We start from the raw sequence: 41,417 nt of genomic DNA, 5'->3' as shown, positions 1-41,417 counted from the left end.
GCGGGTGTTCCAGATCCGTGGCTGGCAGGTCCGGAAGCGCCCGGTCGGCTTCCGGCCGAGGATTGAGGCGCGGCGCTCAAGGGCATCCCAGCCCAACGAACGCTGGGCGACAGATCTGTGCCGTGTCTGGGCGGGACGAGACGGCTGGACCACGCTGGCGCTGGTGATTGACTGCTTCAGCCGGGAGTTGCTGGGCTGGCATGTCTCTCGGAGCGGCAAGTCCCGCACCGCTGAAAGTGCGCTGGAGCAGGCCCTGATCGCGCGCTTCGGTACGCTGGGGCGTGTGAAGGAGCCCTTCCTGCTGCGCTCGGACAACGGCCTGGTGTTCACCAGCCGCAGTTACACGGCGCTGGTCAAAAGCTATGGCCTGAAGCAGGAGTTCATCACGCCCTACACCCCGCAGCAGAATGGGATGGTGGAGCGGGTGATCCGGACGTTGAAGGAGCAATGCATCCACCGCCACCGCTTTGAAACCCTGCAGCACGCCAGTCGTGTCATTGGCGACTGGATCCAGTTCTACAACCACCAGCGGCCCCATCAGGCGCTGGATATGAAAACGCCGGCTGAGGCATTCGCTTTAGCAGCGTGACCTGTGCAGGATTTGGTGGGTCAATACACGGATTCCGGCCGATCACCCGTTGCGCCGGGTGAAGAAACTGGCCGAATCCCACACCTTGGGCAGCCAGCGGCTGGGCAGCACGGTCTCCGGCCCCAGGGCCAGGGCGTGCAGAAAGCCGTCAAGCATATCCAGCGTCATACCCTCGTCGGTGTCCTGGTCCAGCAAGAAGCTATCGAGCGCGTCCAGCTCCTCGTCCGATAGCGGCGCCAGAATGTCAGGCGTGGCGCCGGGCGCACGCGGGCGCGCCGCCTGCGTCAGCCCGCGCTCGGCCTCGTCCGCCTCCCGCTGTGCGGTGGTCACGAAATGGTGGATGCCCTCTTCCTCAATGGCCAGAAAAGCCGCCGCCAGCGCGGCGGTGTCGGTCTCGAACTGCTCATCCCACACGGTGGATGTGCCCCGCTCATCCACGACTTCGAGAATCCAGAGGCTGCCCGCGCTACGGTAAATCTCGATTTGCAGCGTGTGGCCGTCGGCGCTGCAGGTCTGCGTCAGCGGTGAGTGGATGAGTTGGATGCCGTCGTCGATCATCGGGTGTCGCCTTCGTTGTTCAGGTGCGTGTGTTCGATCTCCGGCAGCACCAGCTCCCATCGGCGGCAATGCAAGCCGGCCTCCCCTTCCCGGGCGTGGCGCACCAGGATGGCGGCGACGCGCACGGCGAGAATATCCCCCGCGGGCGGCGCGAAGGACTTGGCGAGGCGGGTGACGACCAACCCGGCCGCGTCGGCCAGCTCCCACCCTTGCCTGCCGTCGGCGCGGGCTTGCAGGCGCAGGGGGCTGCCCACGTCCAGGGCCGCCAGTGCCCGATGCACGGGCGCCGAGGGCGCGAAACGCCCAGGCCAGGAAAGCACGATGTGCCCGGGGTCGGCCAGCCACACCCGGGTGTCGAGACGCATGGTGTCCGGCGGGGATTCGGGGCGGACACGCAAGCTCAGCCCATCCGCATCACGGCTGAAGGGATGCGCGCCGCCCACGGCCTCGCACAGGCACAGGCTGCGGCGGGCCCGGGTCATCGCCACATAGAAGAGGCGCCGCTCGTCGTCACTGCGCCCCTGCCAGCCACCGCCATCCAGCACCAGGACATGCTCGAATTCCAGCCCCTTGGCCCGGTGCGCCGTCATCAGCACCAGGGGCGCGTTCGGGCGCATGCCGGCCGGGGCACGCCCTCCGGCGCCAAACTCGTAAAGGGCGTCGATGAGATCACCCACCACACGCTCGCAGCCCGGCGCCGCGGATTGGGCATCGACGATGAACTGGGCCAGGGCCGCCTTGGAAGGGTGATCGATGGCGCCATCCAGCGCCAGGCCATGGCGACGCCGGAACCACCGCCCCAGGGTGCCCGCACGCAGCACCACCCGCCGTCGCGACGCCCGGCGCCGGGCACCGCGCAGCAAGTCCAGCAGGTCGTGCCCCTGCCGGGTGAGATGCAGGCTCGTGGCGCTCCCGTCCCGCAACAGCTGGACGGGGATCTGCTGCTGCCGGCACAGGGCGGCCATGGGTTCCAGGTCCTCCCAGCGGCGGGCGATGACGGCAAAGCCGCCCCACGAGGCCGCACCCCGGGCGCTGTCCAGGGCGTGCAGGCGCTGCAGCTCGGCCAGGGCAATGCGTACTTCCCGGTGCAGATCCCGCGGCACTTCGAGTATCTGCACCCGGCCGGCGGCCAGCGGGTCCACCGCCGCCTGGGCACCGCCGTCCGGCTGGACGCGGCGGCCGTAATCAACACGGATCTCCTGCCCGGCCTTCATGCGCTCCCGGGCCGGGGTGATGATCCGGTTGGCGCAGTGGATGATGTGGGCGGTGGAGCGATAGTTCTCCACCAGCGAGAAGCGCCTGGCCTGGTAGTCGTGTTCGAACTGGCGGATGAAGCGCACGTTGGCGCCATCGAAGGCGTAGATGTTCTGGTCGTCATCCCCCACCACCATCAGGGACAGGCGATCTTCCTCGGTCTGGATCGTGCGCCCGGCCAGGGCGCTGATCAGGGCGTAGTGGTCTGCATTGATGTCCTGATATTCATCCACCAGCAAAAAACGCAGTCCGGCCAGCAGCCGGTCGCGAACAATCGAGGGGCCCACGCCATCACCCTGCTCGGCCGCCCGCAGGCGTTCGGTGGCCTGGCGGATCACCAGGCCAAAATCCACTGTTTCCCCCCGCTCGACGGCCACGGCGTAGCTGGTGCCGGTGAGGCGCATGGCCAGGCCGTGCAGGGTCTGCACCGCCACCCCGGCCGCATCGGCCCCCACCAGCGCCCACAGACGGCGGCGGATCTCGACCGCCGCCGAGCGGTTGTAGGCCAGCACCATGATCTCCTCGGGCAGCACCATGCACTCGCGCAGCAGCCAGGCCACCCGGTGCACGATGACCCGCGTCTTGCCGGCACCGGGGCCGGCCAGCACCAGGTAGTTGCCCTCCTGGGGCGCCGCAACGATGCCCTGCTGGTCCGGGTTGGCCAGGTCGGTGAGTATCCTGCGGTGGGCTGCCTCAGTGGTGGCCATCTCGAGCACGTCCTTGCGGCCGGCAAAATGACGCCGGACAAAGGCAGCCCGGTCGAGGCTGAAGTAATCGACGATGAAGGCCATCGCCGCCTGCACCTTCAGGACGGCCAGCTTGGCGTACTCGGCCATCACATGCACCTGCACGACCTTGTCTTTGTAGTGCAGGGCCAGCTCGGCGTAGTCCGACTTGCGGAACTGACGCCGCCGCGCCTCGGGGTTGAGCTCGATATTCATGGCGGCCCGGAACACCGCCTTGCCCCGGGCCAGGTGGACCACCTCGTTGGTGTCCAGGTAGAGCAAGGCCGAGGACAGCGCCAGGCTCCAGTCCTTCACGCCCAGCCCGGCCAGGGTCAGGTCGGCCTGCAGGCCGGCCTCCAGCTCACCCTGTTTGCAGGTCACCAGCAGCGTGTTGCCCTGGCGGCGGGTCAGGAAGAGCTTGAGCAGTACCTGGGCCAGGGCCATGCGACGGAGGCGGATCGTGTCGATCTCCTGCCAGCTGCGCAGCAGCTTGATGTGGCGGCTGTCCAGGCCGGCCGGGCGCAGGGCAAAGAAGCCGCGCTGCCCCTCGCCGTCGCCAAAAGGCTCGGCAAAGGACTTGAGCAAGCGGGTCAGCCGCTCCGGGTTGAAGTCCACCCGGGTGTCGCGGCGCAGGGTGTCGCACAGGCGCCGCATGTCCAGGATCTGCCAGCCATCGTCGGCGGCATCGGGCGCCAGCTCCCGCAGGATCGCCAGCAGCGCGTCCTCGATGCGCGCCAGCTCGTCGATGCGCTGGGCGCTGTCCGGATCCCGGTACAGGGTGATGCCGATCTCGGTATCGTTGGAGAGCAACCTCCACGTGTCGAGCTCCCGCAGCATGGCCTGGAGGCGGCGGGAATCGCTGCCCGTGGCCAGCATCAGGTCGTCGGTGGACAAGCCCTCGTCATCGGCGGCCTGCATCAGGATGGACAGGATCTGCAGATAGGGGGCGATGTCGGCCCCGGCGCCCAGCTTCTGACGCAGGCGCGCCGTGGCCTCATCCATGCTGGCCACCATCAGGCTGCCCGGGAAGACCCGGGTGTGGTTCTCGTGGCGCTCCAGCAGGCGGGCCTCCTCAAGCCAGGCCACGGCGATGCGCACCTTGGTGTCGGCGTCATTGGCGTCCGGGTCGAGGCGGTGGGACTCCGGCACCTCCAGCAGGATCTCCCCGCTGGTCACCACCACCTCGCCCTCGCTGCGGTCCTTGCGCTCGATGGTGCGCAGGGCCTTGAGAATGGAAAGGATGTCGTGCTGGGTGAGACGCGAGTTCTTGAGCAGGCGGAACTGCACGTCCAGGTCGGCATCGTCGTAGAGCAGGATGCAGCGCGCCGGCGCCTGGTCGCGCCCCGCCCGCCCGGCCTCCTGCAGGTAGTTCTCCAGCGAGCCGGGGGTGTCCAGGTGAATCACCAGCCGCACATCGGGCTTGTCCACGCCCATGCCAAAGGCGTTGGTGGCGGCAATCACCCGCAGGCTGCCGGCCAGGAAGGCCTCCTGCACCCGGCGCTTTTCGGCCGGCAGCATGCCGCCGTGAAAGTAGCCGCACTCCAGGCCCCCCTCCTTCAGAAAACGGGCGAGCTCCTCGACGGTCTTCTGGCGGGCGCAGAAGACGATGGCGCCCCCTTCCTCCTGCTGGGCCTCCTGGAGCAACCGAAGCACGTCCGCAAACTTGGCCTGGACCGGCACCCGCCGCACCTCGTAGCTCAGGTTGTCGCGGCCGACGCCCCCTTCGAGGCGGGCCAGCCGCAGGCCCAGGCGCTTGTCGAAGTGATCGCAGATGTCGTCCACCACATCCGGCTTGGCGGTGGCCGTAAAGCAGAACACCGGCGAGGGCGCCTCACCCTGGCGCCGCCGGATGAAACGCGACACGTACAGATAATCGGGCCGGAAGTCATGCCCCCACTTGGACAGGCAGTGGGCCTCGTCGAACACCCATGCCCCCACCTCCCGGTGGGCCAGGGCAGTGGCAAAGGCGGTGCTGCGAAACTGCTCCGGCGCCACGAAGATCAGGCCCAGATCGCCCAGGCGCAGCTTGTCCAGCATGGCCCGCCGCTCAAGGGGGTTGAGCAGGCTGTTGAGATAGCCGGCACAGGTGACGCCACGCGCCTCCAGGTTGTCCACCTGGTCCTTCATCAACGACTGCAGGGGCGAGATGACCACCGTGAGGCTGCCCTTGCGGTAGTAGCGGGCCAGGGCCGGCAGCTGGAAGCACAGGGACTTTCCACCGCCCGTCGGCAGGATGGCCAGCGTCGGGATGCCGGCAAAGCCGTTGTCGACCATCGCCTGCTGCAACGAGCGCCCATCCGGCGTGGTGGGCGTGCTGCGAAAGCGCGTGATGCCGGGAAAGAAGCGCGGCAGCAAGGCCTCCACGTCATGCTGCTCACGGCACCAGACGCAGGCCGGATCCCTGCAGGGCTGATCACGCAGGGCCGCGATTGCCTCCCGGGTCCGCGGAAAACTGGCCCCCACCCAGGGCGGCAGCACCGAGTTGCCCCCCGCCACCCGCAGCCACGCCAGGGTGTAGGCCAGGGGCTTGTGCCAGGCCGGGTCGGGCAGCCACTCGGCCAGCAGCCTGGCCTGCGCCGTGAGGCACACCTTGCCCGCGGTCGCCCGCTGCCAGGCCTCGACCACCTCACCCAGGGCCGGCCGCAAGGCCCGGCGCAGACTGACAAAGAAGTTCGCCACGCCCTTGCCCGGCTCGGGAGAGAGCAGGAAGTGCAGGCACAAGGCCTCATCCGGATGCGCCGCCACCCGCTGCTGCAAGGCCGCGCTCTGGTCGAGGAACAGTGCATAGGCCAGCTCCGCATCCCGCACCGGATCATTGCGGGTGGTGGTGCACAGCTTGTAGTCCTTGACCAGGCGGTGATAGGGGTTTTGCGGAAAAGCCACCGGCGACAGCTCGAGGGTATCCACCAGGGGCAGGCGATGCAGGGCGAGGCTGGGGTAAAGCCGCGCCAGCGCCGGCTGATCAAAGGCCACCACGTTGTGGCCCAGGACAAAGGCGGCGTCTTCCGTCAGGGCATCGAGGCGCTGCACCAGGTCGGGGGCCTTGCCCGAAATGCGCAGCCGGGCGTCCAGGTCGGGGCGGAACACGCCAAGCTCGCGCAGGGCAGTCTGATCCTGGCGAGCGGTTTCGATATCAAGGCAGAGACACCGGGCGCGGGGTGCTTCAGCGCGCTCCGCCATGCACCACCGCATTGGGCTTGTTTGTCATGCGCGGAATTGTAATGGCATCGACGGGGCTTGCAGCATGTGAGCCAGAATGGGCACGCCGGCCCATGGCTGCGCCTCGACCGGACAACCGCACAAAGCCACGGCAAGTTGACGTGCACGTTAACCTTGGCTAACAATCGACCCACCGCCCACCGAGTCAAACCCATGTCCGATAAAAAACCTGGCACAGCCCCATTCACCGAGGTCTGGATCGCGCATCCCGAAGGCCGCCTGTTCGGCCGGGTGTGGACGCCCGACACGGCCGCCGGCAGCACCCTGCCGGAGGCGCCCATCGTGATGCTCCACGACTCCCTGGGGAGCGTGGAGCTATGGCGCGACTTTCCGGCCGCGCTGAGCGCCGCCACGGGGCGCAAGGTGGTGGCCTATGATCGGCTCGGCTTTGGCCAGTCGAGCCCGCGCCAGGGCACCCTGCCCCTCGACTTCATCGCCGCGGAAGCCCGCCACGACTTCGCCCTGGTCCGCGAGCAGCTGGGCATCGGGCGCTTCATCGCCTTTGGCCACAGCGTGGGGGGTGGCATGGCCGTCAATTGCGCAGCCGAGTTTGCCGCGGACTGCGAAGCACTGATCACCATCGCCGCCCAGGCCTTTACCGAAGACCGGACCCTGGAAGGCATCCGCGTCGCCAAGGAACAGTTCAAGGACGTCCGGCAGGTGGAGCGGCTCGAGAAATACCACGGCGACAAGGCACGCTGGGTGCTCGACGCCTGGACCGAAACCTGGCTCAGCCCGGCCTTCGCCAGCTGGTCCCTGGCGCCCGTGCTGCCCCGCGTGAGCTGCCCGCTCCTCGCCATCCACGGGCTTCACGACGAATACGGCTCGACCCGCCACCCCGAACTCATCGGCGAACTCAGCAGATCGAGCCGGGTTCAGGTGGAGATCATGGCGGATTGCCGGCACATGCCGCACCGCGAACAGCCCGAGGCGGTGATCGAGCTGGTGAAGGGGTTTCTGGAGCGGGGTTGAGGAGACGGAGGCCGGCCAAGGCCCAGCCCCTCAAGCGGGGCTCCCGCTCAATTGCCCCCATCACCTTCTGGGCGGCATCCCCGGTGCAAAGCGCAGGCACACCGCAGTGACCAGGCCTAGTGTGAGCCAGGCCAGCACATCCCCCCAGCCATCGTCCGCCAGCCCGACGAGCAGGCCCACGAGGCTGAGCACACCGAGCACGATGGGCCAGCGCCAAAGAGATAGGGATTGGGATGCCGGACGGCGGGCGGTGCGCCTCATCGGGCGGCCTCCGCCACGGCGGTGCCGCTTCCCGGGGCCTCCAGCCGGGCAGCGCGCAGCTTGCGCCGGGCCAGCCACAGGTAGAGGCCGCTGCCCAGCACGATGATGCTGGCGATATCCAGCAGCGCCCAGATGATCTGCAGCGGCAGCCCGCCGTAGTCCCCGAAGTGCAGGGGCTGGGAGAGCTTGAGGATGTAGAAGTACCAGGGCATCTCGCGGCTGTCGGTCACCTTGCCGGTCACCGCGTCCACCAGCACGGGCTTGAGGATGCGCTGGGTGAGAGGCGAATCACCGCGCATGAAGATGGCGTAGTGATGGGGGCTGGTAAATGAGGTGCCGGGAAAGGCGATGAACTTGATCGCCATGCCGGGCTCCTGGGCCAGGGCGGCGCGCACGGCGGTGTCGAGGGAGCCGAGCTTTTCGGGGCGCGGCAGGGCCTGGTAGGCGGACACCATTTCGGCCAGCTGGTTGTTCTTCCAGTGGTCCACCAGCAGGTCGGCCCAGGTGTTGATGACTCCGGTGGCGCCCACCACGGTGAGCCACACCAGGGTGACGATGCCCTGGACGTTGTGCATGTCGAGCCATTTGATGCGGGGGCCGCGCTCGCTGCGCACTTCGCCAAAGCGCAGCTTGCGCATGAAAGGCGCGTAGAGCACGGTGCCCGACACCAGGGACAGCACCAGCAGCATGCCCATGAAACCCAGAAAGAGCATGCCCGGCAGGCCGGCAAAGAGGTCGGTGTGGAGCTTGAACATCACGTGCATGAAGCCCTTGTCCAGAGGGGGCTCGTTGAGCACTTCGCCGCTGCGGGCGTCCACCGCCGCCTGCTTGAAATGGGTGCCCCGCCCGAGCCCGTCGGCCAACGACACGTACCACACCCGGTCGTCGTCCACCTCCTGGGAGGCGAACTTGACCACCTTGCCGGGGAAGCGCGCCTGAGCCTGCTCAAGCACATGGTCCATGCTCACCCGGGGCGCATTTGCCGCCATCTCGGGTGGCTCGACGATGTTGCCCAGCCAGTGGCCGATCTCGTGATGAAAGATCAGCGGCAGGCCGGTGATGCACAGGAGCAGCATGAAGGCCGTGCACACCAGGCTGCTCCAGGTGTGGATCCAGCTCCAGCGGCGCAGGGCACGGGTGGACGAGAACATGGACAGGCTCCGGCGGCGTCAGAAGTCCACCGAGGCGCTCAGCGCCAGGGTGCGCGGGCCGCTGGCCACCAGGTAGCCCGAACCGGGGTAGCCGCCCACCGAGGCCCAGTAGTTCTTGTCCATCAGGTTGTCGATGCGGGCACGCAGGGTGACCGGGGTGCTGGAGACTTCCATGAGGTAGCGGGCGCCCACGTCCAGGCGGGTCCAGGCGTCCACTTTGAGGCTGTTGGTGGCGTTGGCGTAGGTGGCGCCGGTGTGCACCACGCGGCCATCCAGGGCCAGCCCGCGCACGCCCGGCACATCCCACTCCAGGCCCAGGTTGGCCTGCTGGCGCGGCACGCCGATGACGCGCTTGCCGTCGGTGGTGGCCGAGCCGGTCTGCTGCTGCTCGGCGTCGAGCAGGGTCAGGCCGCCCAGCACGCGCAGGCCCCGGGTGGCCTCGCCGAACACGGTGAACTCCAGCCCCTGGTGCCGGTCCTTGCCCTCGGCCACATAGCGAGCATCGCTGGTCAGCACGGCGCGCGGCCGCTCGGTGGAGAACAGCGCCAGGCCCATGCCCAGGCGCCCGGCGTCGAACTTCACGCCCACCTCTTTCTGGCGCGAGACGTAGGGCGACAGCATGTCACCGGCGTTGCGCACGGCCGTCCCCCCCGAGGAGGTCGGCGCGGTATCGCCCTGCACCAGCCCCTCGATGTAGTTGGCGTACACCGACACCCGGCGGTCGAGCTTGTACACCGCCCCCAGGATCGGGCTGGCACGGCTGTCGTCGTAGGCCTTCCCGGCGACGCCGGTGTTGTAGGCGTAGCTGCGGGCGTAGATCTGCTGATGACGCAGGCCGGCGGTGACGAGCAGACGGTCGTCGAGCAGCGACAGGGTATCGCCGATGGCGTAGCTCACCAGGCGGGTCACGCCGTTGAGGGCCGGCGAGGCCAGCCGGTTGCCATACAGGGTGTTGGCGCTGAAGGCCGGCAGGGCGTAGCTGCTGGGCGTGTACAGATTGGTGGCCAGGGTGTTGCGCCAGTCCATGGCGTAGGCGTTCTTCTTCTCCAGCTCGAAGTAGCTGCCGGAGAGCACCCACTCATGCCCCACCGAGCCCGTGCGCAGCTTGCCCCGCAGGCCGATCTCGCCGGTGTTCACCTTGTCTTCCCGGGTGTTGTCGAAGCGGTAGGTGCTGCCCGCCCCGGTGCTGCCGTTGCTGACGGTGAGGTTGGCCAGGGCATTGGCCTCGTCGCTGCGGCGCAGGCCGTAGGCGGCATAGGCGGTGAGGTCGGCCGACAGGTCAATCTCGCCGCGCAGGGTGCCAAACAGGTCGCGCTCGTTCGAGAAGGACCAGGGCTGGGCGAAGTTGGCCGAGGCATCGGGCGCCCGGGGCACGCTGGTGACCGCCGATGACAGGGTCACGTTGGGGCGGGTCTGCTTGAGCTGGTTGTCCTGCCAGCCCAGGTCGGCGGACAGGCGCACGTCACGGCTGCGCCAGTCGACGCCCAGGGACACCAGGCTGAGCTTGGACTTCTCGTCGGCGATGGCCGTCTCGCCGTCCCGGTGGGCCACATTGACGCGCACACCGAGGCGGTCATCCGGCCCGAAGCGGCGGGCCACATCGGCCGCCAGGCTGGCCTGGCCCCGGCCGCTGATCCCGGTGGTGAAGCGGGTCAGCGGCTCGTTGGGCGCGCGCTTGGGCAGCAGGTTGATGGCACCGCCCAGGCCGCCGTTGCCCGGCGTCACGCCATTGAGAAAGGTGGACGCGCCGCGCAGCAGCTCCACCCGCTCGAACAGCTCGGTGGCGATGTACTGGCGCGGCAGCAGGCTGTACAGGCCGTTGTAGGCCACGTCGTCCGAGCCCAGGATGAAGCCGCGGATGAAGTAGGACTCCTGGAAATTGCCGAAACCCCGGGCCATGCGCACGCCGGGGTCGTTCTGCAGCACCTCGCCGACGCTGCGGGCCTGACGGTCCTGGATCAGATCGTTGGTGTAGCTGGTCACCGAGAACGGCGTCTCCATGTTGTCCCGCTGGCCCAGCACCCCGACCCGCCCGCCCCGGGCCACCTGCCCGCCCGGATAGGCCGGCTGCAGGCCCTGGGCCGACGCGTCGGCGCTGGCCTGCACCTTGACCGGCGCGAGGGTCAGGGCGTCGTCCTCGGGGCTGCCCTGGGCCAGGGCCGGGCCGGCGGCCAGCAGGAGGATGGCCAGGTGGATGGGGTGGGGCTGGAAGGATCGGGACATGGTGCGGAAGGCTCCGGGACGAGGTCAGGCGGACGAAAGGATGCGAATATAAATGATACCGATTCTCATTTCAAACCCTGATTGCACCCTGCAACTCCCCTGCCCCAGCCGCGACACTATGTCGCAATGACGTTCAGGATCACGCTGCCACACTCCGCCCCGCAGCTTCAAACATGGGAGGGCGGCCGTGCATGGCGCCTGCCGGACATCCACCACAACACAAAAAAAGCAGGACTCTTGCATGAAACACCATCGATTCAAGCCGGCTTCGATTGCCCTTGCAGTTCTGGGAGCCCTGGGCGCCCAGGCAGCGCATGCCGAGGAAGCCAAAGAGCTGTCGACGATCTCCGTCAGCGGCGAGCGGGACAGGAGCGCCATCCCGCTGGACCTGCCGGCCAGCACCGGATCACGTCTGGGTACGACCCTGCGGGAGATCCCCGCCAGCGTCGACGTCATCAGCCAGGAGACCATGCAGGAGCGGGGCGATCGCACCATGGTCGATGCGGTGGGCAAGATCACCGGCATGACCGGCGGACGGGTGGGCGGATCACACGTGGGTTTCTCCGCGCGGGGCTTCATCGAAAACGGCGTCACCTGGCTCTACAACGGCGTGCGGGTACCGGGCAGCTCCAACTTTTCGTCCCGGGTGCTCGACACCGCCAACTACGACCGCATCGAGGTGCTGCGCGGGCCGGCCTCGGTGCTCAACGGCGAGGGCGGCACCGGGGCGACCATCAACCTGATCTCCCGCGCGCCCAGCTTCAGCGCCCAGCCCTTCGAGCTGGACTACGCCTTTTCGAGCTACAACAGCCACCGGCTGCATGCCGGCACGGGCGGCGCGATCAAGGACGATGTCGTGGCCTATCGGGCCGACATCAGCACCAACCACTACGGCAGCAACGTCCATGGCGAACGGACCGGACTCGACCGCTTCACCGGGTCGCTGCTGTTCAAGCTGAGCAGCACCCTCAAGCTGACCCTGGAGCTCGACCGGCTGCACGACGACGTGGAGGATCTGTACTACGGCACCCCGCTGGTCAATGGCCGGATCAGCCGATCCCTGCGGCGCATCAACTACAACAACCTGAGCGACAACAAATACAAGTCCGACACCACCTGGCTCCGGGCCAATCTCGAATGGCAGGTGACGCCGGATGTGGAAGTGCGCAACCAGGCCTACTACTACGACTCCTTCCGCGACTGGCGCGACGTGGATGACTTCACCTACATCGCTGGCGCCACGCCGACCGTGAGGCGCAACACTTGGGCCGACCTGGATCACGATCACCAGCTGGTCGGCAACCGTCTCGATGCCCTGTTCAAGGGCAAGCTCGGCGGCATGGACAACCGCTTCGTGGTGGGCACCGACATCAACCGGACGGATTTCAAGACCCGGCGAAACGGCTTTCCGGCAGGAACCGAAGCCCCCGTCGACGCCTACAATCCGCCGAGCGTCAGCCTGAGCAGCGGCACCAACGTTTTCAAGTCCCTGGCCCGGGACGTGTCCATCGAACAGTGGTCGGTGTTTGCCGAAGACCAGCTGTCCCTCACGTCCAAGCTCAAGCTGGTGGGCGGCGCGCGGCACGACAACTTCAAGACCGACTGGATCTACTTTGACCAGGCCGGCGCCCCGAAGGAATCCAAGGCACACAGTTTCAACTCCTGGCGCGCGGGGGTCGTCTATGACCTCAGCCCGGACACCACCGTGTATGTCTCCTACGCCACCGCGGTGGAGCCCGGCGGCTCCCTGGTGGTCCTGAACCGCAACCAGAGCCAGCTCGACCTGACCACCGCCAAGCAGTTCGAGATCGGCTTGAAACAGGGCATCTGGGGCGGCAAGGGTGAATGGACGGCGGCGGCCTACGACATCCAGAAACGCAATGTCTTCGTGCCCGACCCGGCCCGCCCGACCAACCGGCTGGCGGTCGGTGAGCAGTCGTCCCGGGGCCTCGAGCTGAGCCTGGGCCTGCGCCCCACTCGCCAGTGGCAGGTGGACGGCAACATCACCTACGTCCATGCCCGCTACGACGACTACTCGGCGGGCAACCCGCCGGTGTCCTTCAATGGCAACCAGCCGCGCCTGGTACCGCGCTGGCTGGCCAACCTGGGTGTCCAGTACAGGCCGATCAACGCGTTGACCCTCGGCGCCTGGGCAAGACACGTGGACAAGGCCTACATCAACGACGCCAACACCCTGCAACTGCCGTCCTACACCACCCTGGACCTGTCGGCCGACTACCGATACAGCAAGACCACCGATGTGGGCTTGCGCATCCGCAACGCCACCGACGCGCTGTATGCCGAATCGGCCTACGGCAACACCCAGGCACTGATCGCCAACCCGCGCACTTACGAGCTGTCGCTGCGGATGAGGTTCTAGACTGTGCCAGATCGGCCGAAGATGCAAAACGGGCTCCAGTTACGGAGCCCGTTTTGCATCTTCGGCGCAGGATCGCCGCAGCGCCCCGCCCAGCCTCACACGCCAATCATGGCAGGATCAGCACCTGGCCTTCGCGCACGTCACGGCGCATCTCGCGGCCTTCGACGCTGTAGGTCACCCACAGGCGCTTGACCTGGTCACGGGCCGGGTCGTTGCCGGCCAGGTCGTTATTCACCCGCTCGGTCAGGCGGTTCAGGATGACCCGCTGGCTGAGGCGATGGGTGATGTCGATGCGCTTGTTGTTGGTGCCGTACTCGGCACGCAGGATCTTCAGCCCATCCGGGTCGCGATCACGGTTGTTGTCGTTGTAGGACGGGCGCGAGCCGCCCCAGCCGCCATTCCAGCCACCATTGCCCCAGCTGCCGCCGGACCAGCCGGCAAACTGGGCGCCATCCACCCAGCTACCCTCGGTGTATTCAAAGGTGCGCTGGCCCCGGGGGCCCTCGGCGTAGATGCGCAGCACCTTCACGCGGCCCTTGTCGGGGTCGACGCCAAAGGTCTTGTTGCTCAGTCGAAAACGCTCGTCCCGGCCGGCCAGCTCGCGCAGGCGGCGGGTCACATCCACATTGCGTTCGGCGGTGCCGTACTGGGCCTGGAGGATGCGGTACTCGCCCTCGTTCCGGTCCCGGTAGCCCGGCCGGTCGCCCCAGCCCGCGCCGTTATCGTCGTTACCGCCCCAGTTGCCGCTGCTCCAGCCCTGGAACTGGGCACCGTCCACCCAGCTGCCCTCGGTGTACTCGAAGGTACGGTTGCGCCCGGACGGGCTCACCGCCTCGATGCGCAGGGTCTTGACGCGGCCCTTGTCCGGATCGGTGCCGAACACGCCGTTACCCAGGCGGAAGCGCTCGTCCCGCTGGGCCAGCTCCTTGAGGCGTGAAGTCACATCGATATGCCGGTCGGGCGTGCCATACAGGGCCTTGATGATGCGGTACTCGCCTTCGCCCCACTCGGCGGAGGCCGGGCCGGCAAACCCAGCCATCAGGATGAAGAGCGAACAAAGGAAGAACCAATACCTGCTGAACCATAATTTGGGCATGACTACCTCTCTGGATGGCTAAAATTCCGCAGGCAGTATATCCACTCCGCGTGGCTTCAATACTCGCTTCGATTGAGATCGCATCCGCTGCGGGGAGCGAGCCCCCGGCCCGCCCTCCCGCCGTGTCATCACTCCTCCTGCGCCTCCAGCCATAGGGCGTTGACCAACGCCAGCAGAACAGCGAACCCCAAGCCCAGCACCCAGGTGAAATACCACATGATGATTTCCTTTGATTGTCAGTAGAGTTGCTTGTCATTGGCCGCGATGTAGTCGCGGGTGATCTTTCCGGCCATCACCCGGTAGGCCCAGCTGGTGTAGGCCACAACGATGGGGGTGAAGATCAGGGCGACCCACAGCATCACCGTCAGGGTGAGCTGGCTGGAGGTGGCGTCCCAGGCCGTGAGGCTGACGTCCGGATGGGTGGACGAAGGCAGCACGAAGGGGAACAGGGCCACGCCCGCGGTCAGGATCACGCTTACGCAGGCCACCGAGGACGCCACGAAGGACAGCAGCGTCCATCCGCTGCCGATGCTGGCCAGCACCACCCCCACACCGGCGTAGGCCAGCACAGGGATGATCCACAGCTGCGGGAAGTTGTTGAAGTTGGCAAACCAGCCCCCCGGCGCCCGGCCCACCTCCTTCATCAGCGGGGTCAGCACGCCGCGCACATCGGGGATGGACTCCAGCACATAGCCCTCCATCCGCGCCACCCACATGCCCGCCAGCGAAAAACTCACCAACAGCACGACACCGCATACCCGGGCAGCCAGGATGGTGCGCCGCTGCAGCGGCCCCTCGACCCGATGGGAGAGAAAGGTGGCCCCCTGCAGGGTGAGCAGGGAGAGGCTCACCACACCGCAGAGCAGGGCAAAGGGATTGAGCAGCGCCCAGAAGGAGCCTGAATAGGTGGAGCGCATGCTGTCGTCCAGATCGAAGGGCACGCCCTGGAAGAGGTTGCCGAAGGCCACCCCGAACACCAGGGCCGGCACGGCACTGCCGGCGAACAGGCCCCAGTCCCAGCCCTTCCGCCAGGCCGGGTTGGGCAGTTTCGAGCGGTACTCGAAGCCCACTGGCCGGAAGAACAGCGCAAACAGCACCAACAGCAAGGCCCAGTAAAGGCCGGAGAAGGCGGTGGCATACACCAGGGGCCAGGCCGCGAAGACGGCACCGCCAGCGGTGATGAACCACACCTGGTTGCCATCCCAGTGGGGCGCGACGCTGTTGATCATCACCCGGCGGTCGGTATCGTCCTTGCCCAGAAAGGGCAGCAGCGTGCCCACGCCCATGTCGTGGCCATCCATGATGGCAAAACCGATGAGCAGCACGCCCACCAGCAGCCACCAGATCAGTTTCAGGGTTGCATAATCAAACATGATGGATCCTCAGGCAGTCTTGGCGTGCAGGACGGAGGGGCCGAGACGGGCGTACTTGAACATCAGGTACATCTCCGCCACGAGCAGCAGCGAATAGAAACCGACGAAGCCGGCGATGGAGCCCCACAGGCTCTCCACCGACAGGCTGGAAGCCGAGAGGTGAGTAGGCAGCACACCGAACACCGTCCACGGCTGACGACCGTATTCCGCAACGAACCAGCCGGCCTCGATGGCGACCCACGGCATGGGGATGGAATAAAGCGCCCATTTGAGCAGCCAGGGCTTGTTCTGGAACGTGCCCTTCACGCTGTGCCAGAAGGCCACCACCATCAGGGCCAGCATGGCCATGCCCAGACCGACCATCACCCGGAAGCTCCAGAACAGGGGAGCGATGCGCGGCACCGAATCCATGGCGGCCTTGTGGATGATCTCCGGCGTGGCCTGACGGGGGTCCTGCACGTACTTCTTCACCAGCAGGCCGTAGCCCAGATCCTTCTCGTGGGCCTTGAAGGCAGCCCGCGCCGCCTCGTCCTGCGGGTTCTTGCGCATACCCTCAAGGGCGATCACCGCCTGGATGCCCGACTCGATGCGCTGACGGTTGTTCTCGCGGATCTCCTTGATGCCAGGGACGACTTCAGTTGTCGAACGGGTGGCGATCAGCCCCAGCACATAGGGAATGCGCAGCTCGAAGTCATTGGCCTGGCGGGCCTCGTTGGGAATGGCGATCAGATTGAAGCCCGCGGGTGCCGGCTCGGTCTCCCACATGGCTTCGATGGCTGCCAGCTTGGAGCGCTGGGCCTCGCCCACCGAGTAACCCGATTCGTCACCGAGCACAATCACCGACGCCGTGCCGGCCAGGCCGAAGGCCGCGGCGATGCGGAAGGAGCGACGGGCGAACTCCACGTGCTGCCCCTTGAGCAGATACCAGGACGAGATGCCGAGCACGAACAGGGAGCCGGTCACATAGCCGGCCGACACCGTATGCACGAATTTGGACTGGGCCACCGGGTTGAAGACCAGCGCGGCGAAGTCGGTCAGCTCCATGCGCATGGTCACCGGGTTGAAGGCCGACCCCACCGGATCCTGCATCCAGCCGTTGGCGATCAGGATCAGCACCGCCGACAGGTTGGTGCCCAGGGCCATCAGGGTGGTGACGGTGAGGTGGCCGGCCTTGGACAGACGATTCCAGCCAAAGAAGAACAGACCGACCATGGTCGATTCAAGGAAGAAGGCCATCAGCCCTTCGATGGCCAGGGGCGCCCCGAAGATGTCACCCACGTAATGGGAGTAATAGGCCCAGTTGGTGCCGAACTGGAACTCCATGGTGATGCCGGTGGTGACGCCCAGTGCAAAGTTGATGCCGTAGAGTTTGCCCCAGAAGCGGGTCATGTCCTTGTAGATCTCCTTGCCGCTCATCACGTAGGCGGCCTCCATGATCACCAGCAGCCAGGACAGGCCAAGGGTCAGAGGAACGAACAGGAAGTGGTAGAGCGCAGTGGCGGCGAACTGCAGCCGCGACAGATCGACGACGGTTTCGTTGATCATGGTTTCTCCGGATGTGGATGGGATGACGGCGGTGTCACATCGCCCGCTGGCACGGAAGGCCCCGACAGGCGATCGGCAATCCGCTGCGCGGCCTCGGCCTTGTCCATGGGCTCACTGAAGAAGGCGAACTTCAGGCAGGCCACCAGAAGCAGCTTGACCGCGATGGTGAGGGTGACGTCCCGGGCCAGCCGGCTGGACGGAAACGGCAAGGACTTCATCTCGGGAAACTCCCGCAGGGATAGCGTAAAGGGTGCCGGGAGGCCCTGGCGGAGCGCTCCCGGCGGGAGGACTGTCCGGGCCCTGGAGCGTCGGACGGGGCGGATTCTGGACAAGGGGATGGGCGCACAGAAGTGACCCATGGTCGCGCGACGGATCGCCGCGCAGGCTCCGCACCAGGTGCGACGATCGGTCACTTTCCCGCCACCGGGAGGCCGCCTAGGATTCGTCGCAGCTCTCCGGAAACAGATGAGCCACCTCATTTTCGAGCCCTTACCCCAGGGCTCTTTTTTTGTCTCCCCGCCTGGAGGACCGATCGCCGATGCGCGAGGCGCCCCTTCCCCTTCCTGATCCCTTGCCCACCATTTCCCTGCGGCGCCTGATCGGCCTGCGCTGGTTCTCGGTGATCTCCATGATCCTGGCGGCCATCGCCGGGCAATGGCTGGCCGGCGAAGCCCTGTTCATCGCCCCCCTTCTCGCCGTGGCCGCCGTCATGGCCAGCGTGAACGTCTGCCTGCACCTGGCCCTGCTGCTCGACCCCAAGGGTCTGGTGCGCCTGTCCCTGTTCGCGCCCCTGGTCCAGCTGGGCTTCGACCTCATCGGCTGGGGCGCCTTCGTGTATTACTCCGGCGGCGCCGGCAACCCGCTGATCTCCGTCTTCCTGCCCCTGGCCGCCGTCGGCGCCATGATCCTGCCGGCCTGGCACGCCTGGTTCTTCGGCTTCGCCTCGGTGGCCACCTATTCCTTCCTGTGGTTCCGCTACGTCCCCCTGGACGTACCCGACCCCCAGGTGGCCGAGCAACTGAACCGCCTCGGCATGTGGACCGTATTCGTGGTCTCGGCCATCGTGGTGGTGTGGTTCGTGTCGCGCATGATGCAGGCCGTGCGCCACCGGGACATGGCCCTCTCGACTGCACGGGAAGCCGCCATGCGCAACCGCTGGCTGGTGTTCCTGGGCACCCTCGCCGCCGGCACCGCCCACCAGATGAGCACGCCGCTGGGCACCCTGCAGATCCTCATCGACGGGCTGCTGCACGAGCACCGCGGTAACGAGAACCTGCGTGCCGACCTCGAATTGATGCAGGCTCAGGTGGCCACCTGCAAGGGCAGCCTCACCGAACTCACCGCCAGGGCTGGACAAGGGCGCAGCGAGACCCGCCAGACCATGCCCTTCGACCAGTGGGCACGAGGACTGGTGGCCGCCTGGCAGAGCACCCACCCGACCATCGATGTGAGCCTGGATCTGGATGCCCACCTGGCGCAGACCCGCCTCCGCCCCGACTCCGGGCTGGAAACCGCCATCCAGAGCCTCCTGGAAGGCCTGCATGAAACGGCCGGGGCCGGGCTCGTCATCCGCGCCCACACCGAGACCGAACAGGTCATCGTGGAACTGGAGGAAGCCGGCAGTGACCACCCCCGCCAAGCCGCCGACCGTACCGGGGCCAAAGCCGACCCCGAGATCCGCGATGAGGTGGCCCGCACCGCCATCGAGCTGCTTGGCGGGGATCTACTCATCCGCGGCAATCCCGACCGACCCATGACGGTCGCCATCCACCTGCCCAGGGCTGCCCTGCTATGGAGCTAAGCACCGCCGTTCCGGCCCATGGGTCGCTGCTGCTGGTGGAGGACGACGAGGCTTTTGCGCGGGTACTGTCGCGCGCGCTCCAGCAACATGGCTTCAGCGTTAACGTCGCCAGCGCCGCTGACGACGCCCTGGCGCTGGCGCTGAGGGTCGGGCCCGCCTACGTCCTGCTGGACCTCAACCTGGGAGGGCAGTCCGGCCTCAAGCTGATCGGGCCCATCCTTGAGGCGGCCCCCGATGCCCGGCTCGTCGTCCTGACCGGCTACGCCAGCATCGCCACTGCGGTGAACGCCGTGAAACTCGGCGCCGTCGAGTACCTCACCAAACCCGCCCGCATCGGCATGATCGTCGCGTCCCTGCTCGGCACCACGGCAAGCACCGGCCAGGACGAGGCACCGGAAGAGTGGATGACCGTGCAGGGCCTCGAATGGGAGTACATCCAGCGCGCCCTCGCCGAGAACGGCGGCAACATCACCGCCACGGCACGAGCCCTGAAGATGCACCGGCGCACCCTGCAGCGCAAGCTCGGCAAGAGACGCCCCCAGGCCCAGGAACCCTGAAAGGAAGCCCATGGATCGTCGCGACTTCACCAGACTCGCCGCCCTCTCCATCCTGGCCCGGGTGCTGGCCGGGGCGGCACCTTCCCACGCCGCGGCGCCCGTAACGGCCGAAACCGCCGAACGCCATCACCAGGAAGCCATGCTGCGTTACGCCGAGCTCACCGGCGGCCCCAAGCTGAGCATCGGCATGCTCGTCTATCCGGGCATGTTCCTGCAGGACCTGGTGGGGCCCTTGAGCATGTTCGAAGCGCTGATGAACCGGGACATCCACCTGCTGTGGAAGAACCTGGACCCGGTGGGCAACGATGGCTCAGGCGGCCCCGCCCTGATTCCGGTCAAACCCACCACCACTTTCAGCCAATGCCCCACACAGCTCGACGTGCTGTTTGTGCCAGGGGGCGTTCCAGGCAGCTTCACGATGATGGAAGACAGCACCGTGCTGGATTTCCTGGCCCGGGCCGCACCGAACGCACGCTTCGTCACCAGTGTATGCACCGGCTCGCTGATTCTCGGCGCAGCCGGCCTCCTCGACGGCTACCGGGCCACCTCCCACTGGGCCACCCGCGATGTCCTCGCCGAACTCGGGGCGATTCCCACGCCCGGCCGCATCGTCACCGACCGCAACCGCATCACCGGCGGCGGGGTCACGGCGGGGCTGGACTTCGGCCTCGCCCTCGTCGCCCAGCTGCGCAACCGCAGCTATGCGGAGGCCATCCAGCTCTACCTGGAATACGACCCCGACCCGGGCTTCAACGCCGGCTCCCCCGAGAAAGCGCCCCCCATCGTCACCGCATTCCTGAATGACATGTTTGCTGGCATGCGCGAAGCCGCCTTCGCCACGGCCAGACGGGCGCGAAAGCGAGCATCCCGCGATTTCTGAGACCCATGGCGACGCCTCCGAACCACTCATGCGACACCATGCCACATTGATGGAGGCGCGGTCCGCCCCGAAAATCCGCCGTCATTCTTCTGACCAGCCCAAGGATCCTCCATGCCCAAGCACGCCTCCCTGTTTGCCCTGACTGTCCTCGCATCCGCCCTCCTCGCAGCCTGTGGCGGCGGCGGTGGCGGTGGCTCCAGCAAGTCATCCCTGTCCGGCACAGTTGCCGATGGCTACCTGAAAGGTGCGACGGTGTGCCTGGACATCAACACCAATGGCGCCTGCGACAGCAACGAACCGAGCACCACCACCACCGACGGTGGCAAGTACACCCTGAGTGATCTCACCGCCGGCGACGAAAACAAGTACCCGGTCCTGGTCCTGGTTCCGGCCACCGCCGTGGACAGCGACAACCCGACCGGCACCGTCGGCAAGCCTTACTTCCTGTCCGCTCCCGCCGGCAAGGGCGGCTTCGTGAGCCCCCTCACCACCCTGGTCCAGCAGAAGGTCGCTGCCGGTGCGACGGTGGACAGCGCAGAGAGCGCGGTCAAGAACCTCCTCGGCATCACCGACACCACGGTCAGCCTGTTCAGCGACTACATCGCCGGCAAGGGCAGCGCCACCCAGGCCGATGCCACCGCCGCCGGTCGCCATGCCCGCGCCCATGAAGCCGCCAAGGTGGTGGCCAGGTCCCTGCAGTCCGGCTATGACGGCCTGAAGTCCGACAGCAACGCCAAGGCCGTGCAGAAGGTCCTGCTGGCCCAGGCGGAAGACGCCCTCACGGTGCAGAAGGCCACCTCGGCCGACACCGCCAACCCCACCTTCACCACCGCCGGCGTTGTCGCCGCCGACAGCCCCAACACGCTCAAGAAGATTGTTGCCTTCGAAAAGGGCAGCACCGCCGCCGCCACCCAGGCGGTCAGCATCGAGTTCGGCGTCACCGCCGGTGGCCAGGCGGTCTCCTGCGGCGTTCCCCTGACCGGTCTGGGCACCAAGGCCACCGCCGGCCAGGTGAAGGATCTGCGCTTCTACGTCACCAACGTGCTGCTCATCGATGCCCAGGGCAATACGGTTCCCGTGACCCTCGACGCCAATGCCAACCAGGCCCGTGACGTGGCCCTGATCGACTTCGAAGACGCCACCGGCAAGTGCCCCACCAGCACCGGCACCGCCGCCACCTACACCACCCTCACCGGCAAGGTCCCCCCGGGCACCTACGTGGGCGCCACCTTCAGTGTGGGCGTTCCGGTCAAGTCTGCCGATGCCGACAAGGTCTCCCTGAACCACAGCAACACCACGGCCACCACCACCCCCGAGATCCTGACCAGCTCGGCGATGGCCTGGTCCTGGCAGGCTGGCCGCAAGTTCATGAAGATCGAGTACGTGCCCGACACCCCGATCGCTCGCCCGGACGGCACCACCACGACCACCTGGAACGTGCACCTGGGCTCCACCGGCTGCAAGGGCGACCCCACCAAGGGCGTCGTGACCGCCTGTACCAACCCCAACCGCATGGACTTCTCCTTCGCGGCCTTCAACCCCAGCACTCAGAAGATCGTCCTCGACCTGGCCGAGCTGTTCAAGAACTCCGACCTGAGCTACGAAGGCGGCGGCGCGGCGGGCTGCATGTCCGGCACCACCGATCCGGAATGCCCGGGCACCTTCCAGGCCCTGCAGATCGACCTGCCCACCGGCCTGCCCATCAACGGCGGTGCCACCCAGAAGGTCTTTGCCGTGAAGGCGAAGTAAGCCGACCGGAAAGATATCCCACGATGAAGAACAGCCCCTTCCCCGGGGCGTTCACCGCCGCCACGCTTGCCAGCTTCGTGCTGATGAGCTGTGGCGGCGGTGGCACGTCCACCACCGACAACAGCCAGGCCGTCAATACCGACGCCTCCTGGAGCTGGAACCTCCCGGTCAACTTCGCCACCCCGGCGGTGCCGGCGGACAACCCCATGTCCGAAGAGAAGTTCCAGCTCGGCCGCTACCTCTTCCACGATACCCGCCTCTCCGGCAACGGCACCCAGTCCTGCGCGTCCTGCCACCTGCAGAGCCTGGCCTTCACCGACGGCAAGGCGGTGGCCACCGGCTCCACCGGCGAGCACACTGCCCGCAGTGCCATGCCCATCGCCAACGTGGCCTATCACCCCACCTTCAACTGGGCCAACTCCGCCACCACCACCCTCGAGCAGCAGATGGAGACCCCGCTGTTCGCCACCAGCCCGGTGGAGCTGGGCATCAATGACAGCAACCGGGCCGCCGTGCTCAAGCGCTTCCAGGACGACAGCGACTACGTGGCGCGCTTCGGCCGCGCCTTTCCCGGCGAAACCAGCCCGATCAACTTCACCAACATCATCAAGGCCATCGCCACCTTCGAACGGGGCATGCTGTCGGGCGACGCCAAGTACGACCGCTACCAGAAGGGCCAGGCCACCCTCACCGCCAGCGAGGAGCGCGGCCGCAACCTGTTCTTCACCGAGAAGGCCGAGTGCTTCCACTGCCACGGCAGCTTCAACTTCAACGACCAGCTGAAGCACGCCGGCTCACGCAGCGTCGAGACCCCCTTCCACAACACCGGCCTCTACAACATCGACGGCAAGGGTGGCTTCCCGGCCCCCAACCGGGGCATCTTCGAGCTCACCGGCAAGGCCGAGGACATGGGCGCCTTCCGGGCCCAGAGCCTGCGCAATGTGGCGGTCACCGCCCCCTACATGCACGACGGCAGCATCGCCACCCTGGAAGAGGTGCTCGACTTCTATGCCGCCGGCGGGCGCCACATCACCTCGGGGCCCCTGGCCGGGGACGGGCGCAACAACCCGTACAAGAGCGACCTGATCAGCCGCATCGATCTCGATGCCCAGGAGAAGGCCGACCTGATCGCCTTCCTCAAGACCCTCACCGACGAGAACCTGCTCACCAGCAGCCGCTTCTCCAACCCCTTCAAGTAGGCGCCCCATGCAGCACGCCCCCCTCGTTGCCGGCGCCGCCCTCGTGGCCAGCATGCTCGCCGGGCTGAGCACCGAGCACACCCTCGCGTCCGCAGCGCCGGCATGGCGCTGGAACCTGCCGGCCCACTTCAAGCCGCCCCGCGTCCCGGCGGACAACCCCATGTCGGAAGAGAAATTCCAGCTCGGCCGACGCCTCTTCTACGACACCCGCCTGTCGGGCAACGGCACCCAGGCCTGTGCCTCCTGCCATTTCCAGCACCTGGCCTTCACCGACGGCAAGGCGGTGTCCACCGGCTCCACCGGCGAAGAAACAGCCCGCAACGCCCCCAGCATCGCCAACAGCGCCTGGAACCCCACCCTGACCTGGGCGAACTACTCCATCCTCGATCTCGAACGCCACATGCTAGTGCCCATGTTCGGCGAGAACCCGGTGGAGCTGGGCATCGATGACAGCACCCGCGCCAAGGTTCTGCAGCGCTTCCGCGACGACCCCGACTATCAGGCGCGCTTTGCCCGGGCCTTCGGCCCCGGGGAGGCACAGATCAGCTACGCCCACCTCATCCAGGCCATCTCGGTCTTCCAGCGCGGCGTGGTGTCGGCCAGTTCGCGCTATGACCAGTACCTGGCCGGGAAGCTCAAACTCAGCGAAGCGGAGGAGCGTGGTCGCGCCCTGTTCTTCTCCGAGCAGGCCCAGTGTTCCACCTGTCACAGCGGCCCCACCTTCAGCGACCAGTACGCCGACGCGACGACCACCCCGGTGCGCACGCCCTACCACAACACCGGGCTGTACAACATCGACGGCAAGGGCGCCTACCCCGAGCCCAATCGCGGCATCCTGGAACTGTCCGGCAAGTCGGAGGACATGGGCGCCTTCCGCACCCAGAGCCTGCGCAACGTGGCCGTCACCGCCCCCTACATGCACGACGGCAGCATCGCCACCCTGGAGGCCGTGCTCGACCACTACGCCGCCCATGGACGCACCCTGGCCAGCACCGCCCATGCCGGTGACGGCAGCCGCAACCCCTTCAAGGACCCGCGGATCGACCGCATCCGCCTCGACAGCCAGGACAAGGCCGACCTGATCGCCTTCCTGAAGACCCTCACCGATGAAGAACTTCTCACCCGTGCGCGCTATGCCAATCCCTTCAAGTAAGCCTGCCGCCCTGCTGCTGCCCTCTCTCCTCCTGGCCCTCGCGGGCCACGCTGCCGCCCACGAAACGGCGGCCCCTGCAGAAGACCGCCTGAGCCTCTCCGGCGGCTTCGGGCTGATGTCCCTGCATGCGGATGAGCCCTACCCTGCCCCACGCCTGCCCGGCGTGCTCGAAGCCGGCAGCCCCCGGGCCGACGAACGTCGCGACGGGCTCGACTACGCCGAGATCGCCCTGCGCGCCCGCTTCAGCGACGCCTTGCGCGGCTTCCTGAAAGTGGCGCACCACGGCGGCCCGGACAGCAGCAACCACACCGAGGAAGCCTGGCTCGAAGGGCGCATCGCGCCGGCCCACGACCACCTGGCCACCCTGCGGGTCGGCCGCCAGCTGTTGCCCCTGGGCCTGCTCAACCCCATCCACACCCATGCCCGGGACTTCGGCATCTCGCCCCTGGCCATGCGCGGCGCGGTGAACGATTACTGGCGCGCCGACGGTGTCCGCAGCGACTGGAATCACCCGGCCGGCTGGTCGCTGGGCCTTGGCGCCTGGCGCAACCAGAGCTTCCCCGGCGCCGATGCCGGCGGCTTCAAGCTGCTCACCGCCCGGGCCGGCTGGAAGAAGGAAGCGCTGCAGCTGGAGGCCGGCTACGCCAATGTCAATGCCGACGGCCGGGCGCTGGTGACCACCGGCAACGTGGGCCATACCCACAGCGTACCCAGCTGCACCCGCATCACCACCGACCGGGTGTGCTTCGACGGCACCGCCCAGCTCCTCTCCCTGGCGGCCCGCTGGGCCCCCGTCAACAGCCCCCTGTGGGTAGGGGCCGAGTGGTGGTACAAGCGCGAGGAGGGCCGCCTCGACAGCATCAACGGCGCCCCCGCCTATACCGGCAAGCTCAACGGCGGCTGGGTGGATGTGGGCTGGCAGCTCGCCCCCGGCTGGGAAGTCATCGGCCGCGCCGAACGCCTGGTGGGCCGCCACCACCTGGCCGGCGTCAACGCCGGCCTTGTCGCCACCCAGACCGGCCTCACCGATGCCGACAGGAACCCCACCAGCCTCGGCGCGGTCGTCAAATGGCGCCCCCTCGACGGCCACCGCATCACCGCCGAATGGCACCGGGAGCGGGACGGCACGACAGACAACAACGTCTACTTGCTGCGCTACCAGTTCACCTTTGCCAAAGGGCTGCTGTAAGGACTTCGCTATCCATAACCAAGACAGGCATGCAAGACCGGATCGCCTCCGGCACCGGGGGGTCGCCCGGTGCCGGAGGCGTGTTCAGTGTGCCGGCCTGTGCCCCGACCCGACTCAAAATGCGAGATTGAGCGTCGCCGTGATCGTCCTCGGCAGGGCTGGGGTCACCTGACCGCCAACGAAATAGGCAGACGGGACGTAGTACTTCTTGTCGGTCAGATTGAGGACATTCAGGCCAAGGCGCGCCTTCCACAGGGCATAGGAGATCTGTGCATCCCAAACGCTGGTTTCGGGAGTGAAGAAGGTATTGGTTGAGTTGCCCGGCAGCCTGGAATGGTGGGTCACGCCCAGGCCCAGACCGAGCCCCGTGAGATCGCCCGAGCGGAAGTCATAGCGCGTCGCGAGGCGGGCCGACTGTTCGGGCACGTTGAACAGCTGCTTGCCCACCAGGGCGGCATTACTGTCCTCGGTGATTTCTGCCGTCTGTGACGTGAAAGTGGCAATCCAGGCCCACGCCGGGCTGGCCTGCCACCGGAGGTCCAGATCGACCCCCTTGGAGCGCTGCTTACCCGCCTGGATGGAGAACCCCGGATTGGCCGGATCGCCGATGGCCACGTTCTTACGGGTCAGATCGAACCAGGCCAGGGTGGCCGTGACGCCCGCCAGGTCTTTCAGGCGGATACCCACCTCGGTCTGCGTCGACTCCTCGGGCTTGGGCGGCGTAGAGAAAATCGAGAAAGCGGGCACCTTCATGCCTTCACCGTAGCCGGCAAACAGGGATACTTTGGGCGTGAACTCATAGACAGCGCCCACACGCGGCGTGATCTTGGCGTTGTCACTGACATTGTTGATGCCCCAGGACGGATTGACGTCGTTCACCTTGATCTGCGAATGCCGCAGGCTGCCCAGGAAATGCCAGCGGCCCACATCGATCTGATCCTGGATGTAGGCCACCTTCGACAAATAGCGGTTGCGCTGATCCGGTGTCGCCGGCGCAACGGGCTCCGACCAGGCGGGATACAACGGGTTGGTCAGATCCACGTTGTCAAAGGACACCACGCCAATCCCGTTCGAATAGATCATGAACTCGTTGTCGCGGGTGTTCTCGTAGTCGAAGCCCAGGTTCACGGTGTGCTTCGCCTCACCAAACTGCAGCTTGCCGGTCAGGCTGGGAGACACGGTGCTGGTCTTCAGGTGGGCCCACATGCGAGCCCCGCACAGGGTGTTGATGGTAGGCGTGGCGCTGCCGAAATCCATACAGCCCATCATGCTTGTGGAGTCCACCAGCCAGGTTCCCCGCTGATCCAGCTTCACCTCGTTGTAGGCGGTGAGCAGCGAGAAGCTCCAGATCTCATTGACTCGTTGCTGCCACTGAAGATTGACGCCCTTGGAGGTGTTGGTCGTGTCCGGCAGATGGGCGGCGGCAATATTGGTGCGCCTGGGCAGGGTGTAGGTAGCGGTGTTGAGCGTGCCGTTTGTCGGCAGACCGCTGTAATCGAGGGTTGTGTTGTCCAGGTAGCGCAGCCTCAGCACCACCTTGGTGTCGGCACTGGGGGTCCAGGCCAGGCTCGGGAACAGGGCGCGCTTCTTGAAGAAGACACGCTCAGTCTCGCTGTCGCTGTCAGACCACTCTCCCGTCATCCGGAAGGCCAGCACCGGACTCAAAGGCTGATTGACATCGAAGTTGGTCCCCTTCTCGCCGTAGGAACCCAGCTTGAAGCCGAGCTTCCGCACGACCTCCTGCGACGGTTCGACGGTGGTGATGGCGACGATGCCCCCGGTGGTTTCGTAGCCGCCCACCCCCTGGCCGCCAAAGAGAGCGCCCGACGGGCCCTTCACCACATCGACCTGCTCCACGTTGACCAGACTTTCGTGATTCGTGAAGTTCCCCTTCATGGCGACGCCATCCACAACCGTCGCGGAATGAAAGCCGCGGATCTTGAACACCACGTTGTTGGCGTCGCGTGCATCGACAAGGGACACATTGCTGACATTGCGCAGCACATCGGAGAGCGTTCTCGAACCCTGATCCTCGATCATGGCCCGCGGCACGCTCACGATGGACTGGGGAATGTGCTCAACCGGGGTGTCGGTACGAGTCCCTGCGCTGACCGACTTCACCACGTAGTCGTATTCACGGGCAGCCCGGACATCAATCGTGCCCAGCTGGGCTGCCTCCTGCGCGAAAGCGCTAGAAAAACAGCTGCCAATCAAGGTCGCAATAGCCGTCCTCCCCAGCACCCTGCGAACTGCAGACAAATCCGTTCTTTCATGCGCCATGGAACCCCCAAATGTCAAAGTCGAGGGCTGCCTCTTGAATCCGTCAGGAGGGCAGCCCAAAGGCGCCGACCTTAACGAAGTCTGCCACCGCGAGGAATGTGGCGAGTTGTCGCACAACCAACAGGCCAGGCCTGAAACGAACACGCCCTGCGCCCAGTGAATTCGGTCCACAACGCTACCGAGCACATGCCGCAAAGCGCTTAGAAGTTCATGCTCAGCGTCACCCTCACCGTACGGGGCTCGGCCGGGTGGGAATGGATGCCACTGACGCCTTCCGCGGCTTCGCCTTGCAGGCGTGAGGTGTAGTTGTAGTCGATGTCGCTCACCTTGCGGTTGAACAGGTTGAAGGCGTCCAGGGACAGCCGGGTGTCGGCGTTGATCCGGTAGCCGACCCGGGCGTAGGTCAGGGTGCTGGCCCTGGAGCGCACGCTGTTGTCCTCGATGAGGGGGCGCGGCCCGAAGTAGCGGACCTGGAGCTGCCCGAACCAGGGGCCCAGGTCGGTCACCGTGACGCCGGCCGACAGCACTTTCTGCACCGCGCCGGGCACGTGGCGGCCGGCATTCGGCGCGTCGCCCTGGGGCTGCCGGAAACGGGCCCGGGAGAGGGCCAGATCCGCATCCAGGATCAACCAGGGCGCGGCCACATAGTGGTTGTTGAACTCCACCCCATGGCGCCGGGATGCGCCGGCGGCCTCGGTCTCACCCGCATCACCCACAAAGACCAGCTCGGAGGCCATATCCAGCTGCCACAGGGCCACGGAACTCTGCAGCCCCGGCAACCATTCGCTGCGGAAGCCGATCTCGCGGCCCTTGGTACGCACCAGCGGGATCGCCGGGTCGATGGCCTCGCCTGTCTTGGCCGTCACCCTTGCGGTCATGCCGCGGGCGTCATTACTGTGAAAGCCGTAGCCCCAGTTGAGGAAGACCTCGCTCTTCTCCCAGGGCCCGAAGATCAGCGATAGCTTGGGGCTGTTGATCCAGGCGGTACGCTCCCCACTGTTGGCGTCGATATTGCTGGTCACGTCCACGCTGCTCCGGTCGGCACGCAGGCCGGCCACGCTGCGCAGCCAGGGCAGCCAGCGCGTCTCGTTCTGGGCGAACAGGCCGACGCTGTTCTGCTGCACCCGGCTCTGCTGGGTGACACCTGTGCGGACCCCGTCCCTCGCCGTGTACAGCCCCACCGGGCTCAGGCTGTCCCGGCGCCACTGGGCGCCAAGGGTGGTGTTGCTCGCCAGCCCGCCGAGGCTGCCCTTCCACAGGCGGCTGAGGCTGCCGCCCATCACGTTGCGCGACTCGGCCTGTTCGAACTGGTCCCCATCCACCGGGTTGTCGAGGAAGTAGGTGAAGTTGGAGAACAGGGCGAGGCGCGAGCGGATGAAATAGGCATTGGCCGCCCACTCGCCATCGTCCATCTGCCGCAGCATCTGCCACGACAGGCTGTAGCGGCTGGTCTTGCCCTGGTCCGACGGGTCGAGGGTGCCGTAGCGGCCGATCAGGCCACCGTCGATGGCCCGCTGTGGCACCTGGTCGGTGCTGTGCCAGTGGGAGGTGTAGGCCATCGCAGTGAGGCTGTGCCGGGTGCCGCCCTCGGCCAGGCTGTAGCGCAGCACGCCATTCACGCGGCGGTAGTTCTCAGGGTTCTGCCAGGGCCCGTTGTTGTAGGCCCCTTCCAGCGCGTACAGCAAGGTGCCGGCATTCAGATCCACCGACTTGGCCACCAGGCCACGGGTGAACTGCCGCTCGCCAATCGTGACCGACGCCAGGCCCTTGGGCAGGCTGTCGACGAGATTCAGACGGGCAGAGCCGGCGGAGCTGAAATCCCCGTCCTCGGCCGCATACAAGCCCTTGCGGTAATGGATGGACTGGAGCAGCTCGGGGATCAGGAAGTTGAGATCGGTGTAGCCCTGGCCGTGGGCATGGGTGGGCATGTTCACCGGCATGCCGTCCAGGTGGGTGGCAAAGTCGGTGCCGTGGTCCAGGTTGAAACCGCGCAGGTAGTACTGGTTGGCCTTGCCGTCGCCGCTGTGCTGGGACACGATCACGCCGGGCACGAACTCCAGCACCTCGGCGGGGCGCAGGGTCGGGCGGCCCTGCAGCAGCTTGCGGGTCACCACGCCTTCACTGGCTGCGTCAGTGCTGCCAACTGCGTTCTGGTAATTGCCCGTGACCACCACGTCGGCCAGGGTTGGCACCTCGCCGCCCGCCCCCTGGGCAAACGCCTGGCCCGCCACGAACACACTGGCCAAGGCCAGCGCCCGCGGACAAACGGGGGTATTGAAGGGCACGGGAGTCTGATGGGTGGGTTTCATTCTGGTGCACGTATGATAAAAATTAAATTGATCATACATCCACACCCGATCACACCCCATACGCAATCCGACGTAGGCCCGGGCCCCTGAGCTGTGGATCAGCCCCCCTCGCCCGCCGCCTGCAGGCGCTCGACCATGCGGACGAGATCCGGCAGGGTGCTCACCCCCATCTTGTGCATGATGTTGTGGCGGTGCACCTTCACCGTCATCTCGGAGACACCGAGTTCGGCGGCGGCCTGCTTGTTGAGCGCCCCCTTCACCATGTAGGCGATCACCTCCTTCTCGCGGCCGGTGAGCAGCCCGTGACGGCGGCGGATCTCGCCGATCTCGCTCTCTGCCTGCAGGGTGCTGCGCGCCTGCTCCAGGGCGCCATGGATGGCCGCCAGCAGGTCCTCGTCGCGAAAGGGCTTGGCCAGAAACTCGACCGCGCCTTTCTTGATGGCTCGCACGGCCATGGGAATGTCCCCGTGGCCGGTAATGAAGATGATCGGAAGGGAGGCGCCCGACTGGGCCAGCTGGGCCTGCAGCTCCAGCCCGCTGAGCCCGGGCATGCGCACATCGAGGATCAGGCAGGCCACCCGGGGCTCCCGCGGGGCCTCGAGAAAGGCCGCGGCCGACGGGAAGGTCTCCACCTGCAGCCCCACCGAGCGGATCAGGCTGCTGAGCGCCTCACGCACCGAGAGGTCGTCATCCACCACATACACCCTCTCCAGGCTATCCGCCACGGGCACCTCCTGGCTGCTGCATTCCTTCCATACGTTTCTCCTTTCGTGACGAGGTGTGCCCGCGGTCCGGGCTTCAGCTATCGGGGATGGTGAACTTGAAACATGCGCCGGGGCCCTCGTCCCGCTCCAGCCACAGGCGCCCACCGTGGTTCTCGACAATGCTGCGGCTGATGGCCAGCCCCATGCCCAGGCCATCCGGCTTGGTGGAGTAGAAGGCTTCGAACATGCGCGCCCCCGCATCCGCGGCAATCCCCGGCCCGCTGTCCCGCACCGAGAACACCGTGCCCCCCACCGGGTCGGCCGCCACGGCGATGTGCAGGGTGCGCTCCGGGCCGGGCTGCTCGCGCATGGCGTCGACGGCGTTGACGATGAGATTCAGGATCACCTGCTGCAACTGCACCGCATCCGCGATCAGGTGCGGCGGGGGTTGGGGAATGTGCACGCTCACCTGCACCCCCGCCTCGGTCAGCACCATCTGCAGCATCTGCAGCACCTCACCGACGATGCGCGGCAGATCCACCGCCACCCGGTGGATCTCGCCGGCCCGCAGAAAGCCCCGGATGCGCGAGATCACCTCGCCGGCCAGGCTCGCGTCGCGATTGACCCGCTGCAGCGCGGCCGCCACCTCGACCAGGTTGGGCTCGTCGTGGGACAGCCAGCGCCGCGCCGCCTGGGTGTTGGTGATCACCGCCGCCAGGGGCTGGTTGATCTCGTGGGCGATGGACGCCACCAGCTCGCCCATGGCGGTAAAGCGCGCCACCCGGGTCAGCTCGACGCGGGTGGCGGCCAGGGAGCGCTCGGCCTCCATGCGTGGGGTGATGTCCTCGACGATCACCGCCAGCATGGGGCCGTCCTCGGCCATGGCGGGGATGCGCGAGGCACACACGCTGGCCCACAGAAAACCGCCGTTCCGCTTCTCGTAGCGCTTCTGCACCGTGTAACTGGGGAAATCCCCGTCGAACAGGCCATGCACATTGCGCTGTGTGATGCCCCTTTCGGAGGGCGCGGTGAGTTCCACCAGGGAGACGCCGACGATGTCATCCCGCGTGTAGCCCAGCATGCGCTGCAGGGCCGGGTTGGCGGAGAGGATCTTGCCGTCCCGGTCGGCCAGGGCGATCCCCACCGCGGTGTTCTCGCACAGGCCCTGCCAGCGCCGGTCGGACACCTGCAGGGCGGTGAAGCTGCGCTGCAGGGACTTGCGGCTGGCCACCAGGCCGGCGGTGAGCTCGAGGATGTCCGAGGCCTGGGAGTTGAGTTCCCGCTGCAGGATGTCCACGGTGCGCTTCACCGCCACCAGGTTGCGCGCCCGGGCCCGCAGCTCCTGGGCCGAGAAGGGCTTGGTGAGGTAATCCTGCACCAGGTGTTCGAGCAGGTTCTCACGCAGGGCGTCGTCGGCCCGGGCCGACAGCACCAGCACCGGCACGCGGGGGAAGTCCGGCTGGTCTCCCAGGGAGCGGACGAAGCGCTCGCCGCCCCAGCGCGGCATCATCAGGTCGGTGATGATGAGGTCGGGCGGATCGGCGATGGCCGCCTGGAAGGCCGACTCGCCGTCCTCCCGCAGGATCACGTTGTACTCGTCGGCCAGCACGTCATACAGAAACAGGCGCAGGTCCGGGTTGTCCTCGGCCACCAGCACCTTCGGCTTGCCCGGATGAAACGCCTCCTCGCCGGGGTGGGGGAGCTCCGGCCCGATGGGGACCGCCAGATCCGACAGGGCTGCTGCATCCCGCCCCCCGCCGCTGCGCACATAGGCCCCATCCGGCGCCCGGGCCGGCAGCTCCACCTGGAAGAGCGCACCGCCACCCGGCGCATCCACCACCACCACGGTGCCCCGGTGCAGGTCCACGAACTCCTTGACGATGTTCAGCCCGAGGCCGCTGCCCCCCGCCTCCGGGTCGTCACTGCCCTGGGTGAAGCGGTCGAAGATGTGGGGCTTCATGGCGTCGGGCACACCGGGGCCGGTGTCCTGCACGCCAATCAGCACACGCCCTCCCTTCACCCGCTCGATCTGGCAGGCGATGCGCCCCCCGGCCGGGGTGAACTTGAAAGCGTTGGAGATCAGATTGACCAGCACCCGCACAAACTTGGCCCGGTCCACCTCGGCGTAGAGCTCGTCCTCGCCGCGCAGGCCCAGGCTGATGTGCCGGTCCTCGGCCGCGGCCTCGAAGCCCGCGGCGATCTCCCGTACCAGGGCCACCAGGTCGGCATGCACGTAGGCCATGGGCATCCGGTCGGCATCGATGCGGGCCAGATCCAGCAGGTTGTTCACCTGCTGCAGCAGGCTGCGGGCATTGCGCTGGATGGCCGCCAGGCGGAAACGCTCGCGCTCGCCCAGGGCCGTGCTGTCCTTGATGAGCTGATCCACCGGCCCGAGGATCAAGGCCAGGGGGGTGCGCAGCTCGTGGCTCACGTTGGCAAAGAAACGGGTCTTGTAGCCGTCGAGCTCCTTGAGCTGCTCGAGGGCCCCCTGCAGTTCGCTGTTCTTGCGCGACAGCTCGGCGTTGCCGGCGATCTTCTCGGTGATGTTGCGCCCCTCGGGCAACAGGAAGGCGACCTGGCCCTCGTCGTCGAGAATGGGCGTCAGGGAGAAGTCGATGACGATGGTGCGGCTGCCCTGGAGGTCGCCGAAGACTTCAAAATCGCAGCGCACGAACTGGCCGGTGCGGGCCTTGCCGATCATCTCCCGCACCCGGTGGCGCACCTCTTCCGACACCTCCCACCAGCGCGCCTCCCAGAAGGGCCTGCCGATCACGTCCTCCAGGCCCAGGCCGGCACCGTCGAGGGCCGCCTGGTTGATCTCCAGCACCGTCCCGTCCAGATCCAGCAGGCCCAGGAACTGGTACATGGAGTCGAGGATGATCCGCGCCATCTTCTGCCGCCGCACGTCCCGCGCATCGCCAGCCTCGATCACCACCCCGCGCACCGAGGTACGCCGGGCCACCCTGCAGATATCGTCGTCGGGATTCATCCTGTTTTCCTTGGCGGGCCTCCGGGAAACGGCCGCAGACCCAGTGCATGACGGTGGCGGGAGGAGCCCTCCTCGCCCCAAGGATGCCCCCTCAGAAGCGGTAGGTGTACACCAGCGTCGCGTTGTCCTGGGCGTGGCTGACCCGGATGGGGGCCGAGGTGTTGGGTTGGCTGAAGTTGTTCATGTTCTCCTGGAAGGCGTGGGACCAGGCGAAATCCACTGTCGAGCTGGGCGACACCGCGTAGCCCACCCCCACCGACACATGCTTGCGCGGCGTGGCCGGGATCACCGCGAACAGGGTCGAGGACGACAGGGCCTGCTGGGCCAGGCGCAGGCCGCCACGCAGCGTCCAGCGGCTGTCCATCTGCCAGGCCGCGCCCATGGCCAGGACGGTCTGATCCTTGTAGTTCTGGGGCAGCAGGATGTTCAGGTCGCCGCCGCCGTCGGCCACAAAGCCCACCTTGATGTCCTTCATCACGAAGGACCAGAAGACCCGCGACACGTCCGCCGCCAGGGTGAGCTGGTCGTTGACCCGATGGCTGAGCCCCAGGTTGAAGACCGCCGGCATCTGGAAATCGCGGAGGCGGATCTTGCCCCCCAGGGGCACCTGCCCGACCACGCCATCGATGGCCGTCAGGGTGGCCCGGCCCTCCATGTCCGCCATGCGGCTGCGGGTGGTGTAGGCGGCCCCCAGACGCGTGGCCGGCGACAGGGCGTAGGTCATGCCGATGCGCCCGGTGTAACCCCAGGCATTCACGCCGCTGGCCAGGGGCGAGTTGCGGGTCAGGCTGAAGTGGGCGCCGCGCAGGTCGGGCAGGCCGCCCAGCACCGGCAGCAGGGAGCCGGACACCCGGGAGGCCCCGATCAGGCTGCCCACCTGGTCGGCGCCGAGCAGCAGGTTGAGGTTGAGGCCCTGCCACACGGCATCGACGCCGCCGCCGATGGTCAGCGCTTCGGAGGCCCGGAAGCTCGCCGCCAGAGGGATGTTGAGCACCAGCAGGCGGCTGGAGTTGTCGAGGCCGGTGTCCACGCCCCCCGTCGCCCGGGACAGGAAGCTGTTGCGCCCGTACTCGGTGCCCAGCCCGCCCTGGGCAAAGGCGCCGAGGCCGAAGGTCCATGCCCCCATGCGCCGGGTGAAGGCCGCCTGGGGCGCGTAATAGGGGCCACGGTTGCTGCCATGATTGGCCGAGTGGACGTGCTCGCCGGTGCTCCGGTTGGTGACGTCGATGTCGGTGGTGACCAGGTCGAGGCCGATCTGGGCGGCGTTGTCGGCCTGCATCAGCGACAGGGTGGCCGGATTGGTCATCATGCCGGCCGGCCCCACGTCCAGGGCCGTGGCCACGCCGCCCATGCCCCGGGAGATGGCGCCGAAGCCCTCCAGGCGGAACACGTCGGTGGCGTGGGCCGTGCCGGCGGCGGCAACGGCCAGCGCCAGCACGGCGCCCCCCATGGCCTGCCGCGGCAGGTGTTGTCCCTTCCCTTGTCTTTTTTTCATTCTTGTCTCCACACCGTTCCTCGCGGAACCTCAAAAGAATCGATCGAAATGGATCTGCTCGAAAGGCACCTGGTACTCCACCATCAGCATCTCCTGGAGCGCCTGGGTCATGGGCGGCGGGCCGGCAAAATAGAACTCGTAATCCGCCAGGGGCGCCGCCAGGGCCGGGGGAAGGCGGGTGTGCACAAAACCCGTGACACCCGCCCAGCCCTCTACGCCCGGGGAGGAGACCACCGGGCAATAGACGATGTGCTCACCGAAGCCCTCGAGCGCGGCCAGCATCGACTCGCCGCACACGTCACGGGGCTCCCGTGCGCCGTAAAAGAAATGCAGCCGCCGGGTGGCGAGCATGCCCGCCGCCACCGCCCCGCGGGCAATGGAGATCATTGGCGCCAGCCCGGAACCGCCGGCCACACACACCAGATCCCGGGGCGAGTCGGGGCGCAGCCAGGCCACGCCGTAAGGGCCGTCCAGGCCCAACTCCGCCCCCGGCACCAGGCTGTCGAAGAGCGCGGCCGTGCCCTGCCCGCCCGCCACCCGGCGGATCTGGAAATGCCACTCCCCGTCCGCGTTGGGAATGTTCGATAGCGAATAGGCGCGGGACGCCGCCACCCCGGGCAGGTCGAGCATGGCGTACTGCCCGGGCAGAAAGTCTGCCGCCCCCTCCACCTTGAAGCGGAACTCCCGCAGATCGTGGGTGATGTCGGTGCTGCCGGTGAGCACCGCCCGACGCCGCCGGGGGCGGATGGGGGGCACGTACTCCGGCCCCGTCGCCAGCTTGATGGACACATCGCCAAGGGCCCGGCACTGGCAGGCCAGGTGCCGGCCGCGGCGCCGGTCGCGCTCGCCGAGGCCCGGCGCCTCGGGCCACAGGGTCTCGACCTCGCCGTGCAGCAGCTCGAACTTGCAGCCCCCGCAGCCCCCCGAGTTGCATTCGTAGGACAGGCCGACGCCGGCCCGCAACCCCGCCCGCAGCAGGGTGTCGCCGGGCAGCTGGGTGAAGCGGCTGCCGTCCCGTTCGTTATGGATGACTGGATCGCTCATGCTGTCTCTCCGGCGCCACTCCGCAGCCCTCAGGACTGCGGCCAGCGCCTTCGGCAAAGGTCTCAGAGCCCCACTCCGCGGCGCAGGTCGCGGGTGGCGGCCTTGGCGGCAGCGGCGGCGTCCGGCACGTCGAGCAAGGCGTTGCAGTAGGCCTCGATGGCCCGGTCGGCCAGGGGCTCCCACTTGGCGATCCAGGCGCGCATCTGCTCCAGGTTGCCCGGAGTCTGGACGGCCATCGCCACAAAGGCGGCGGTCCAGCGGCGATGGCGGGCCACGTCGATGAGCTGGGCGTCGGTGACCAAGCCCAGCAGGGTGTCACCGTTGTGGCGGCCGGCCTCGCCCAGGCGGCGCAACACCGCCTCCTCCACCGCCGGCTTGACCACCAGGCTGAGCACGGTGATGGCCTCGCCCCAGTCCCACACGGTGAGCGCCCGCTCCATCAGCTCACGGAAGCCCTGCCAGGCCGGGTCTTCCTCCCAGTAGCTGCGCTCGTCCCGGGCGAAGCCCTTGTCGGGGAAGGCGAGGGAGAGCTCCCGGGTGCGGTAGGCGGTGTGGCTGACCCAGCGCAGGCTGTCGGCCATCTGGAAGTAGTTGCAGTTGGTGAGCGTGCTGGCCGGCGACACCTGGCCCACGTAGGCGGAGGCCATCTGCAGGGTGTGGAAGAGGTAGCGGGCCGGGGTATACAGGCGCGCCAGGGTGCCGGCCCAGCGCGGGTCCAGGGCCTTGTCGTGCTCGCGCTGGTTGAACTGGTCGAAGAGGCTGAAGACGTAGGTCTCCTGGCCGTCCTGCATCAGGTTGTAGGTGCGATACACCACCTCGTCCGGGTCGCGGAAGGCGTTCCAGTCTTCGTGCTTGAGGGCGGTGGCGAAGGTGTTCCTCTTGTACCACTCGTTCATGAACATGCCCGGGTCGAGCTCGTAGGGCGAGTTCGGGTCGCGGTCGTTGTAGTGCAGGTTGGCGCTGACGATCTCGTACTCGCTGGGCTTGCGGCGCCGGGCGGCCAGGTGGCTCCAGGTCTTCTGGGGCTTCAGCACTTGAATCTCGGACATGGGTGTCTCCTCGTGTCGTTCTTGTAGGGGGCAGGTGGCGCTCAGAGCTTCTTGGTGAAGTAGAAGCGCACCGAGTCGTCACGGCTCTCGATCTGGCCGGCGAAGGAGCTCAGGTCCACCTCCAGATCGTTCATGCGGAAGGGGCGACCCAGCTCTTCTTCAATGGTGGCCTGGCGCAGGATCATTTCCTGCTCGGCGTGGATGCGGATGTAGGCCCGCTTGTCGTCCACGAAGATCTCCTTGCCCGGGTTGTCGGTGCGGGCGGCTTCGATGACGGCGTGGGCGAGGTCGCCGGCGCGCATCACCGGCCCCACCAGGTTGTTGTGATAGGCCTGCCCGGATGCTGCAGTGCTCATGGGTGTCTCCTTTGCGATGACCGGGCCCGGAGGCGACCGGCCCGGGGTGGGGTCAGCTGTGGGCAAACAGGGGCTCGACCCCCTCGGTGCTGATGAGCACATCTTCGCCATCCACGCGGATGGGGTAGCTGGCCAGGGCGCAGTCGTCGGGGTTGATGCCCTTGCCGTTGCTGGCGTCGAACTGCCACAGGTGGGCGCGGCAGATCACCTTCTTGCCGTCAAACCTGCCTTCCGCCAGGGCAATGTCCTGGTGCGGGCAGATGCCCTGGAAGGCCTTGATCTCGCCGCCCTCGGCGCAGACCAGCAGAACCTCGTGGCCGTTGACGGTGAAGGGGGCCATCTCGCCTTCCCACACGTCGTCGAGGGTGCATACCTTGGTGAAGCTCATGGATGTCTCCTTCGCCGGCCGGGCTCAGGCGCCCGGCGCCTGCCAGACGATGTCCAGGGTCTCGGTGGGCCGGAAGCCGGCATCGGCCACCTTCAGGTTGCGCGGCAGCAGCTCGGTGCTGCCGTGCAGACGGACGCGCAGGATGTGACCCGGGCGGTCGCGCACGCGGCGGCCGACGGAATGGACGGCGGCGGCGGCGGCCACCTCGTCCATGGTGTTCTCCGTATCCACGGGCAGCAGTTGCAGAACGAAGTCGCCCTCGAAATTGGAGGTCAGGGGGAACAAGGCCATGACGGCGGTCTCCTTATAGGGTGATGCGCCACCCGGCACACGGGCCGGGCGGTACGACAGGAAGTGGGGGTCAACTGGCCTTGCGGGTCTCGCGTAGTGCGCGGTAGATCTCGGCCCAGGCGTAGTTGTGGGCGTCGTCACCGATCTCGCCGGGGGCGAGGTTCATGTACTGGAGGGCGCCCTCCAGGTTCATGGGCTGGATCATCCCGGCCAGGAAGCGGTCGACGATGGAGAGGTGGCCGGCGTAGCGCTCGGGCTCCTGCTCGAAGACCCAGCGATCCACCTCGGAGCCGAAGTGGTACAGCCGGCCCTTGTACTCCAGCGGGTAGTCCTTCACGTCCCAGCCCTTGCCCGGCACACCCAGGATGGGCAGCTGGCACATGTTGCACACGTAGGGCAGCGTCTCCGGGTAGGCCTTGGCCATGTTGCCGTCCACCACGTTGTCGATGAACACGTCCCAGCACTGGCCCCAGGTGTCGTTCCAGCCGGGGTACTTCTCTTCCAGCCAGGCGCGCTCGTCGGGGGTGATGCCGGCGGCCGGGTTCCACCACAGGGTCGGGCGCCAGTAGTAGGAGCCCAGGTGCATGCCGTGGTGGGTCTGGGCGATGTCCTTCAGGAAGATGTCCCAGTACCAGGGCAGCTCCAGGCCCATGTCGGTGAGGGCGCGCTCGAACTGGGCGACGATCCACTCCTCCATGAACTCCTTGAAGGACTGCTTGCGGTGCTCCAGGGGGGTGTAATAGTCCATGATCGGACCGGTGAGCACCGAGAACAGCTTCCAGGCGCCCCACACGGCGATGTCCACCCGCTTCTGGGCCTCGGCCTTGTGACCGTTCTCGATGAGCAGCTTGAGGGCCGGGCCGCCGATCTGGGCATGGCGCGACTCGTCGGTCTGGATGCTGGAGATCAGGTTGGCGAAGGTGTGGTCACCGGCCTCGGCCGCGTCCGCCGCCAGCCCCAGGAACTGCATGTTGGTGAAGCCGGTCTCGAAGCTGAAGGTCAGCATGATGGAGACGCTGATAGCGTCCCGGGTCATCATGATGTCGTCGAAGAAATGGCGGGCGGCGATCATCGCCCACTCGTTGGTATCGTAGGCCTTGAAGGCCCAGTCCATCTGCCGGTCCTTGGACACGTGCTCGTGGGGGAAATACAGCTGCATCTGGCCGTGACGGATCTCGTCCATGCACCCCAGAGTGGACATGTTGCGCATGCCCGGGGCCTTGGAGAAACGCATCATCCGCGCCTCGGCGCTGGCCGCGGCGTATTCGCCCCGGGCGATGGCGCCGTAGTGGGCCTTCATCACCGACTTCCAGCCCGGGTCGGCATTCTCGAAAATCCGGCTGCGCTCCAGGGCCGCCTTCACCGAATAGGCCCCAGCGTCCTTCTCGCGCTGGACCTTCACGTATTCCGGATAGGTCTGCTTGTAGGGCTCGTCGTAGCTTTCCCAGGCACTCAGGGGCAGACCGAATTCGCCCGACAGCTTGGGCGGAAACAGTTCGTCCTCGGTGACGTATCTGGGTGTCCAGTTGGTGGATCGGGCCAGGTCATACCAGTCCATCCGATTGAGTACAGCCATCGATGTCTCCTTCATAACGGGATGCAGGAGCCCTGCAGCTCCCCCTTCGCCCGGCCGCTCATGGGCTGCCGGATCTGCCGGTTGAAGGCACTGGGCGTTTCAACCGTGTGGGGGAAAGTTATAAGGAATCGAGGGGGCGGGATATTAGACGATGGTTTAGATGCTTTGCAGCAAATGCGAGGTGGATTGCCGGAAAAGAATGACGTTTGAGCCCGTCAGGCTCACCCGGATCCCGCCGGTTCCAGGTTTGCCGCGGCGTCAGGGAGGGGGAAGACGAATTCTCCCTCGGGATTTCAATCAGTCGGGCGGCAGCCTCAACTCGCTCACCAGCCGCGCTGCCTCCTCGAATTCAAAATCATCGATCAGCCGCCCGATGCGCTGGGCGAGGTCGCGGGACTGGGCGCTGATGGCGGGCTTGAGGTCGTGGAAGGTGGAAACGGCGTCCATGTCGCCGGTGTCGAGCAGGCGCTGGAGTTCGGCCACCTGCGCGGCGTCCAGGGGCGTCGGGGCGGTGGGGCTGGTGGACGGGTCGGGCTCGGGGCCGTCGTCGGCAAGCATGCGCAGGTGGGCGAAGAGCGTTTCCATGCCGCCTTCCAGGGCCCGGCGGCGGGCCTCGGTGACGGAGGCCTGGGCGGCGTGGCGGAGGTCGTGTTCAAGGCCACCGGCCAGCCCGGCCAGATCGAGGAGCCCAAGGGTGGAGAACACGCCTTTCAGCGAGTGGGCGATGCGGGCGGCGGTGGCGGTGTCGCCGGCGAGGCTGGCTTCGCGCAGGCGAGTCATGTCAAGGGCGTGGGCACCCGGCATGCGGACGAGCATGGAGAGGAGCTGGGGGGCCTGCCCGCGGAGGCTGCGCAGTCCGTCATCGAGGCTGAGCCCGGGGACGCCTGCCAGGCGCTCCAGCAGGGCCGGGCTGACGGAGGCCGGGGCGCGCAAGGTCGAGGGCAGGACATTGGCCGGCATGGCCTTGTCACTGGCGGGGAGCCACTTGAGGAGGGTGGCGTAGAGCAGGTCGGGATCGACCGGTTTGGCGATGTGATCGTCCAGGCCACCGGCCAGGCAGCG

General features: G+C 67.0%; 32 protein-coding genes (1 of these 32 only partly in view). 10 read left to right on the top strand and 22 right to left on the bottom strand.

Features of this window, described 5'->3' with window-relative positions; translation table 11 throughout:
* Window positions 1–589 (top strand): IS3 family transposase (locus tag L6Q67_RS05000; protein ID WP_296566190.1); only part of this gene is annotated, 589 nt, incomplete at its 5' end.
* Window positions 590–631: 42 nt separating this feature from the next.
* Here L6Q67_RS05000 and L6Q67_RS04995 read toward each other — a convergent pair.
* Both L6Q67_RS04995 and L6Q67_RS04990 read right to left on the bottom strand, forming a co-directional pair.
* Entirely contained in the window at window positions 632–1,147 is a 516-nt protein-coding gene (locus L6Q67_RS04995; RefSeq protein WP_296566187.1) for a UPF0149 family protein, read from the bottom strand.
* Window positions 1,144–6,306: a RecQ family ATP-dependent DNA helicase gene (locus tag L6Q67_RS04990; protein ID WP_296566184.1), complete on the bottom strand. Its 5,163-nt coding sequence runs from the start codon at window positions 6,304–6,306 to the stop codon at window positions 1,144–1,146. The genes L6Q67_RS04995 and L6Q67_RS04990 overlap by 4 nt, the downstream gene beginning before the upstream one ends.
* 192 nt (window positions 6,307–6,498) lie before the next feature.
* Here L6Q67_RS04990 and L6Q67_RS04985 point away from each other — a divergent pair, with 192 nt between their 5' ends.
* Window positions 6,499–7,317: an alpha/beta hydrolase gene (locus tag L6Q67_RS04985; protein WP_296566182.1), complete on the top strand. Its 819-nt coding sequence runs from the start codon at window positions 6,499–6,501 to the stop codon at window positions 7,315–7,317.
* Between the two features lie 60 nt (window positions 7,318–7,377).
* On the opposite strand, the gene L6Q67_RS04980 is transcribed toward L6Q67_RS04985, so the two are convergent.
* From L6Q67_RS04980 to L6Q67_RS04970, 3 genes are read right to left on the bottom strand one after another with little or no spacing between them, the layout of a single operon-like run.
* Entirely contained in the window at window positions 7,378–7,578 is a 201-nt protein-coding gene (locus L6Q67_RS04980) for a hypothetical protein (protein WP_296566179.1), read from the bottom strand.
* Window positions 7,575–8,729 carry a PepSY domain-containing protein gene (locus L6Q67_RS04975; RefSeq protein WP_296566177.1) on the bottom strand — a complete coding sequence of 385 codons (1,155 nt, stop codon included), beginning with the start codon at window positions 8,727–8,729 and terminating at the stop codon, window positions 7,575–7,577. The genes L6Q67_RS04980 and L6Q67_RS04975 overlap by 4 nt, the downstream gene beginning before the upstream one ends.
* 18 nt (window positions 8,730–8,747) lie before the next feature.
* A complete protein-coding gene (locus L6Q67_RS04970; protein WP_296566174.1) occupies window positions 8,748–10,952 on the bottom strand; it encodes a TonB-dependent receptor in 2,205 nt (734 codons plus the stop codon).
* A gap of 241 nt (window positions 10,953–11,193) precedes the next feature.
* Here L6Q67_RS04970 and L6Q67_RS04965 point away from each other — a divergent pair, with 241 nt between their 5' ends.
* Window positions 11,194–13,332 (top strand): TonB-dependent receptor, encoded by a 2,139-nt coding sequence (locus L6Q67_RS04965; protein ID WP_296566171.1) that lies wholly within the window; start codon window positions 11,194–11,196, stop codon window positions 13,330–13,332.
* 106 nt (window positions 13,333–13,438) lie between these two features.
* Here the strand turns inward: L6Q67_RS04965 and L6Q67_RS04960 are convergent, their stop codons facing one another.
* From L6Q67_RS04960 to cydP, 5 genes are all read right to left on the bottom strand, one after another.
* The gene (locus L6Q67_RS04960) at window positions 13,439–14,428 is read right to left on the bottom strand and encodes a hypothetical protein (RefSeq protein ID WP_296566169.1); all 990 of its coding nucleotides are present in this window, start codon (window positions 14,426–14,428) and stop codon (window positions 13,439–13,441) included.
* Between the two features lie 128 nt (window positions 14,429–14,556).
* Window positions 14,557–14,646: a cytochrome bd-I oxidase subunit CydX gene (gene cydX / locus L6Q67_RS04955; RefSeq protein ID WP_296412484.1), complete on the bottom strand. Its 90-nt coding sequence runs from the start codon at window positions 14,644–14,646 to the stop codon at window positions 14,557–14,559.
* 18 nt (window positions 14,647–14,664) lie between these two features.
* Complete coding sequence (gene cydB, locus L6Q67_RS04950) at window positions 14,665–15,801, bottom strand: cytochrome d ubiquinol oxidase subunit II (RefSeq protein ID WP_296566167.1); 1,137 nt, start codon at window positions 15,799–15,801, stop codon at window positions 14,665–14,667.
* Window positions 15,802–15,810: 9 nt separating this feature from the next.
* On the bottom strand, window positions 15,811–17,346 hold the full coding sequence (locus L6Q67_RS04945) for a cytochrome ubiquinol oxidase subunit I (protein ID WP_296566164.1): 1,536 nt from the start codon (window positions 17,344–17,346) through the stop codon (window positions 15,811–15,813).
* Entirely contained in the window at window positions 17,343–17,564 is a 222-nt protein-coding gene (cydP, locus tag L6Q67_RS04940; protein WP_296566161.1) for a cytochrome oxidase putative small subunit CydP, read from the bottom strand. Before cydP ends, L6Q67_RS04945 begins: the two co-directional genes overlap by 4 nt.
* A gap of 320 nt (window positions 17,565–17,884) precedes the next feature.
* Between cydP and L6Q67_RS04935 the strand changes: the two genes are divergently transcribed.
* From L6Q67_RS04935 to L6Q67_RS04905, 7 genes are all read left to right on the top strand, one after another.
* On the top strand, window positions 17,885–19,147 hold the full coding sequence (locus L6Q67_RS04935) for a hypothetical protein (RefSeq protein WP_296566159.1): 1,263 nt from the start codon (window positions 17,885–17,887) through the stop codon (window positions 19,145–19,147).
* Window positions 19,138–19,704 carry a response regulator gene (locus L6Q67_RS04930; RefSeq protein WP_296566157.1) on the top strand — a complete coding sequence of 189 codons (567 nt, stop codon included), beginning with the start codon at window positions 19,138–19,140 and terminating at the stop codon, window positions 19,702–19,704. Before L6Q67_RS04935 ends, L6Q67_RS04930 begins: the two co-directional genes overlap by 10 nt.
* A 10-nt stretch (window positions 19,705–19,714) precedes the next feature.
* Entirely contained in the window at window positions 19,715–20,584 is an 870-nt protein-coding gene (locus L6Q67_RS04925) for a DJ-1/PfpI family protein (RefSeq protein WP_296566154.1), read from the top strand.
* A gap of 111 nt (window positions 20,585–20,695) precedes the next feature.
* The gene (locus L6Q67_RS04920) at window positions 20,696–22,333 is read left to right on the top strand and encodes an MbnP family copper-binding protein (protein WP_296566151.1); all 1,638 of its coding nucleotides are present in this window, start codon (window positions 20,696–20,698) and stop codon (window positions 22,331–22,333) included.
* 23 nt (window positions 22,334–22,356) lie between these two features.
* Window positions 22,357–23,532 carry a methanobactin export MATE transporter MbnM gene (locus L6Q67_RS04915; protein ID WP_296566146.1) on the top strand — a complete coding sequence of 392 codons (1,176 nt, stop codon included), beginning with the start codon at window positions 22,357–22,359 and terminating at the stop codon, window positions 23,530–23,532.
* A 7-nt stretch (window positions 23,533–23,539) separates the two neighbouring features.
* Window positions 23,540–24,685, top strand: a complete 1,146-nt coding sequence (locus tag L6Q67_RS04910) for a methanobactin export MATE transporter MbnM (RefSeq protein WP_296566143.1) — start codon at window positions 23,540–23,542, stop codon at window positions 24,683–24,685.
* A complete protein-coding gene (locus L6Q67_RS04905) occupies window positions 24,666–25,874 on the top strand; it encodes a hypothetical protein (RefSeq protein WP_296566140.1) in 1,209 nt (402 codons plus the stop codon). Before L6Q67_RS04910 ends, L6Q67_RS04905 begins: the two co-directional genes overlap by 20 nt.
* Window positions 25,875–25,988: 114 nt before the next feature.
* Here the strand turns inward: L6Q67_RS04905 and L6Q67_RS04900 are convergent, their stop codons facing one another.
* The 12 genes from L6Q67_RS04900 to L6Q67_RS04845 all read right to left on the bottom strand — a co-directional run.
* Window positions 25,989–28,154: a TonB-dependent receptor gene (locus tag L6Q67_RS04900; RefSeq protein WP_296566138.1), complete on the bottom strand. Its 2,166-nt coding sequence runs from the start codon at window positions 28,152–28,154 to the stop codon at window positions 25,989–25,991.
* Between the two features lie 200 nt (window positions 28,155–28,354).
* Window positions 28,355–30,463 (bottom strand): TonB-dependent receptor, encoded by a 2,109-nt coding sequence (locus L6Q67_RS04895; protein WP_296566136.1) that lies wholly within the window; start codon window positions 30,461–30,463, stop codon window positions 28,355–28,357.
* A 98-nt stretch (window positions 30,464–30,561) separates the two neighbouring features.
* Complete coding sequence (locus tag L6Q67_RS04890) at window positions 30,562–31,188, bottom strand: response regulator (RefSeq protein WP_296566134.1); 627 nt, start codon at window positions 31,186–31,188, stop codon at window positions 30,562–30,564.
* Between the two features lie 73 nt (window positions 31,189–31,261).
* Window positions 31,262–34,156: an ATP-binding protein gene (locus L6Q67_RS04885; protein ID WP_296566131.1), complete on the bottom strand. Its 2,895-nt coding sequence runs from the start codon at window positions 34,154–34,156 to the stop codon at window positions 31,262–31,264.
* 91 nt (window positions 34,157–34,247) lie between these two features.
* Window positions 34,248–35,651: an OmpP1/FadL family transporter gene (locus tag L6Q67_RS04880; protein WP_296566129.1), complete on the bottom strand. Its 1,404-nt coding sequence runs from the start codon at window positions 35,649–35,651 to the stop codon at window positions 34,248–34,250.
* A 30-nt stretch (window positions 35,652–35,681) separates the two neighbouring features.
* Window positions 35,682–36,695, bottom strand: coding sequence for an FAD-binding oxidoreductase (locus L6Q67_RS04875; protein WP_296566126.1), 1,014 nt, complete (start codon window positions 36,693–36,695; stop codon window positions 35,682–35,684).
* Window positions 36,696–36,757: 62 nt separating this feature from the next.
* Window positions 36,758–37,744, bottom strand: a complete 987-nt coding sequence (locus L6Q67_RS04870) for an aromatic/alkene monooxygenase hydroxylase subunit beta (RefSeq protein WP_296566124.1) — start codon at window positions 37,742–37,744, stop codon at window positions 36,758–36,760.
* 41 nt (window positions 37,745–37,785) lie between these two features.
* Window positions 37,786–38,100, bottom strand: coding sequence for an MmoB/DmpM family protein (locus L6Q67_RS04865; RefSeq protein ID WP_296566122.1), 315 nt, complete (start codon window positions 38,098–38,100; stop codon window positions 37,786–37,788).
* 52 nt (window positions 38,101–38,152) lie between these two features.
* On the bottom strand, window positions 38,153–38,488 hold the full coding sequence (locus L6Q67_RS04860; RefSeq protein ID WP_296566120.1) for a Rieske 2Fe-2S domain-containing protein: 336 nt from the start codon (window positions 38,486–38,488) through the stop codon (window positions 38,153–38,155).
* A 24-nt stretch (window positions 38,489–38,512) separates the two neighbouring features.
* The gene (locus L6Q67_RS04855; protein ID WP_296566117.1) at window positions 38,513–38,779 is read right to left on the bottom strand and encodes a toluene-4-monooxygenase system B family protein; all 267 of its coding nucleotides are present in this window, start codon (window positions 38,777–38,779) and stop codon (window positions 38,513–38,515) included.
* Between the two features lie 70 nt (window positions 38,780–38,849).
* The gene (locus L6Q67_RS04850; RefSeq protein WP_296566114.1) at window positions 38,850–40,355 is read right to left on the bottom strand and encodes an aromatic/alkene/methane monooxygenase hydroxylase/oxygenase subunit alpha; all 1,506 of its coding nucleotides are present in this window, start codon (window positions 40,353–40,355) and stop codon (window positions 38,850–38,852) included.
* A gap of 297 nt (window positions 40,356–40,652) precedes the next feature.
* Window positions 40,653–41,417: the 3' portion of a PAS domain S-box protein gene (locus L6Q67_RS04845; protein WP_296566112.1), read on the bottom strand. The gene runs 3,498 nt beyond the window's last position; 765 of the gene's 4,263 nt are visible here — the last part of the coding sequence; its start codon lies off the right edge, out of view — the gene reads right to left on this strand; the stop codon is at window positions 40,653–40,655.

The organism is Zoogloea sp., from assembly GCF_023150065.1.
GTDB lineage: Bacteria > Pseudomonadota > Gammaproteobacteria > Burkholderiales > Rhodocyclaceae > Zoogloea.
This window is presented reverse-complemented; position numbering and strand designations above follow the sequence as displayed.

Bases quoted from the DNA above. Each gene is read 5' to 3' on its own strand.
- L6Q67_RS04995 (WP_296566187.1), bottom strand. From the start codon at position 1,147: ATGATCGACGACGGCATCCAACTCATCCACTCACCGCTGACGCAGACC.
- L6Q67_RS04990 (WP_296566184.1), bottom strand. From the start codon at position 6,306: ATGGCGGAGCGCGCTGAAGCACCCCGCGCCCGGTGTCTCTGCCTTGAT.
- L6Q67_RS04985 (WP_296566182.1), top strand. From the start codon at position 6,499: ATGTCCGATAAAAAACCTGGCACAGCCCCATTCACCGAGGTCTGGATC.
- L6Q67_RS04980 (WP_296566179.1), bottom strand. From the start codon at position 7,578: ATGAGGCGCACCGCCCGCCGTCCGGCATCCCAATCCCTATCTCTTTGG.
- L6Q67_RS04975 (WP_296566177.1), bottom strand. From the start codon at position 8,729: ATGTTCTCGTCCACCCGTGCCCTGCGCCGCTGGAGCTGGATCCACACC.
- L6Q67_RS04970 (WP_296566174.1), bottom strand. From the start codon at position 10,952: ATGTCCCGATCCTTCCAGCCCCACCCCATCCACCTGGCCATCCTCCTG.
- L6Q67_RS04965 (WP_296566171.1), top strand. From the start codon at position 11,194: ATGAAACACCATCGATTCAAGCCGGCTTCGATTGCCCTTGCAGTTCTG.
- L6Q67_RS04960 (WP_296566169.1), bottom strand. From the start codon at position 14,428: ATGCCCAAATTATGGTTCAGCAGGTATTGGTTCTTCCTTTGTTCGCTC.
- cydX (WP_296412484.1), bottom strand. From the start codon at position 14,646: ATGTGGTATTTCACCTGGGTGCTGGGCTTGGGGTTCGCTGTTCTGCTG.
- cydB (WP_296566167.1), bottom strand. From the start codon at position 15,801: ATGTTTGATTATGCAACCCTGAAACTGATCTGGTGGCTGCTGGTGGGC.
- L6Q67_RS04945 (WP_296566164.1), bottom strand. From the start codon at position 17,346: ATGATCAACGAAACCGTCGTCGATCTGTCGCGGCTGCAGTTCGCCGCC.
- cydP (WP_296566161.1), bottom strand. From the start codon at position 17,564: ATGAAGTCCTTGCCGTTTCCGTCCAGCCGGCTGGCCCGGGACGTCACC.
- L6Q67_RS04935 (WP_296566159.1), top strand. From the start codon at position 17,885: ATGCGCGAGGCGCCCCTTCCCCTTCCTGATCCCTTGCCCACCATTTCC.
- L6Q67_RS04930 (WP_296566157.1), top strand. From the start codon at position 19,138: ATGGAGCTAAGCACCGCCGTTCCGGCCCATGGGTCGCTGCTGCTGGTG.
- L6Q67_RS04925 (WP_296566154.1), top strand. From the start codon at position 19,715: ATGGATCGTCGCGACTTCACCAGACTCGCCGCCCTCTCCATCCTGGCC.
- L6Q67_RS04920 (WP_296566151.1), top strand. From the start codon at position 20,696: ATGCCCAAGCACGCCTCCCTGTTTGCCCTGACTGTCCTCGCATCCGCC.
- L6Q67_RS04915 (WP_296566146.1), top strand. From the start codon at position 22,357: ATGAAGAACAGCCCCTTCCCCGGGGCGTTCACCGCCGCCACGCTTGCC.
- L6Q67_RS04910 (WP_296566143.1), top strand. From the start codon at position 23,540: ATGCAGCACGCCCCCCTCGTTGCCGGCGCCGCCCTCGTGGCCAGCATG.
- L6Q67_RS04905 (WP_296566140.1), top strand. From the start codon at position 24,666: ATGCCAATCCCTTCAAGTAAGCCTGCCGCCCTGCTGCTGCCCTCTCTC.
- L6Q67_RS04900 (WP_296566138.1), bottom strand. From the start codon at position 28,154: ATGGCGCATGAAAGAACGGATTTGTCTGCAGTTCGCAGGGTGCTGGGG.
- L6Q67_RS04895 (WP_296566136.1), bottom strand. From the start codon at position 30,463: ATGAAACCCACCCATCAGACTCCCGTGCCCTTCAATACCCCCGTTTGT.
- L6Q67_RS04885 (WP_296566131.1), bottom strand. From the start codon at position 34,156: ATGAATCCCGACGACGATATCTGCAGGGTGGCCCGGCGTACCTCGGTG.
- L6Q67_RS04880 (WP_296566129.1), bottom strand. From the start codon at position 35,651: ATGAAAAAAAGACAAGGGAAGGGACAACACCTGCCGCGGCAGGCCATG.
- L6Q67_RS04875 (WP_296566126.1), bottom strand. From the start codon at position 36,695: ATGAGCGATCCAGTCATCCATAACGAACGGGACGGCAGCCGCTTCACC.
- L6Q67_RS04870 (WP_296566124.1), bottom strand. From the start codon at position 37,744: ATGTCCGAGATTCAAGTGCTGAAGCCCCAGAAGACCTGGAGCCACCTG.
- L6Q67_RS04865 (WP_296566122.1), bottom strand. From the start codon at position 38,100: ATGAGCACTGCAGCATCCGGGCAGGCCTATCACAACAACCTGGTGGGG.
- L6Q67_RS04860 (WP_296566120.1), bottom strand. From the start codon at position 38,488: ATGAGCTTCACCAAGGTATGCACCCTCGACGACGTGTGGGAAGGCGAG.
- L6Q67_RS04855 (WP_296566117.1), bottom strand. From the start codon at position 38,779: ATGGCCTTGTTCCCCCTGACCTCCAATTTCGAGGGCGACTTCGTTCTG.
- L6Q67_RS04850 (WP_296566114.1), bottom strand. From the start codon at position 40,355: ATGGCTGTACTCAATCGGATGGACTGGTATGACCTGGCCCGATCCACC.